Genomic DNA, 56989 nt, shown 5'->3' on the forward strand with positions numbered 1-56989 from the left:
GCTGCCGGCAAGAAGCCCAAGGTCGCCATCGTCGCCGTCATGCGTAAGCTCATCGTCACCCTCAACGCCATGAGCCGACACAACCTCCCTTGGCAGCCTGCCGGCGCTTAGGCCAAAAGACAGTTGCTCCCCATATGAATGGGGAGGAATCACTCCGCGAACTCGCGCCGCACCTCAGCGGTGTGCTGGCCGAGCTCGGGCACGTCGCCCAGCCGCTCGCCCTGGTCGTCCCAGGAGGCCGCGAGCGCCGGCACCGAAATCTCGCCCTTCGACGATTTGAAGGACATGCGGCGGAGCTGCGGATGCTTGGACAGCGCGGCGATGTTGCTGACGCGGGCCCAGGCGATCTGCGCCGAATCGAGTCGCGCCGCCAGCTCGGCGAACGGGATCTTGGCGAAAGCCTCGTGCACGATCTTGTTGGTGTCGTCGCGCCGTTCGTTGCGGGCGATGCCGGTGGCGTACTTGGGATCCTTCTCGAGGCCCGGCCGGTCGATGACGTTGTGGCAGAGCCGCTCGAACTCGCGGTCATTCTGGATCGAGATCAGGACGGGCACGTCGTCGCTTGACGGATAGACGCCGTAGGGCGCGATGAACGGATGGGTGAGGCCGAGCCGCGGCCATTCGTAGGCCGAGTAGTCCATGGCGAGTAGCGGCACGGCCATCCACTCGGCCATCGAGGAGAACAGCGAGACCTTGATGGCGCGGCCCTCGCCGGTCTTCTGGCGCGCGATCAGCGCCTCGAGCACGGCGGCATGGGCATACATGCCGGTGCCGATGTCGGTCGCCGAGATGCCGACGCGGCCCGGTGCGTGCTCGGTGCCGGTGATCGAGGCGAGGCCCGATTCGGCCTGGACCAGCAGGTCGTAGGCGCGGCGGTTCTTGTAGGGGCCGTGATCGCCGTAGCCCGAGACGTCGACGGCGATCAGCTTCTTGCTGTTCGTCCGCATCGCGGCAGAGCCGAAGCCCGCGCGGTCGGCGGCGCCCGGCGCCAGGTTCTGGATCAGCACGTCGGCCTTGCCGATCAGGCGCTGCAGCAGCGCGGAATCCTCGGGCTTCTTGAAGTCCAACGTGACCGACTGCTTGCCGCGGTTCAGCCAGACGAAATAGGAGCTGAGGCCGTGCACATAGCTGTCGTAGCCGCGCGCGAAATCGCCTTCGGGCCGCTCGATCTTGATCACCCGCGCGCCGGCATCCGCCAGGCGAGCCGAGCAATAGGGGGCGGCGACCGCCTGCTCGACGCTCACCACCAACAGGCCGTCCAACGCTCCGGGCATTTCGCTCCTCGTATTCCCTTCCTCCCCATTCAAATGGGGAGGTGTCGCCGTCATACGGCGACGGAGGGGTCATGAGCCACAGTCTTGTTGTCGCCCATGACCCCTCCGTCGCGGAAGACCGCGCCACCTCCCCATATGAATGGGGAGGAAATTCTGGGTACGATGAAACAAGAACGAATGTGAGGAGTGAAATGCCGGGACCGCTGGCGGGCGTGAAGGTGATCGATCTGACGGCCGTGCTGCTGGGGCCGTTCGCGACCCAGCATCTGGCCGACATGGGCGCCGACGTGATCAAGGTCGAGCCGCCGGAGGGCGACCTGCTCCGGCTGTCGGGCGGCTCGATGGGCCGCGACAAGAGCATGGGCCCGATCTACATGGCGGCCAACCGCAACAAGCGCTCGCTCAGCCTCGACCTCAAGAAGCCGAAGGCGGTCGAGATCCTGAAGGGCCTGATCAAGGGCGCCGACCTCTTCATCCACAACAGCCGGCCGGCGGCGATCGAGCGGCTCGGCCTGGGCTACGAGGACCTGAAGAAGGTCAATCCGTCGATCATCTACGCCTACTCGCTGGGTTATGCGCGCAAGGGGCCGTATGGCCACAAGCCCGCCTTCGACGACCTGGTGCAGGGCGTGTCGGGCGCAGCGTCGCTGCAGAGCCGGGTCGACGGCGAGTCCCCGAAGTTCATGCCGAGCCTGATCGCCGACAAGACGACGGGCTTGCACCTCTGCATCGCCGTGCTGGGCGCGCTCTACCATCGCAAGTGCACCGGCGAGGGCCAGCTCATCGAGGTGCCGATGCTGGAGACGCTAGCCTCGTTCTGGCTGACCGAGCATCTGTTCGGCGAGACCTGGACGCCCGGCCGCGGCACGATGGGCTACGACCGCATCATCAACAAGTTCCGCCATCCGTTCCCCACGAAGGACGGCTACATCTGCGCGCTGCCCTACACTGACGCGCACTGGGTGCGCTTCTTCGAGATCGTCGAGCGGCCCGACCTCGCCAAGGACCCGCGCTTCTGCGACCGCACGGTGCGGCCCAAGCACTTCAGCGAGCTCTACCAGGTGCTCGATTCGCTGATGCAGCACCGCAAGACCCAGGAATGGCTCGACGCGCTCGACGAGGCCGACATCCCGGCAATGCCGGTGAACACGCTGGAGGAGCTGCTCGAGGACCCGCACCTCAAGGCGACCGGCTTCTTCGCCGACCGCGAGCATCCGACCGAGGGCCCGATCAAGACCTTCAAGAGCCCGCTCGACTTCGAGAAGACGCCGGTCGAGTTCCGCCGCCACGCCCCGCGCATCGGCGAGGACGGCCCCGAGGTGCTGCGCGAGGCCGGTTTGAGCGACGCCGACATCGCCACGCTCAAGGCCGACAAGACGCTGATCGTGCCCTCATGAGGGTATGGGCGTGATCCCGTCCGCGTCCGGAAGCTACCCGCGGCGCGACGGCAATCGGGTGCGGCCGCTGATCGGCGGCCGCGAGGCGTTCGGCCGGATCGCCGAGGCGGTCGACGCGGCGCGCCGGCGCGTCTGGGTGACGGTCGCCTTCTACGCCGACGACTTCCGCGTTCCCGACGGACGCGGCCTGTTCGAGCTGCTGGAGAGCGCCGCGGCGCGCGGCGTCGACGTGCGCGCCGTGTTCTGGCAGCCCAATCCGGAGAGCGCCCACTACGGCCGCACCTACCCGACCGATGCGCCGGCCCGGCCGCGCCTGAGGATCCGCCGGGACCGCGCAATCGGGCCGTATTGCCATCACCAGAAGAGCTGGATGGTCGACGACACGGGGTTCGTCGGCGGCATCAACCTCACCGCCAAGGCGCTCGAGCGCCACGATGCCTATCTCGAGGTGAACGGCCCGTCGGCGAGCGACGTCGCGCACAACTTCGTGCAGCGCTGGAACGGCGCCAGCGAGCCTCACGCGTCCGACGATCTGCCGTTGCCGACGACGGTCTTGGCTCCTTGCGGCGCGAGCACCGTCCAGATCCAGCGCATGTTCCGCGACGATCGCTCGATCCTCGGGCAGTACGAGCGTGCGATCGATGCCGCGCGGCGCTCGATCTACATCGAGAACCAGGCGATCCCGATTCCGGCGATCGCCTCCCGTCTCGAAGGCGCGCTCGAGCGCGGCGTCGAGGTCGTGCTGCTGGTTCCTGCGGTGCCGGAAGAGCACGTCTACGCCGCGCGCAAAGACCCGGCGCGGCGACCGCTGTTCGAGGGGCTGGAGGCGTTGGGTCGATATCCGCGCTTCCGTCTCGCCGGCCTGCCGGTCTACGTGCACTGCAAGCTGATGATCGTCGACGACGTCTGGGCGACGATCGGCTCGTGCAACCTGCACGCCTATTCGCTGGGCGGGCATTCCGAGATGAATGCGGCGATCTGGGACGAAACCGTCGTGCGCGATCTGCGCGACCGACTGCGCCGCCAGCATGAGGGCGACATCTTCACCCTGTTGCCCGAGCGTTATGCCTCCCGGTAGCGTTTGAATTTTCGGCCGAAGTTTATTTGCGCCCGGCAGCCGTCGATGCTCGTCATCCGGCCCATTATCGAGTCTCACGCGCTGAGGCTCGTGAGACTAGTCGATAGCGTCCGCCGTCTTGTCGAGCGGATAGGCGACCACGTCGCCGGCCACCGGCACGATCTTGACCGCGGCGCTGGTGGTGCGGACCGGGAAGGCGACGACGCCACAGCCGCTCAGGCCGACAGCGGCGGCCAGGATCAGCAGCAGGCGAGCAGGTTCGAGAAGGCGATGCACGATCTCATCCTTTCTGCGAGACGAACGGTTGGGAGCAGCCAAGGGTTGCGGCTAAATTTCCGATGATGAGCAGCAACCGTATTTCCCGCACCGTCCGGGCGCCGCGCGCGGCGGTCTATCGCGCCTGCAGCGAGCCCGCCGAGCTGGTGCGCTGGCGCTTCCCGCTCGACATGACCGCGCGCCTGCTCGGCGCCGATGGCGCGCGCTATCGCATGACGCTCGGCTACGGGGACGGACGCGCCGACACGTTCGACTCGACCTTCGTCGCGCGCGTGCCGAACGAGAAGGTCGTCGAGCGCATCCGCTTCGACGCACCGGATCGCGCCGGTGAGATGACCGTCACGACGGAGCTGCGCGACGCCGACGGCGGCACCGACGTGACGATGCGCTTCGAGAATCTGCCGGCGAGCATCAGGCCCGAGGACAATGCGGAGGGCACGCGCCAGGCGCTGGTGCGCTTGGCCGAGCTGGTCGAGGTGCGCGCCAACATCGACCGCCGGCTCGGCGCGATCGAGCGCGACTTCGGCGTCGAGATCTTCCACGCCTGCGAATCGGGCAGCCGCGCCTGGGACTTCGCCTCGCCGGACAGCGACTACGACGTGCGCTTCCTCTATCGCCATCCGCGCGACTGGTATCTGTCGCTGAGCGAGCCGCGCGACGTCATCGAGACGCCGATCGAGGGCGTCTACGACGTCAACGGCTGGGAGCTGCGCAAGGCGCTGCGGCTGGCGCTCAAGGGCAACCCGGTGCTGTTCGAATGGCTTATGTCGCCGATCCGCTATCTCGAGCGGCCGCTCGCGGCAGGCTTCCGCGAGGTCGCCTTCTCGGTGTTCGATCCGGTGAAGGCCTATCGCCACTATCTCAGCATGGCGCGCGGCCAGCGCCGCACCTACCTGCTGGGCGAGACGGTGCGGCAGAAGAAGTATTTCTACGCCGTGCGGCCGTTGCTTGCCTGCCAGTATCTGCTGGCCCATCGCAGCCTGGTGCCGATGCGCTTCTTCGACCTGATGGATGCGGCGGCGCCGCCGGCCGAGGTGCGCGACACGCTGGTCGAGATGCTGCGCACCAAGCGGCAGGCGAGCGAGGCCGCCGAGGCGCAGCGCCTGCCGGTGCTCGATCGCTGGATCGAGCAGAGCCTGGACGCGCTCGAGGCCCGCGCGCCGGAGCCGGTTACGATGGTAGACCGTGCGCCGCTGGAGCGGTTTTTCCGCTCTGCCATCGGTGCTTGACGCGAAAATTTTTGACGTAAAGGCGTTCCGCTGAATGGCGCTTCGAGCCGCAATCCGGTTGTGCGGCTCGGCCTCGCGGCTAAACTCCGGGGCAATCCAAAATGGTCAATCCGGGAGGGATCGATGGATCTCGCATTCACCCCTGAAGAGCTGAAATTCGCCGAGGAGGTGCGCGCCTTCGTGAAGGCCAACCTGCCGGCGGACGTCTGCGACAAGGTGAAGAACGGCAAGCACCTCGGCCGCGACGACTACATGCGCTGGCAGCAGGCGCTCGGGAAGAAGGGTTGGCTGGTCTACACTTGGCCGAAGAAGTACGGCGGCCCGGGCTTCACGCCGGCTGAGCGCTACATCTTCGAGAACATCTGCGCCGAGGAATACGCGCCCGGCATCATCCCGTTCGGCACCAAGATGGTCGGGCCGGTGATCTACACCTTCGGCAGCGACGAGCAGAAGCAGAAATACCTGCCGGCGATCCGCGAGAGCACCGTGTGGTGGTGCCAGGGCTATTCCGAGCCGGGCTCGGGCTCCGACCTCGCGAGCCTGCGCACCAGGGCGGAGAAGAACGGCGACCATTACATCGTCAACGGCTCGAAGACCTGGAACACGATGGGCCATTGGGCCGACTGGATCTTCTGCCTGGTGCGGACCGATCCCAAGGCCAAGTCGCAGGAGGGCATCTCCTTCCTGCTGATCGACATGAAGACGCCGGGCATCACCGTGAAGCCGATCATCATGATGGATGGCGGCCACGAGGTGAACGAGGTGTTCTTCGACAACGTCAAGGTCCCGGTCGCCAACCTGGTCGGCAAGGAGAACGAGGGCTGGACCTGCGCCAAGTTCCTGCTGGCCAACGAGCGGCTCGGCATCGCCGCGGTGCCGCAGTCCAAGCGCGGCGTCGAGGCGCTGAAGGAGATCGCGCGCGCCGAAACCGACAATGGCAAGCCGCTGATCGCGAACCAGGGCTTCGCCGAGAAGATCGCCGATCTCGAGATCCAGGTGACGGCGCTGGAATTCACCGAGCTGCGCGTGCTGTCGCAGATGGCGCACGGCGGCCAGCCGGGGCCGGAAGTCTCGGGCCTCAAGATCCGCGGCTCGGAGATCCAGCAGCGCATCACCGAGCTCACCCTGGAAGCGGTCGGCGAGTATTCCGCGCCGTACCTGCCGGGCCTGCTGTGGCAGGGCACCAACGAGGCGCCGGTCGGGCCGGACTACGCGCATCTCGCGGCGCCGCGCTACTTCAACACCCGCAAGACCACGATCTACGGCGGCAGCAACGAGATCCAGAAGGGCATCATCTCCAAGATGGTGCTTGGTTTGTGAGCCACTCCGTCGTCCCGACCGGAGCCTCGCGTAGCGAGGCGCAGTGGAGGGACCTCCTCTTTTGTCGTCGCCCAAGAAAAGGCCCCTCGGCTTCGCTCGGGGCGACGGAGGTTTAGTCATGGATCTCGTTCTCAAGCCTGCGCATCGGGAGTTCGCCGAAGAGGTCCGCGCCTTCACGCGCGCGAACCTGTCGCCCGCGACCAGGGAGAAGACCTTCTCCGGCAAGCACTACGGCCGCGACGACCATGTCGTGTGGCAGCAGGCGCTCGGGAAGAAGGGCTGGCTGCCCTACACCTGGCCGAAGAAGTACGGCGGGCCGGGCTTCGACGTCACCCAGCGCTTCCTGTTCGAGAACGTGCTGGCCGAGGAGGGCGCGCCGCGCATCATCCCGTTCGGCGTCAAGATGGTCGGGCCGGTGATCTACACCTTCGGCAACGACGAGCAGAAGGAGCGCTTCCTGCCCGGCATCCGCAGCTCCGAGGTGCAGTGGTGCCAGGGCTATTCCGAGCCGGGCGCCGGTTCCGATCTCGCCAACCTGCGCACGCGCGCCATTCGTGACGGCGGCCACTACATCGTCAACGGCCAGAAGACCTGGACCTCGTTCGCCCACTGGGCCGACTGGATCTTCTGTCTGGTGCGGACCAGTCCCGACGCCAAGCCGCAGGAGGGCATCTCCTTCCTGCTGATCGACATGAAGACGCCGGGCATCACGGTGCGGCCGATCATCATGGTCGACGGCGCCCATCACGTGAACGACGTGTTCTTCGACAACGTCAAGGTCCCGGCCGCCAACCTGATCGGCAAGGAGAACGAGGGCTGGACCTGCGCCAAGTTCCTGCTGGCCAACGAGCGGCTCGGCATCGCCGAGGTCCCGGCCTCCAAGCGCGGCGTGCGCTCGCTGTGGCAGCTCAACGACGACCCGTCGCTCAAGGAGAAGATCGCCGATGTCGACCTGCAGGTGCAGGCGCTGGAGATGAGCGAGCTGCGCGCTTTGTCGACCATGCAATTGGGCGGCGCGCCGGGCCCCGAGGCCTCGATCCTCAAGGTGCGCGGCTCGGAGATCCAGCAGCGCATCGCCGAGCTCGCCATGGAGGCGGTCGGCGAGTACGCAGCACCTTACCAGCCGGACATGCTGTTTCGCGACACCAACGAGACGCCGGTCGGGCCGGATCATGCGCCGCCCGCCGCGCCGCGCTATTTCAACATGCGCAAGACCACGATCTACGGCGGCAGCACCGAGATTCAGAAGAACATCGTGTCGAAAGCTATACTGGGGCTATAAGGATTTGCCCTCCCCCGTCATCGGGGGAGGTGCCCGCGGCCGACGCGGGCGGAGGGGGCATGAGCCGCAGGATCGGCGCTCCTGACCCCTCCGCCGGCGCAAGACGCCGGCACCTTCCCATATGAATGGGGAGGGAGGCATCAGCGGAGGAAGAGGGAAATGGATCTGAGCCTGGCCGACGAACAGAAGCAGCTGCAGGACGCGGCCGAGCGCTTCGTGCGCGACAAGTACGCCTTCGAGAACCGGCGCAAGATCGCCGCGACCGAGAAGGGCTTCCTGCCGGAGAACTGGGCGCAGATGGCCGAGCTCGGCTGGCTCGGCATGTCGTTCTCGGAGGCGGACGGCGGCTACGGCGGCGGCGCGATCGAGACCATGATCGTGATGGAGCAGTTCGGCAAAGGCCTGGTGCTCGAGCCGTTCCTGCCGACGGTGGTGCTGGGCGGCGGCATGATCGCCGCGGCCGGCTCGGCGGCGCAGAAGCAGGCGCTGCTGGCGCCGATGATCGAGGGCAAGAAGCAGTTCGCTTTCGCCTGGCTGGAGCGGCAGAGTCGCTACAATCTCGCCGACGTCTCGCTCAAGGCCGAGAAGAGTGGCTCGGGCTACACGCTCTCGGGCCACAAGGGCGTCGTCTACAACGCGGCCTCCGCCGATGACATCATCGTGCTGGCCCGCACCGCCGGCGGCGCGCGCGAGGAGAACGGCCTCACCCTGTTCGTCGTCGACGGCAAGGCCAAGGGCCTGACGCGCCGCGACTACCCGACCCAGGATGCGCTGCGCGCGTCGGAGCTCACCTTCGACAAGGTCTCGGTCGGCGCCGATACGGTGCTGGGCTCCGTCGACGGCGCGCATCCAGTGGTCGAGGATGCGGTCGACCGCGCGATCGTGGCACTGTGCGCCGAGGCGACCGGCTGCATGGACGCGATCAATGCGGCGACGCTCGAGTACATCAAGACCCGCAAGCAGTTCGGCGTGCCGATCGGCAAGTTCCAGGTGCTGCAGCATCGCATGGTCGACTGCTTCACCAACGCCCAGGAAGCACGCTCGATGACGCTGATGGCGACGCTCAAGATCGACGACAAGGATGCCGTGGTGCGCCGCAAGGCGGCCTCGGGCGCCAAGGTCCAGATCGGCAAGTCGGGCAAGTTCTGCGGCCAGAGCGCGGTGCAGATGCATGGCGGCATGGGCGTCACCGACGAGCTCTCGGTCAGCCACTACTTCAAGCGGCTGACCATGATCGACCTGATGTTCGGCAACCAGCAGCATCACCTGACGCGCTACAGCAACCTCGCGATGGCGGCTTAGCGACAGCGTCATTGTATCCATGCTTCGAGACGGCCGCTTCGCGGCCTCCTCAGCATGAGGCAAATCGAAAAACCTCACCCTGAGGAGCCGCGCGCAGCGCGGCGTCTCGAAGGGTGACCGCCATCCTCGACATCATCGTGCCGGTCTTCGGCACGGTGCTGGTCGGCTGGCTGATCGGGCGCAGCAAGCTGCTGTCGCCCGAGGGCCTGCGCGGCCTGACCAACGTCACCTTCTATGCGCTGTTCCCGGCGCTCCTGTTCCGCTCGATGTCCAGGGTGCGCATCGAGGCTTTGTCGTTCGACATCCTGTTCGTTTTCTTCGGCACCGGGCTGCTGCTGTTCTTCGCCAGCCTGCCGCTCGCCCGCCTGCTCGGCATGAAGCTGGGCGAGGGTACGGTGTTTGCCCTGTCGGTGGTGTTCTCCAACGGCGTCGGCATCGGCATCCCGTTCATCTCCTACGCCTTCGGCGAGGCGGGGCTGGTGCCGCTGCTGATGATCATCAGCATGAACTCGCTGGTCATGCTGACCCTCGCCTCGTTCCTGATCGAGATCGGCCAGCAGGCGAGCTCGCGTGAAAGCCTGATCGGCAAGCTGGGCGGCGCGGTCGTCACCATGCTGAAGCATCCGGTGATCCCCTCGATCTTCGCCGGCTTGTTCTGGGGCGAGCTCTGCCACCTCATCCCGGGCCTCGGCACGCCGGTGGTGCTCGACCGCATCCTGCAGGCGCTGGCGATCGCGGCACCGCCCTGCGGCCTGATCATGGCCGGCGCCTCGCTCGCCCATGTCGGCCTCAAGGAGCACTGGCAGCCGGCGACGCTCGCCACCGCGCTCAAGCTCGCGGTGATGCCGCTGGTCGTCTGGCTGTCGGGCCGCTACCTGTTCAACCTCGATCCGCTGTGGCTCACCGTGGCGACACTCAACGCCGCCATGCCGGCCGGCGCCAACGTCTACCTGGTGGCGCAGCTCTATCGCACCGGCGTCGGCCTCGCGACCAATGTCGTGGTGCTCTCGACCGGCTTCAGCGTACTGACGCTCTCGGCGACCCTGCTGTTGCTCGGCGTGCAGACGCGCTAGGCTTTCCTTCGGAGGAAAACATCATGGCCTATGAATCGGTTCAGGTGCGCAAGCTGACCGGCGGCTGCGGCGCGGAGGTGCTGGGTGTCGATCTCAAGGCGCTGAGCAACCGCCAATGGGACGAGGTGCAGGCGGCCTTCACTGAGCACGGCGTGATCTTCTTCCGCGACCAGGTCCTGACGCCCGAGCAGCACATCGCGTTCGCGCGGCGCTGGGCGCCGATCGACGTCAACCGCTTCTTCAAGCACGTCGAGGGCCATCCCGAGATCGCCGAGGTGCGCAAGCAGCCGGAGCAGAAGACCAACATCGGCGGCGGCTGGCACACCGACCATTCCTACGACGAGGCGCCGGCGATGGGCTCGATCCTGCTGGCGCGCGAGCTGCCGGAGGAGGGCGGCGACACGCTGTTCGCCAACATGTACCGCGCCTTCGAGACGCTCTCGCCCGGCTTGCAGCGCACGCTCGAAGGCATGAACGCCGTGCACGGCTCGGCGCATGTCTTCGGCAAGGGCGGCGTCAACGACAAGAATCCCGAAGGCAAGAGCCGCTACGGCAACCAGGAGAAGGTCGGCGCCGACGTCGTCCATCCGGTGGTGATCAGGCATCCGCTGAGCGGCCGCAAGGCGCTCTATGTCAACCCGGCCTTCACGCTGCGCTTCGAGGACTGGTCGGCCGAGGACAGCAAGCCGCTGCTCGAGCATCTCTACCGCCATGCCTCACGGCCGGAATTCACCTGCCGCTTCCGCTGGCGCGAGGGCTCGATCGCCTTCTGGGACAACCGCGCGACCTGGCACTACGCCGCCAACGACTATCACGGCGAGCGCCGGCTGATGCACCGCATCACCGTTTCCGGCTGCGCGCTCGAGGCCGCGCAAAGGAACTAGAACGGGATGAGTTGAGTCCGACTCAGAATTCCTCCCCATTCAGATGGGGAGATGCCCGCGTCTTACGCGGGCGGAGGGGTCATGAGCCATATCACGACTGCGGCTCATGACCCCTCCGTCGCGGTATGACCGCGCCACCTCCCCATATGAATGGGGAGGAATTCCGAGGCCGACTCAACTCGTCCGGCGCTAGCTAGCCGGCGAGAATGCCCTCGACGGTCTCCTGGACATTGAGGGCGTCCGCGAGCGTCGCGAGATGATGCGGCTCGCCGCGCGCGAGTTTCACCACGCCCTCCAACTGTCGCTTCAAGGCCAAGGGGCGGGCCTGCTCCTGGGGCAGGGCATCCGGCGCCTGATGCCACGTGCCGTCGGGCATGCGCCGTTGCGCGATCGACCAGTCGCAGAGCCGCACCGCACCTCGATCGCATTCCAGCATCCAGACATTGTGATCGTCCTTCGCCGTCTCGCCGACGGCGCCGGCGAGCGTCGCCGGCAGGTCGCCGGCCTGCAGGGTCGCCGCGATGCGCCGCTCGGACTTGCCCGCTTCCGGGAAGAAGGACGCCCTGCCCGTCAGGCCGTGCAATGGCCCGACGAGCCGGCGCGAGAGAAAGAGAAAATGCGAGACGACCTCGCGCGTGAAGCCGCCCTGCATCGGCTTGTCCAGCCAGCCTGCGGCGTCGGCCTGCCAGGGACGCGGCCACCTGGCGAAGCCGACCTCGATCGAGAGGCGCTGCGGCGTGCCGATACAGCCATTCTCGATCCAGCTCTTGATCGTCGCCACGGCGGGAGAGGAGGCGAAGGGAAAGTTCACGGCGCCCCGATCGCCGGCCTCGGCCACGAACGCGCGCGCATCGGTGACGTCGACAGCCAGCGGCTTCTCGCAAAAGACGCTCTTGCCGGCCTGCAGCGCCGCGCGGGCGTGGGGGAGATGCGAGGCGGGCGGCGAGGCGATGTAGACGCAGTCGCTCGCCGCGATGACGGCAGCCGCATCGGCCAGACGCGGGACGTCGGGAAAGGTCCTTTCCATACGCTGCATCGCGGCCGGCGCCGGATCCCAGATGCCGCAGGCCTGCAGCAGCTCGCGCTCCTGCTGGCGGATGGCGTTGAGCAGTCGCTCGCCCATGATGCCCGCGCTGATGATGCCGATCGCAACGCTACCGTTCTTCATGTGAATGACTGTATCGCCGTTGCCGGCTGCCAAGTCGAGGCGGCCGTCTAGAGCTTGCCGCCAGGATCGAACGGCCGGATCACCGCCTTCCCGACGATCTCGACGCCCCGCACGTAGATGCGGATCGGCGTCAGCTCCGCCTCGGGCACGTCGAGAGCCGGTGGCGGGCTGTGGCCCCTGGCGTCCGCGGCGGCGCGTTCGCGGCGGGCCCGCCGTTTCTGCGTCATGTCGTCCATATTCGCCTGGTGCGTGCCCACGAAGTGATGATCCGGATTGATGCAACGCCGCTCGTCGCAGCGATGGCAGAGCACCATTCCGGATGGGATCGGCCCATATCTCGCGATCCAGAGAAACCGATGCAGGAGTTGCGTCTTGCCGAGGATCGATATCCGCGGATAGCCGCCGCGATTGCATGCGCCTTCCCAGATGTGGCAGCCGGAGAGCGGATCGATCCTGGTCTTCGGCGCGAGCCGCGCCTGAAGCGTGCGCCCTTTGTACGGGGGTTGCGTCGTCATGCGCGGACAATAAGGGGGCGCGATGCAATCACCTATTATGGGCAATGGCCGCGATTTTTCGTGAGCAATCGCGAGCCTTTTCCGCGTTCCATTGCCCATAAAGCCGCGCGCGGCGGCGGCTTTTTCCCCAGCCTGTGGATGATTTCAGGCGCCGCCCGTCATCACCGCTTCCTGGTCCTCGGGCGCGTAGAAGAAGTCGCCGGGGCGGAAGTCGGGGCCGTGGCCGAGATCGCCGAGCAGGCGGCGCTGACGCGGCGTGCAGCGGTCGAGCAGCTTGGCGTAGGGCCCGCTGAAGTCGTAGGCCCGCATGAACATCTGGCAGTAGTTGTAGAGGATGGTCTTGCGCGCCTTGCCCGAATGGTTGGGCGAGGGGCCGTGCCACAGCGCGTGCGGGAAGACGTAGGCGTCGCCAGCCTTGCCGAGCAGCGGCACCGCGCCCGGCATGTGCGGATGGGGGATGCGCTCGGCGCGCTCCGGGAACGGCCGCAAGTGGCTGCCGGGGAAGACCGTGAAGTTGCCGCTGTCGGGCTCGGCCACGTCGGTCAGCAGGTACATCACCTTTACGGCGAGCGGCCGGCTGGTCTCGCTGACGCGGATACTCTTCTGTGCCTGGCCGCCGTCGGTGTGGGTGTAGCCGGGGAACGTATCGGTCGAGGCGCGGATGATCGCCTGGCTCATCGAGAACTGGATGTACGGACCCATCAGGTCGAGGATCAGGTCGAAGATCGCGGGCCGGTCGATCAGGTCGACGAAGGCCTGGTGGTACGGCAGCAGGTCGCGCCGATCCATGAAGGCGTCGAGGTTCTGGTCGGGAAGCTTCCAGTCGTAGTGGCCGCGCGGCAGCTTGCCCGGCGCCGGCTCGTAGCCCTCCTTGCCGCGCACGTCGTCGAGCAGCCTGGAGAAGAAGTCGACCTCGGCCGGGCTGAGCGCGCCTTCGATCTGCAGGTAGCCGTCGACGGCCCACTGCTCGCGCTGCGCTTCGGTCAGAGCCCGGGTGGTGTTGGCCAGCATGCGATCCTCCCTGGAGGCCGGCACTCTATCGCGATCCGGCGGCGGTGTCGGCGCAGCCTTATCGCATGGCGGCCCTACCGGGGCTTGGAGTCGCGCTTGGCCTGGGCCCGCGCCACCTGCTTGCGGACGCGGCCGCGCGCCGACGGCGGGACGTGAGTCTCGACCTCGATGCGCGCCTTGCCGCGAAGGCCCGCGCTGGCGCTCCGCGCGGTCGGCGGTGACGGCGCGGCGCGCTTGGCCTTTTGCTTCAGCGCCAGCGCCTTCTTGGCGCTGGCGACCAGCGACGTCTTCGCCTTGTCGCGGCGACGGCGCTTCGCCTCGCTGTCGAGACGGCGCAGGGCCTCCGTCAGCACCGACAGCTTGAGCCGCGTTCCCTCATTGGCCTTGGATGGCGCGGCGCCGCGCGCCGGTGCCTTGCCGCGCATCTCGCGACGTTGCCGCTCGGCCACCGTCCGTGCCCGGTCGCGCCGGGTGCGCGTGAGCTTCACCAGGCCGGCGAGCTCGGAATCGGCCAGCGATCGCACGACCGCCGGTCGCGACTTGTCCACGAGCGCGCGCTCATCCGCGGCGAGGGCGCGTGCTTCCTGCTTGGGTGATCTTGCCATCGTCGATCTCCTTCGAGCCGACGTCAGTCATCGCATGGCGGCCCAGAGGAGCGCCAGTCCAGAGAGCACCATCACAATGTCGAGCAGATACTGGAACGCGGCGAGGCTCAGGCGCTCGAGCAGGAGCCTGGAGAGATAGGTGCCGGCCATCACCGACGAGCCGGTGATCAGCCCCTTCAGCACGATGTCGGTCGGCAACGCGCCGAAGGTGCGGAAGGTCGTGGCCTTGCTGATATAGACCGCGAGCGAGGCGGCGGCCTCTGTGGCGATGAAGGCGCCCTTCGCCAGCCCATAGGCGGAGAACAAGGGCACGGTGATCGGCCCGGTCGAGACGACGATGCCGGTCAGGAAGCCGATGGCGAGGCCGGCCGGCGCCAGCACCCAGAGCGCCACGGTGTAGCGGCGCCTGGCGAGCCAATGGCGGCCCGGGATCATGATCAGGAAGAAGCAGCCCAGCGCGAGATCGACCAGCCGCGGCGGCAGGCTGAGCATGGTGCGCGCGCCCAGCGCCGCGCCGGGAATTCCGCCCAGCGCGTAGGCGCCGCAGGCGCGCCAGTCGATCTCGCGCCACCACGAGGTGATCTTGGCGAAGTTCGACATCAGCGCGACCACCGCCATGATCGGGATCGCGGCCTTCGGCCCGAAAACCAGGGTGAGCACCGGCAGCAGGATGATGGTGGCGCCGGTGCCGACGATGCCGCTCACGAGGCCGGCGACCAGCCCGACAGCAAGGACGAGGGCGTAGGCAATCATCTTCTTGACCTGACGGCCGAAGCCTCGTGGTATTGAAAAGGATCGTGCGAGAGACGAGGGAGGCAGCGATGCGGCAGAACAAGATCAAACAGATGTGGCGCGACGGGAAGTGCGTGACGCTGGGCTGGCTGTCGATCTCTCACGGGCTCACGGCAGAGGTCATGGCGCGCCTGGGCTTCGATGCCTTGTGCGTCGACCTGCAGCACGGCACGGCGGAAATGAAAGACGTAGCGCCGATGCTGCAGGCGATCTCACAGACGGACACCGTCCCGGTCGTGCGGGTGGCATGGAACGAACCGGCGGCCATTATGAAGGCCCTGGACCTCGGTGCCTACGGCATCATCGTGCCGCTGGTGAATAACGCCAAGGAAGCCGCGCAAGCGGTGGCCGCGTGCCGCTACCCGCCCGTCGGCATGCGCTCCAATGGGCCGGTGCGCGCCGTGCACTACGGCGGCGCCGACTACGTCGCCAATGCCAACGGCGAGATCGTCGTCATGGCCATGATCGAGACCAAGGAAGGCCTCGCCAACCTCGATGCCATCTGCGCCACGCCCGGCCTCGATGCCGTCTATATCGGGCCGGCCGATCTCTCGTTTGCCCTCGGCCTGCCGCCGCGCGGCGACAACCCGGATCCGCTCCACATGGCCACCTGCGACAAGATCCTGGCGGCCGCTCACAAGGCCGGCATCAAGTGCGTCATGCACTGCGCCAGCGCGGCGTTCGCGGCCGGTGCGGTGAAGCGCGGCTTCGACATGGTGATGCTGACCGGCGACCTGGCCTGCATGATCGCCGGCGCGCGGGCGCAGCTCGAGGAGCTCAAGGCAAAAACGGCCTGAGCGCATCACCTCATCCTGAGGAGCCGCGCGTAGCGCGGCGTCTCGAAGGATGGGTAACAGACAAGGTGCTCGTGCCCACCCTTCGAGACGCGGCCCCTTCAGGCCGCTCCTCAGGGTGAGGTGGTTGGCCTCCGCTCTAATACCCAATGTTGGCGCGCAGGTACTTCTCGGCCTGCTCGATCGGGATGCCGCGGCGCTTGGCGTAGTCCTCGACCTGGTCGCGGCCGATGCGGGCGACGCCGAAATACGCGGCGTCGGGATGGGCGAGGTAGTAGCCCGACACCGCCGAGATCGGGATCATCGCGAAGCTCTCGGTGAGCGTCAGGCCGGCGTTCTGGCCGGCATTGAGCAGCCGGAACAGCTCGGGCTTCTGGCTGTGGTCGGGGCAGGCGGGATAGCCCGGCGCCGGCCGGATGCCGCGATACTTCTCGCGCACCAGCTCGTCGTTGGAGAGCGCCTCGTCCGGCGCATAGCCCCAGATCGTCTTGCGCACGCGCTCGTGCAGGCGCTCGGCGAAGGCCTCGGCGAGGCGGTCGGCCAGCGCCTTCAGCATGATGTCGGAATAGTCGTCGTGGTCGGCCTTGAAACGCGCCAGGTGATCCTCGATGCCGTGGCCGGCGGTGACGGCAAAGCCGCCGATCCAGTCGGCTTTGGGCGAGACGAAGTCGGCCAGGCACATGTTGGCGCGCGGCGCCCGCTTCTCGATCTGCTGGCGCAGGAAGAACAGGCGCGAGACCTCCTTGCCGAAGGTCTCGTCCTCGAACAGCACGACGTCGTCGCCCTCGCGTCGGCATGGCCAGAAGGCGACCACGCCCTTCGCCGTCAGCCACTTCTCGCGCACGATGCGGTCGAGCATCTTGCGCGCGTCGGCGTAGAGCTTGCGCGCGCTTTCGCCGACCACCTTGTCCTCGAGGATCTCCGGGTAGTTGCCGGCCAGCTCCCAGGCACGGAAGAACGGCGTCCAGTCGATGCGCTCGACCAGCTCGTGCAGCGGGTACTCGGCGAAGACGCGCGTGCCGGCGGTCGCGGGCTTGGGCGGCGTGTAGTCACTCCAGTCCAATTTGAGGCTGTTCACTCGTGCTTTCTGCAGGGTGACGAGCTTCTCCTTGCCGCCGCCCGCGCGCTCGACGCGGATCTTCTCGTATTCCTGCGCGACCTTCTTGGCGAAGTCGCTGGCCTGGGCGCCGGACTCCGAGGTCAGCGCGGTGCAGACGCCGACCGCGCGCGAGGCATCGAGCACGTGCACGGTCGTGCCGTGATACTTCGGCGCGATGCGCAGCGCGGTATGCACCTTCGAGGTCGTGGCGCCGCCGATCAGCAGCGGCAGCTTGAAGTTCTGCCGCGTCATCTCCTCGGCGACCGTCACCATCTCGTCGAGCGACGGCGTGATCAGGCCGGAGAGGCCGATCATGTCGGCCTTGTTGTCGTTGGCGCTCTTCAGGATCTCCTGGAACGGCACCATGACGCCGAGATCGATGACCTCGAAGTTGTTGCACTGCAGGACCACGCCGACGATGTTCTTGCCGATGTCGTGGACGTCGCCCTTGACCGTCGCCATGACGATCTTGCCCTTGGACCGGGCGCCCTCGGTCTTCTCCGCCTCGATGTAGGGCAGCAGGTGCGCCACCGCCTTCTTCATCACGCGGGCGCTCTTCACCACCTGCGGCAGGAACATCTTGCCGGCGCCGAACAGGTCGCCGACCACGTTCATGCCGGCCATCAGCGGGCCCTCGATCACCTCGATCGGCCGCGGGATCGACTGGCGCGCCTCCTCGGTGTCGGCGACGACGAACTGGTCGATGCCCTTGACCAGCGCGTGCTCCAGCCGCTTCTCGACCGGCCAGCTCCGCCATTCGGCGTCCTGCGTCTCGGCCGCCTCGCCAGTGCCCTTGTACCTGGGCGCGATCTCCAGCATCCGCTCGGTCGCGTCGGGTCGGCGATTGAGGATCGCGTCCTCGCAAGCCTCGCGCAGCTCGGCCGGGATCTCGTCATAGACCTCGAGCTGGCCGGCATTGACGATGCCCATGTCCATGCCCGCCTGGATGGCGTGGTACAGGAACACCGAGTGCATCGCCTTGCGCACGGTCTCGTTGCCGCGGAAGGAGAAGGAGAGGTTGCTGACGCCGCCGGAAATCTTGACGTGCGGGCAGCGCTTCTTGATCTCGCGCGTCGCCTCGATGAAGTCGACGCCGTAGTTGTTGTGCTCCTCGATGCCGGTGGCGATCGCGAAGATGTTCGGGTCGAAGATGATGTCCTCGGCCGGGAAGCCGACCTGCTCGGTGAGGATCCTGTAGGCGCGCTCGCAGATTTCGACCTTGCGCTGCAGGGTGTCGGCCTGGCCCTTCTCGTCGAACGCCATGACCACGACCGCGGCGCCGTAGCGGCGGACCTTCCTGGCGTGCTCGATGAACGGCTCGACGCCTTCCTTCATCGAGATCGAGTTCACGATCGACTTGCCGGCGACGCACTTCAGGCCGGCCTCGATCACGCTCCACTTGGAGCTGTCGATCATGATCGGCACCTTGGCGATGTCGGGCTCGGCCGCGATCAGCTTGAGGAAAGTCTCCATCGCCGACTGGGAGTCGAGCAGGCCCTCGTCCATGTTGACGTCGATGACCTGGGCGCCGGCCTCGACCTGCTGGCGCGCGACCTCGACGGCGGCGGTGTAGTCGCCCTCCAGAACGAGCTTCTTGAACCGCGCCGAGCCGGTGACGTTGGTCCGCTCGCCGATGTTGATGAATAGGGCGCGACCTTGGTCGCCGCCCGTGGCTGTACGCTCGTTACTCATTACATGAAGCTCGCTGCTTCCATTCCCGAGAGACGCAGCGCCGGCGGCAGGGCATGCCACTGGCGCGGCCTGAGGCCTCTGACCGCCTCGGCGACGGCCCTGATGTGCGCCGGCGTGGTGCCGCAGCAGCCGCCGACGATGTTCAGCCAGCCGTTCTCGGCCCAGCCTTTGACCAGCTTCGCCGTCATCTCCGGTGGCTCGTCGTAAGCGCCGAGCTCGTTGGGCAGGCCGGCGTTGGGATAGACGCAGACGAGGCCATCGACCTGCGGATGGAGTGCGTTGACGTAGGGATGCAGCTCGGTCGCGCCGAAGCTGCAGTTCAGGCCCATGGTCAGCGGCTTGGCGTGGCGCACCGAGTGCCAGAAGGCTTCGACCGTCTGGCCCGACAGGTTGCGGCCGGCGAGATCGGTCAGGGTCATCGAGACCATCACCGGGATCTCCTCGTCGCGCGCCTCGCCCGCCTCGTCGGCGGCGACGATCGCGGCCTTGGCGTTCAGCGTGTCGAACACCGTCTCGATCAGGATGAAGTCGACGCCGCCGTCGAGCAGCCCGTCGATCTGCTCGCGATAGATGCCCTTGACCTCGTCGAAGGTGACGGCGCGGAAGCCGGGATCGTTGACGTTGGGCGACACCGACAGCGTCTTGTTGGTCGGCCCCAGCGCCCCGGCGACGAAGCGCGGCTTGCCCGGGTGCTTGGCCGTCGCGGCATCGGCGCATTCCCGGGTGATCCTGGCGGCCGCGAGGTTGATCTCGCGCGCCCGGTCCTGCAGGCCGTAGTCGCCCTGGCTGATGGCGTTGGCGTTGAAGGTGTTGGTCGCCAGCAGATCGGCGCCGGCGTCGATGTAGGCGTTGCAGATCGCGCTCACCACGTCGGGACGGGTGATGTTCAACAGGTCGTTGTTGCCCTTCTGGTCCTGCGCGAAGTCGCGGCCGGCGCGGAAGCCCGCCTCGTCGAGGCGATAGGCCTGGATCGCGGTGCCGTAGGGACCGTCCTTCACCAGGATGCGCTCCTGTGCGATCTGGCGCAGGAGATCGGCCTTCTGGCTACGAGTCATGGCGGCGAACTCCCAACAGGTGGCACAGCGCGAAGGTGAGGTCCGCGCGGTTCAGCGTATAGAAATGGAACTGGTCGACGCCTTCGGCATGCAGGCGGCGGCACAGGTCGCCCGCAACCGTGGCGGCGATCATGCGGCGCGTCTCGACGTCGTCGTCGAGGCCCGCGAACATGTCGGCGAGCCACGCGGGGACCTTCGAGCCGCACAGGCCGGCCATCCTCGAGATGCCCTGGAAGTTGGAGACCGGCATGACTCCCGGCACGATCGGCACGCCGATGCCCCGGCGCGCGGCCTGGTCGCGGAAGCGCAGGAAGTCGTCGCACTCGAAGAAGAACTGGGTGATGCAGCGGTCGGCGCCGGCATCGACCTTGCGCTTGAGGTTGTCGAGGTCGGCCGCGACGCTCGCCGAATCGGGATGCTTCTCGGGATAGCCCGCGACGCTGATCTGGAAGTCGCCGATCTTCTTCAGGCCGGCGACCAGCGCGGCGGCGTCGGCGTAGCCGCCGGGATGCGGGCAGTACTTGCCGCCCATGCCGCTCGGCGGATCGCCGCGCAGCGCCACGATGTGGCGGATGCCGGCATCCCAGTAGGCGCGGGCGATGTCGTCGATCTCGCCCCGGGTGGCCGCCACGCAAGTGAGATGAGCCGCCGCGTCGACGCCGGTTTCCTTCTTCAGCCGCACCACCGTCTCGTGGGTGCGCTGGCGGGTCGAGCCGCCGGCGCCGTAGGTCACCGAGAAGAAGGTGGGCCTGAGCGGCGCGAGGCGCTCGATCGTCTCCCACAGCGTGCGCTCGGCCGCTTCGGTCCGGGGCGGCGAGAACTCGAACGAGACCTTGAGCCGCTGCGGCGCGCGGGCGGGGAAGTCGGACAGGCTCACCGCGCTGCTCCTTGCGTGAGATTGGACGGGCGGGGGGCGAGCTGCGCCGAATCGCGCTCGCCGCGCCAGATGACGGTCATCAGCCGGCGGCCGGGGAAGTCGATCGGCTCCAGCGGATTGAGGCCGGCACTGCGCAGCCAGCCCTGCACCTGGTTGTCGGCGAAGCCGAGATGGACGTGGGCGTGCTCGCGCTTCAGCTCGACGAGGTCGTGCGGCTGGAAGTCGACGACCAGCACCACGCCGCCCGGGCGCACGACGCGCGCGGCTTCGGCCAGCGCCGCGGCCGGATCCTCGGCGTAATGCAGCACGTGATGGATGGTGACGACGTCGAAGCTCTCGGCCTCGAACGGCAGGGCATACATGTCGGCCTGCCGGATCTCGGCATTGTCGAGGCCGGCGCGGGCCAGGTTGGCGCGGGCGAGCGCCAGCATCTCGCGGCTCTGGTCGACGCCGATCGCGCGCTCGACCTTGGGTGCCAGCACCTCGAGCAGCCGGCCCGTGCCGGTGCCGATGTCGAGCAGCCGGCGGGCGTTGATCGGCAGATGATGGGCCAGCGCCCGCTCGATCTCGCGATCGGCGACGTGCAGCGCCCTGAGCTCGTCCCAGCGCTGGGCATTGTCGCGGAAGAAACGGACCGCCGCCGTCTGGCGGCGCTGCTGCAGCGCATCGAGCCGCGCCCGGTCGGTCGCCAGCCGCGGGTTCTTGGGGTCGAGCCGGCGCACGAATTCGCGGACCAGGGCGGCATCATCGCCGCCGGTCACCAGCCGGAAGCGCGTGAACTGGGCTTCGCGGAAGCGCTCCAGCAGGCCGCCCTCGACCAGCAGTTTGAGATGGCGCGACACGCGCGGCTGGCTTTGCCCCAGCACATGCACGTAGTCGCTGACGGTCAGGTCCTCCCGCGCCGCCAGCGCGAGAATGCGCAGCCGCGTGTCTTCCGCCGCCGCGCGCAGCAAAGTTAGCAGCCGGTCCATGATTAAATTAATATAAAAATATATTTATGTATGCAAGGGGAAAACTACATGATGTCCACCGATCTGCCTTCAAACCGCAGGCGGCGTGTGCGACACTCTTCGCGATTGCGGCAGAGCGGTGCCGTTTCGGGGAGCTTTTTGCGTCAATGGTCGAACGTTTTCTGAACATGCTCGCGGGCGTGCGCCGGCCTGCCCTGGCCGTGGCCGCAGCGGCAGCGATGCTCGGTGGCTGCGCCGGCCGCGACACCGGCGCTGCCGAGGTTTGGGACCCGATCGAGGGCGCGAACCGCTTCGTCTTTTCGATCAACCGGGCGGTCGACACCGTCGCCATCCGGCCGGTCGCCGTGCTCTACCGCGACTGGATGCCGGCCCCGGCCCAGCGCGGCCTGCACAATGCGCTGGAAAATCTCGGCGAGCCGGTCACGGCCATTGCCGAGGTGGTCCAGGGCGATCCGGGCCGCGCCGGCACGACCCTGGCGCGCTTCCTGGTGAACTCGACCATCGGGGTCGTAGGCCTGTTCGACGTCGCCTCGGCGATCGGCCTCAGCAAGACCAAGGAAGGCTTCGGCAACACGGTCGGCTACTACGCCGGCGTCGAGCCCGAGAATGGCGGCTTCTACATCGTCCTGCCGGTGATCGGCCCGTCCAACGCCCGCGACGGCGTGGGCCTGGCGATCGACGCCGCGGTCGATCCGTTCAGCATCGTGGCCTTCAGCATCAGCCGGGATGCCGGCTGGATCTATGCCGGGGCGCGTTTCGGGGCGACCGTGCTCGACACCCGTTCGCGCACGCTCTATGCGCTGGACGACCTCGAGCGGAACTCGGTCGACTACTATGCCGCCCTGAAGTCGGCCTACACCCAGCAGCGGGCGGAGATCATCCGCCAGAAGCGGGAGAAGAACGGGCCGCGGGCCGAGCTGGAACGCCGCGACAAGCTCGCGCTGGTACGCTAGGACTCCCCGTCCCTTTCACTGTCCTCAGGAGCGATTGGTGATGCCGTTCGCCTCTCGTCGTGCCTTCTTGTGTGCCGCTGCCGCCGCGCTGGCCCTGCCGGCGCATGCCGCCGATGGTCCTGCCGCCCAGCTCATCGAGAAGGTGGCGGCCGAAGTGATCGAGCTGATCCAGACCACCCAGGGCGCCCAGCGGGAAGCCGGCATCCGCGCCGTGCTGGAGAGGTACTTCGACCTGCCCTACATGGGCCGCGCCGCGCTCGCCACGCACTGGGAGGCGACCACTCCCGAGCAGCGCGGACGCTTCCTCAAGGCGGCGATCAGCGCCGAGGCGCGAGCCTACAGCGAGCGCTTCGGCCAGTACGGCGGCCAGACGCTCGCCGTCACCAACGTCTCGAACCGCCCCAACGGCAGCTCCGTCGTCGCCAGCAAGCTCAACCAGAGCAACGGCCAGCCGATCGCCATCCAGTGGGAGGTCCGCGATTCGGGTCAGGGCCTGCGCATCACCGATGTGAAGATCGAAGGCGTGAGCATGGTCATGACTCGCCGGTCGGACTTCAATTCCTATATCCAGAACAACGGCGGCAAGGTCGACGCGTTGATCGGCGAGCTCGAAAAGCGCGCCAGCCGCTGAACGCATGAGGCGTCCTTATTCGTCGGAGAAAGAATATTCTCTGGCGGACGCGAACAGCGGCTGTAACTTCCGGCAAGTAGACACGTTGACGGGAGGAGTTCTTCCCGCCCGCCGCGGTCGAAGGAGAGCGCCATGGATAGCGCAGTCGTCAAGAACCCGGCCGGGCAGCGCTCGGTCGACCCTGTGTGGACGAAAATCCGGGAAGCGGCCCAGCAGGCCGCCGCGGCCGAGCCCGTGCTGGCCGGCACCCTTCACGCTACCATTCTCAGCCAGTCGCGCTTCGAGGGGGCGCTGAGCTACCACCTCGCGCGCCTGGTCGGCACGACCGAGGTGCCGGCGGCGCTGATCCGCCAGACCTTCGACGAGGCACTGAACGACGATCCGGCGATCGGCTATGCCGCTCGCGCCGATATCGTCGCGGTCGCCGACCGCGATCCGGCCTGCACGTCGCATCTCGACCCGCTGCTGTGGTTCAAGGGCTATCACGCGCTGCAGACCTACCGCGTCGCGCATTGGCTCTGGGTGCGCGGCCGGCACAGCCTGGCGCACTACCTGCAGAGCCGGGCGAGCGCGCTGTTCGGCCTCGACATCCATCCCGGCGCGGTGATCGGCAAGAGCATCTTCATCGACCACGGCACGGGCGTGGTGATCGGCGAAACCGCGGTCGTCGAGGACGGCGTGTCGATGCTGCACGGCGTGACCCTGGGCGGCACCGGCAAGGAGCGCGGCGACCGCCATCCGAAGGTGCGGCGCGGCGTGCTCCTCGGCGCCGGCGCCAAGGTGCTCGGCAATATCGAGATCGGCGCCTGCGCCAAGATCGCGGCCGGCAGCGTGGTGCTCGAGGCGGTGCCGGCGGGCTGCACGGCGGCCGGCGTGCCGGCGCGCATCATCGGCTGCGTCGATGTGCCGGAACCGGCGCTGGAGATGGACCAGCGGATCTGACGCCCGCGGATCTGACGCCGGTGCATCGCTTCCGCGGCCTCGCGCTCCATACCTGGACCGTCGATACCACTCCGCTCGATCGGGCATTGGCCGCCGCCAAGGCCGGCGGCTTCGAAGCGATCGAGCTGCGTCGTGTCGACTTCCAGCGTGCTGCCGAGCGCGGCCTGTCGAACGCCGCGGTTCTCGATCTGGTGCGCGCCGCCGGCCTGCCGGTCAGCGCGATGGGCGTCGAATACGGCTGGATCTTCGCGATCGGCGGCGAGCGCGAGCGCCTGTTCGGCGTGTTCCGCGACTCGTGCGAGAACGCGGTGGCTCTGGGCTGCGGCCTGATGATGAGCGCCATCGGCCCGGGCACGGCCTCGACCGAGGACGCCATCGAGAATGTCCGCCGCGCCGGCGAGATCGCCGGCGGCTTTGGTCTCAGGCTTGCGCTCGAATACCAGTTCCAGCATCCGGTGGTGAGCAGCCTCGACATCCTGCGCGACCTGATCGCGCGGGCGGGGGCTGCGAATGTCGGCCTGCTGCTCGACGCCTATCACCTGCAGCGCGGCGGCCGGCCCGGACGCGGGTTCGAGGAAGTACCCGGTGCCGAGATCCTCTACGTCCAGTTCAGCGACGTGCCCGACGCGCCGCCGCCCAGCCTGCCGCCGGTCGATCGCCTGCCGCCGGGCAAGGGCGTCGTCGACTGGACGGGACTGCTGAGCCTGCTGGCCGAGAAGGGCTATGACGGCTACCTGTCCTACGAGGCGCCCAATCCTGCGCACTGGCAACGAGCAGCCGACGAAACCGCGAAGCAGGGCCTTGCTGCGGCTCGTCGCGCGCTCGCGGCCGCTTTTCCCTAGTACACGTCGGCCTGGTAGCGGCCTGACTTCTTGAGATCGGCGACGAACGCCTTGGCGCTGCGGACGTCGAAGCCGCCATGCTGTTGCGCGATCTCCATCACCGCCTTCTCGACGTCGCCCGCCATGCGCTTGGCGTCGCCGCAGACATAGAAGTGCGCGCCGCGCTGCAGCCATGACCAGACCTCGGCCGCTTCGGCGCGCAGGCGATCCTGCACGTAGGTCTTGGGCGTCTCCGCATCGCGCGACCAGGCGAGCGACAGGCGGGTCAGCGCCTGCTGCGCCTGAAGGCCGGCGAGCTCGTCTTCGTAGAAGAAATCGCAGGCGCTGCGCTGATGGCCGAAGAACAGCCAGGCATCGCCCGGCGCCTGGGTCACGAAGCGCTCCTGCAGGAAGGCGCGGAACGGCGCCACGCCGGTGCCCGGCCCGACCATGATGATCGGCGTCATGGGATCGGCCGGCAGCGCGAAGTTGTGCGCCCGCTGGATATAGACCTCGAGCGGCGTGCCCGGCACGAGCGCGCGCGACAGGAAGGTCGAGGCGACGCCCAGCCGCAAACGGTCCTCGCCGTCGATCGTGTAGCGCACGTGATCGACGGTCAGCGTCAGGCGGTCGGCATCGACCTTGGGCGAGGACGAGATCGAATAGAGCCGCGGCTGCAGGCCTTCGAGGCATTCGACGAAGGCCTCGGGATCGGGCCGGATGCCGGGGAACTTGCCGACCGCCGCCAGCACGTCGAGCGTCGCGGCGTCACCGTCGGGATCCTCGCCGGCGGCCAGCGCCTTGGCCTTCGCCTTGCGCTCGCCGCCCACCATGTAGGAGATCAGTTCGAACAACATGTCGGGGGCGGGCGACAGCGCCATGTCCTCGGTCAGCACCTCAACGAGCGGCTTGCCGGCGATCGGGAAGTCGGCCGGCGCGTCGATCGCCTCGACGATCGCCGCGACCAGCGCGGGATCGTTGCGCGGGTAGACGCCGAAGCTGTCGCCGACGGTGTAGTCGAGGCCGGTGCCGGCGAGATCGAACTCGACGTGGAAGGTCGCCTTCTCCGACTCGCCCTTGTTCAGCAGCGTCGCCGACAGGAACCGCGCCTCGACCGGCGCCTCGCGGGAGTAGCCGCGTTCGACCGGCGCTTTCGGCTCCAGGCGCGCCGCGACGCGCGCCTCGGCCTTGGCCTTCTCCTCGTCGGGGTCGGTCGCGCCGCCGCCCATCTCCTCGATGAGCGTCTTCAGCATGCGGGCGGTCTCCTTGCCGCCCGGCACGCAGAGGTTCAGCCGCTCCTCGGCGTGCTGCACGATCTCGTTGGCGTAGGTCTCGCAGGTATAGCCGCACTGGCCGCAATCCTGCTGCGCCATGGCTGCCATCATGCGCCCGCGCAGCGGCCGGCCATCGGCCATCGCCATGCGCTCAGCGAGCGAGATGGTCGGATCGTGCCACGGCGCCTCCTCGTCGTCGCCTTCCATGGGATCGGCGAAGGCCGGATTGGCCGCGGCGGGCAGCGGCGGCGGGCGCGCGCTGTAGTCGGCCAAGAAACCGGCAAAGAAGCCGTTCAGCCAGTCGCGCTGCTCGGGCGAGAACGGCGCCGACTCGGGGATATAAGACGCGAAACCCGGCTGGCCGGGCGTGGGCGGCTTCTCCAGGGCGGTCATGCCCGCCCGGCAGCAAGTTCCGTGCCAGCGGCCTACTTCAGCGGCGCGAGGTCCTCGAGCATCGTGGGAATGAATTCGGCGATCGTCGGATGGATGTGGACGGCGCGTTGCAGCACCGTGTACGGCGCCTTTGCGTACATGAGATCGAGGATGCAGTGGATGGCCTCGTCGCCGCTGGTGCCCAGGAACGATGCGCCCAGGATCTGCTTGGACTCGGCGTCGACGAGCATCTTCATGAACCCCTCGGTCTCGCCCTTCTCGAAGGCGCGAGAGACGTTCTCCATGTCGATCCTGGCCACGAGGGCGCGCCGGCCGCTGCGGCGAACCTCCGCTTCGGTCATGCCGGCGCGGCCGAGCGGCGGATCGGTATAGAGCGCGTAGGCGACGATGCGGTCGCTGACCTTCCTCCTGTCGGCATCGAGCAGGTTCGCCGCCACGATCTCGAAGTCGTTGTACGTCGTATGGGTGAAGGCGCCGCGGCCGTTGCAGTCGCCGAGCGCCCAGATGCCCGGTACGGTGGTGCGCAGCTCGTCGTCGACCTCGATGTAGCCGCGGGCATCGAGCTTGACGCCGGCGCGGTCGAGGCCGAGGTCGTCGGTGTTCGGCCGCCGCCCGGTGGCGACCAGCAGGTGGGAGCCTGCGACCTCGCGCGACTGGCCCTCGCAGTCGAGCGCCATGACGATGTCGTCGCCCCGTTTGGCGAGGCTGAGGCACTTGGCGTTCACCTGCACCGCGATGCCTTCGCGCTCCAGGAACGCCGCCACCGTCTGGGAGACCTCATCGTCCTCGCGCCCGATCAGGCGCGGCCCGACCTCGACGATCGTCACCTCGCTGCCGAAGCGGCGATACATCTGCCCGAACTCGAGCCCGACATAGCTGCCGCCCAGCACCAGCAGGTGCCGGGGCAGGAAATCGACATCCATGATCGTGCTGTTGGTGAAGTAGGGGACGCTGTCCAGGCCGGGGATCTGCGGGATCGCGGCCCGGCTGCCGACATCCAGGAAGATCCGATCCGAGTGAAGGGTCTCGCCGCCGACCGCGACCTCGTGTGGCGCCACGAAGCGCGCATGGTCCTCGTAGACGGTGCAGTTCTTGCGGCTCTTGAGCGATCGTTCGACGCCCTTGGTGCTCAGGCTGACGATATGGTCCTTGCGCGCCTTGATCCGCTTCATGTCGGCCTTGATCTCGCCGGCCCCCGAGAAACCGTAGTCGGTGCCGCGGCGTGCGACATGCATGGCGTAGGCGCTCGCGACCATCGCCTTGGTCGGCGTGCATCCGGTGTTGACGCAGGTGCCGCCGAAGCGATTGCGCTCGACGACCGCGACCTTCTGGCCGGAGTCGGCGAGCCGTCGGGCGAGGCTCGGCCCGGCCTGCCCGGTGCCGATGATGATCGCATCGTAGTCGGTCATGCCGTTCTCCGCTGTTGTGTCGCCCCGGGTACGGCCGAAAGATGTAGCGCCGGCCGGCATTGCCCGCGAGCAAATCTATGCCAGAAATCGGGTGACAGATGGAGGGATGGTCATGCGACTGCTGATCGACAATGCCAGGATCTGGGACGGCAGCGGTGCTGCGCCGTTTCCCGGCAAGGTGTTGGTCGAGGACAACCGCATCGCCGCCGTCGCGCCGCAGGCCGAGGCGCTCGACGCGAGCGGCGCGGAGAAGATCGACGCCGGCGGGAAGTTCCTGATGCCCGGCATGGTCGAGGGCCATGCGCACCTGTCCTTCGTCGACACGCCGCGCGGCACGGCGCTGGGCGAGTTGCCGCCCGAGGACCACACGCTGATGACCATGGACGCGGGCCGCAAGCTCCTGGGAGCGGGCTTCACCAGCGCCGTCTCCGGCGCGGCCGCCAAGATCCGCCTTGACGTCGTGGTGCGCGACGCTATCGAGAAGGGGGTGGTCGACGGGCCGCGCCTGCTGGCGGCGAGCCCCGAGCTCACCGTGACCGGCGGCCTGGGCGATGGACGGCAGCTGCATCTCGACTCGCAGAGCTTCGGCGTCGCCGTCGACGGACCCGACGAGGTCCGCAAGATGGCGCGCCTCTGCCTGCGCGAGGGTGTCGACACCATCAAGCTCAACATCTCGGGCGACGTCGGCACCGAGTCGGCGTTGTCGGACGTCGCGGTGATGACCGATGCGGAGGTGGCCGCCGGCGTCGAAGCTGCCCACACGATCGGCCGCCGGGTGGCCGCGCATGCCCGCGCCTCGGTCGCCGTCAAGCGCGCGGTGCGGCACGGCGTCGACATCATCTATCACTGCGACTTCGCCGACGAGGAGGCGCTCGACCTCCTCGAAGATGCCAAAGACAGGATCTTCACCGGCCCCGCCTTCTCGCTGGTCGTCAACCGGCTCGAGTCGATGCGCGGCGACAACACCCCGGCGGGACGTGTCCTGGCCGACCGGCTGAAAGCGAGCTACGAGGCGAGCTGTCGCGTCCATGTCGAGATGCGCAAGCGCGGCATCCGCGTCCTGGTCGGCGGCGACTACGGCTTCGCGGCCAACCCGCAGGGCGGCAACGCGCGCGACCTCGAGCTGTTCGTGCAGCATTTCGGCTTCAGCCCCAGCGAGGTGCTGCAGGCGGCGACGCGCACCGGCGGCGAGGCGATGCGCCGTCCCGACGAGATCGGTCTGGTGAAGCCGGGCTACCTCGCCGACCTGCTGCTGGTCGACGGCGATCCGCTGGCGGATGTGCGCGTGCTGCAGGACAACAAGCGCTTCGCCTTCATCATGAAAGACGGCGTGCGTTACGTGCCGTGCGAGGGCACGCCACACGTGCGGCGGCTGCACTAAGGGGGATTCCGATGTTCGACAAGGACCGCTTCATCGCCGACTGCCGCACCGCGCTCGATGGCGCCGACAGCGCGCGCAATGTTCGCGAGGTGGTGACGCGTGCCGATCCGGCGGGCGTCGTGGCGACCCTGGGCGAGCCGAAGGGCGGCGGCATCGTGCCGATCCACCGCTCGGACGACCTCACCATCGTCAACGTGCTGTGGCCGGTGAACATGGTGATCATGCCGCACAACCATAATACCTGGGCGGTGATCGGCGTTTATGGCGGGCGCGAGGACAACATCCTCTGGCGGCGCCTGCCGGCCGACTCGACTCGCGGCATCGAGGCGGCGGGCGCCAAGTCGCTGTGCACCAGGGACGCGCTCGCCTTCGGGCCGGACCTCATCCACTCGGTGGTGAATCCCAGCGCCAAGGTGACGGGCGCGATCCACGTCTATGGCACCGATTTCTTCGCGATCGAGCGCAGCGAATGGGACCCCGATTCGCTGCAGGAGGGACCTTACGACCAGGAGAAGGCGCGGCGCATGTTCGCGCGCTAGGCCCATGGCCAGGACGATCGACTTCTACTGGGACCTCGGCAGCACCAACAGCTACTTCGCGCTCCACCTGATCAAGCCGGTCGCCGCGAAGCACGGCGCGACGGTCGTGCCGCACCCGTTCAACCTCGGCTACGTCTTCCGCCACCACAACTATGTGCTGATGGACGAGCCGAAGGCCAAGATCGCCAACCGCATCGCCGACCTGCGCCGCTGGGCCAGGCGCTACGAGCTGCCGTTCCGGATGCCGAGCAAGTTCCCGATCAAGACCAGCCCGGCCCTGCGCGGCGCTCTCGCCGCGCGCCGCTTCGGCAGGGAATGGGACTATCTGGAAGCGATCTTCGCCGCCTACTGGGAGCGCGACGACGCCTCGGTCGCCGAGCTCGAGGGACTACGGCCGATCGCCGCCACGCTGGGCATCGACCCCAGCAGCTTCCTCGCCCTGACCGATAGCGAGGAGGTCCGTCAGGAACTGATCGCCGAGACCGACGCCGGCCTCGCCCGCGGCGTCTTCGGCGCCCCGACCTTCGTGGTCGGCGACCAGATCTTCTGGGGCAAGGACCGCATGGACTTCATCGACGTGGAGCTGGCGCGTCAGGACACGCTGTCATCCCGAACAAAGTGAGGGGTCTTTCGTGACCTGAAGAAAAGATCCCTCGCTACGCTCGGGATGACATTGGCCGGCTTTGCCGGCCAATGTCACTTCCGCACCAGCGGCTTGTACTTGATGCGGTGCGGCTGGTCGGCGTCGGTGCCGAAGCGGCGGTGGCGGTCGGCCTCGTAGTCCTGGTAGTTGCCCTCGAACCATTCGACGTGGCTGTCGCCCTCGAAGGCCAGCATGTGGGTGGCGATGCGGTCGAGGAACCAGCGATCGTGGCTGATGACCACCGCGCAACCGGCGAAGTCGACCAGCGCCTCTTCCAGTGCCCGCAGGGTATCGACGTCGAGATCGTTGGTTGGCTCGTCGAGCAGCAGCACGTTGGCGCTGCTCTTCAACATCTTGGCGAGGTTGATGCGGTTGCGCTCGCCGCCCGAGAGCTGGCCGACCTTCTTCTGCTGGTCGGCGCCCTTGAAGTTGAACGAGCCGCAATAGGCGCGGCTCGACACTTCGCGGTTGCCGAGCTTGATGATGTCGAGGCCGCCCGACAGCTCCTCCCACACCGTCTTGTTGGCATCGAGCGTCTCGCGGCTCTGATCGACGTAGCCCAGCTTGACCGTCGGCCCGACCGAGAAAGTCCCCGAATCCGGCTTGTCCTGGCCGGTGATCATCTTGAACAGCGTCGTCTTGCCGGCGCCGTTGGGCCCGATCACGCCGACGATGCCGCCTGGCGGCAGGTTGAAGGAAAGGTTGTCGATCAACAGTCGGTCGCCGAAGCCCTTGGAGATGCCTTCGGCCGTGATCACATGGTCGCCCAGACGCGGGCCAGCCGGGATGACGATCTGCTGCGTGTCGAGCGTCGCGTTCTGCTCCTCCTCGACCATCTGGTTGTAGGCGGCGATGCGCGCCTTGCTCTTGGAGCGCCGCGCCGACGGGCTGGTGCCCATCCATTCGAGCTCGCGCTGCATGGTGCGGCGGCGGGCGTCGGCGGTCTTCTCCTCCTGCGCCAGCCGCTGGTCCTTCTGCTTCAGCCACGAGGAGTAGTTGCCCTCCCACGGGATGCCGGCGCCGCGATCGAGCTCGAGGATCCAGCCCGCGACATTGTCGAGGAAGTAGCGGTCGTGGGTGACCGCCACGACGGTGCCGGGGAACTCGGCGAGATGGCGCTCCAGCCAGGCCACCGATTCGGCGTCGAGATGGTTGGTCGGCTCGTCGAGCAGCAGCATGTCGGGTCGGCTCAGCAGCAGGCGGCACAGCGCGACCCGGCGCTTCTCGCCGCCCGACAGCTTGTCGACGCCGGAGTCGGCCGGCGGGCAGCGCAGCGCGTCCATCGCGATCTCGACCTGGCGGGTGAGGTCCCAGCCGTTGCCGGCGTCGATCTTCTCCTGCAGCTCGGCCTGCTCGGCGATCAGCTTGTCCATGTCGGCGTCGGGATCGGAGAAGGCGTTCGACACCTCCTCGAAGCGGGCCAGCATGGTCGCCATCTCGCCCGCGCCCTCCATGACGTTGCCTAGCACGTCCTTCTTTTCGTTGAGCTGCGGCTCCTGCTTGAGGAAGCCGACGTTGACGCCCTCGGCCGCCCAGGCCTCGCCGGTGAAGTTGTCGTCCTCGCCGGCCATCACCTTGAGCAGGGTCGACTTGCCGGCGCCGTTGAGGCCCAGCACGCCGATCTTGGCGCCCGGAAAGAAGGAGAGCCAGATGTCCTTCAGGACCTGCTTGCCGCCCGGAAAGGTCTTGTTCAGACCCTTCATCACGTAGATGTACTGGTAACTTGCCATGGCCGAGGCTTGTAGCGAGCCAACCGGCACGGTTCAATGACGCCCATGGGAGACATGATCGCAGTCCCTCACCTGCGCCGATTGTGGTCGCGCATGTGCGTGGACACGCCGGGGAAAGGGAACCCGCCGTTCGATCCCGTCGAGGCGGCGGCCGACAAGATCGCCATCTATGGCCTCGGCCTGGGATTGTACGAAACGTTGCAGTTCTTGCACGGCCGGCGGCCCGGCTTCGATGATTTCGAGGGCTGGGTGCTCGCATGCAACGGCGGCACGATCGGCATTTACCCGCAGTTCAACTGATCGCCGGGCAAGACGGGAGAGACAGATGGCAGACGCATTCATCGGCGAAATTCGGATTTTCCCCTACACGTTCAGCCTCGGCCGGCTGGTGGCCCTGCGATGGCCGCCAGATGAACATTCAACAATATCCGGCATTGTACTCGCTGCTCGGCGTCCGGTTTGGCGGTGACGGCCGGGCGACTTTCAACCTTCCGAACATCGCCGGATTCATTCCGGTCAGCGCCGGTCAGGCTGTAACCGGAACCCCCTATGTCTTTGTCCAGCAGGTCGGCGCGCAGACCGTGACATTGTCGAGCTCGATCCAGGGGGCATCCCATACGCACACCATGACCGCCAGGCTCAGTTCCGGCGGGACCACCGGCATGACGGCCGGACCCAACACGGCCGCGCCACTTTCCAAGCTGTCGCGTGCGGTCGTCGCCGGCTCGCCCCCGAGGCCCATCCAGGCCTACTCTGCGCCGCCGGGCGGACCGACCGCCCCGTCGACGTCGGTGGCCGCCCAAGTCTCCTACGCTGGCGCCACCGGCGGCGCGGCCGCACATCCGAACATGATGCCCTATCTGGTGATGGGCTACTTCATCAACTGGGACGGCATCTACCCCACGCGTCCGAACTGACGCCCGCCCGCCGGCCGAGGCTTGTCGCGACCGGACCGCCGCGGTTCAATAACGGGCAATGCTCGCCGAACCCGCGGTCCTCGCGCTGTCGCTGGCCTATCTCGGCCTGCTGTTCGCCGTGGCCTATTTCGGCGACCGGCACCAGCGCGCGTGGTCGGCGAGCGCCACGATCGCGCCCACCGTCTACGGCCTGTCGCTGGCAATCTACTGCACCTCGTGGACCTTCTACGGCGCGGTCGGCCGCGCCTCGACCGCCGGCTTCGACTTCATCCTGATCTATACCGGGCCCGTTCTGGTGGTGACCGCGGGCTACCCGCTGCTGCGCAAGCTGGTGCGGGTCGCCAAGCAGCATAACGTCACCTCGATCGCCGACTTCCTCGCCTCGCGCTACGGCAAGAGCCGCGCCGTCGGCGTCATCGCCGCCCTGTTCGCCACGATCGGCGTGCTGCCCTACATCGCGCTGCAACTGCAGGCCGTGTCCTCGACCTTCCGCGCCGTCGCCGAGCCGACGCCGTGGATCGATGGCCGCGCCGGCGTGGTCCACACCGACACCTCGCTGATCGTCGCCGGCCTGATGGCAGTGTTCACCATCCTGTTCGGCGTGCGCAACGTCCACGCCTCCGAGCAGCATCGCGGCATGATGCTGGCGATGGCCTTCGAATCGGTGGTCAAGCTGGTGGCGCTGCTGACCGTGGGCCCGTTCGTGCTGTTCGTCCTGTTCGACGGCCCGGCCGACCTGTGGCGCCGCCTGGTCGACCAGCCGGTCGTGCTCGACCAGGTGGCTCGCGAGGGCTCGCCGCTCACCTGGATCGTGACGACGCTGCTCTCCGGCATGGCCTTCCTCTGCCTGCCGCGCCAGTTCCATGCCGCGGTCGTCGAGCACGGCCATCCCGCGAGCTTGCGCACCGCGCGCTGGCTGTTCCCGAGCTACCTGGTGCTGATCAACCTGTTCGTGCTGCCGATCGCGGCGGCCGGCGTGCTGCTGCTCGGCCGCTCGGTCAGCGCCGACCTCTACGTGCTGCAGCTACCGCTCAGTCACGGCGAGGGCTGGTTGTCGGCGCTGGTCTTCATCGGCGGCCTGTCGGCGGCGACCTCGATGGTGGTGGTCGCCTGCATGGCGCTCTCCGCCATGATCGGCAACGAGCTCCTGATGCCCTATGTGCTGCGCCAGGCCGGCGGCCAGAAGCAGATGGGCGCGCTGGTCGTCAACGTGCGCCGCGCCGCGGTCGTGCTGATCCTGATGGCGGGCTACGCCTACGAGCGCGTCATCTCGGGCTACCTGCCGCTCGCCTCGATCGGCCTGATCAGCTTCGCCGCGGTGTCGAACTTCGCGCCCGGCCTCATCCTCGGCCTCTACTGGCGGCGCGCCCATCGCTACGGCGTGATCGCAGGCCTGGTGGGCGGCTTCGTCATCTGGCTCTACGCCCTGCTGCTGCCCAGCCTGCTCACCACCCAGGCCGGCCCCGCCGCACCCCTGCACGACTGGTTGCCCGCGCCGTTGGCGTCGCTCGACCCGGTGGGGCAGGGCTTCGTCGTCGCCATCCTGGTCAACACCCTGCTGCTGGTCGGCGGGTCGCTGCTGGTCCGCGCCTCGGGCACCGATGCCGAGCAAGCCGACGCCTTCGTGTTCGGTGCCGAGCCCGAGCCGCCGACGCGGCCGGCGCCGGCCGATGCCCTGCGCATCGCCGAGCTACGCGAGTTGCTGGCCCGCTTCGTCGGCCCCGAGCGCGCCGGGCGGACGCTGAGCGGGCCGATGTCGCTGCCGGTGGCGCTGGTGCAGACCGAGCGCGTGCTGTCCGGCACGCTGGGGGCGGCGTCGGCGCGGGTGATCGTCGGCGCCTTCGGCCGCCGCGGGCGGCTGTCGCGCAGCGCCCGCGCCCTGATCGACGAGGCGTCGGAGGCGATCCGCTACAACTACGACATTCTGCGCAACAGCCTCGACCATGTCGGCATGGGCATCGCCGCCTTCGACAAGGACGGCCGGCTGGAGATCTCCAACGACCGCTTCGCTGCTCTTTTGCCGCTCGACCATGCGCTGCTGCGCCGGCCCGAGGCGCCGCTGACCCACGAGGTCAGCACGGCGGGTAACGGAGAAGGGGGTGGCCTGGTCGTCGAGCTGCGGCTCGACCCGTTGCCGGGCGGCGGCTTCGTCGCTACCTGCAACGACGTCACCGCGCGCGTGCGCACGGCGGAGGCGCTGCTCGAGAGCGACGCCCAGTTGCGCCGCGCCGCCGAGACGCTGGAGCAGCGCGTCGTCGAGCGCACCGCCGAGCTCGAAGCCAGCCGCGCCGAGGCCGAGGCCGCCAATCTCGGCAAGACCCGCTTCATCGCCGCGGCCAGTCACGACCTGCTGCAGCCGCTGCATGCGGCGCGGCTATTCACCGCGGCGCTGATCGACCGCGATCCGAACAACGACCTCGGCGGCAAGATCGATGCGAGCCTGGGCGCGGTCGAATCGCTGCTCGACGCGCTGCTCGACATCTCCAAGCTCGATGCCGGCGCCTTCAAGCCGGAGAAGCGGCCGTTCGCGCTGCAGCCGCTGTTCGAATCGCTGGCGACGGCGTTCGCGCCGGTCGCGGCGCGCCACGATGTCGACCTGGTGATCGTGCGCACCGGCAAGTTCGTCGATACCGATCCGGCTTTCCTGCGCCGCATCCTGCAGAACCTGCTGTCGAATGCCCTGCGCTACGGCTGGACCGAAGGCCGGCCGCACCGTGTGCTGCTCGGCTGCCGACGGGAAGGCGACGCGCTGCGCATCGAGGTCAAGGACAACGGCCCCGGCATCCCGGCCGACAAGCAGCAGATGATCTTCGACGAGTTCGTGCGGCTGCAGCCCGAGGATGACCGGCCGCGCGCCGAGCGTGGGCTGGGTTTGGGGCTGGCGATCGTCGACCGCATCGCGCGCATGCTCGAGCTGCCGGTGCGGCTCGCTTCGGCGCCAGGCGAGGGCTCGACCTTCTCGGTCGTGGTACCGCAGGCGGCGGCCGTCGCCGCGACGGCAGTGGTTGCGCCGGCGCCGCCGCCCCGGCCGCCGGTCGAGGCCGAGCGGTTCGTGCTCTGCATCGACAACGAGGCGACCGTGCGCGAGGCGATGGCAACCCTGCTGCGCGGCTGGGGCTGCCGGGTGGCGACCGCGGCCTCGCTGGGCGAGGCGCTGGCCGCAGCGTCGGAGGGTTTGCCCGATCTCGTGCTCGCCGACCTGCATCTCGACGGGGGGCCGGACGGGCTGGAGGTGATCGAGATCCTGCGCCGCACCTGGAACCGGGCCGTGCCGGCGGCCCTGATCACTGCCGACCGCGATCCCATGCTGCGGGTGCGCGCCCGCGCCCGGCAGGTCGAGCTGATGCACAAGCCGCTGAAGCCCGCGGCGCTGCGGGCGTTGTTGCGCATGCGGGAACGCGTGTCTCTCTGACTCACCTCCCCCGTCATACGGGGGAGGAGGGACTCAGGTCGGCGGCAGCGCCAGGTTGCGCGCCTCGATCACCGCCTGGGTGCGCGAGCGGACGCCCAGTTTGCGCAGGATCACCGTGACGTGGGCCTTCACGGTCGGCTCGCCGACGCCGAGCTTGTAGGCGATCTGCTTGTTCTGGTCGCCCTGTACCATCAGCGCCAGCACGCGCCATTGCTGCGGCGTGAGCTGGGCGGCGCGCTGGGCGAAGGTATCGCCCTCGGCGGCCTCGGGCGGCGCCAGGATCTCGCCGTCGAGCACGGCGCGGACCACGCTCGCGATCTCCTCCAGCGAGGCCGACTTGTCGACATAGGCCGAGGCGCCGAGATCGTGGGTGCGGCGGGCAATCGTGGCGTCGCGCGCCGCCGACACGACGATGATCGGCACGGTCGGCCGCTCCGAGCGCAGCAGGGCGAGGCCGGTGAGCCCGTCCATTCCCGGCATGTCCAGATCGAGCAGCAGGGCGTCGGTCTCCGGTTGCCGCTCGAGCGCCGCCTCGACCTCGGCGAGCGAACCCGCCAGCGCGATCGCCGATCCCGGGAACGCGCGCTCGAGGGCGGTGCGCAGCGCGTCGCGCACCATCGGGTGATCGTCGGCGACCAGAAAGACGTGCGGTTCGGCCGGGACGTCGGCCATCGAGTTTCCCTCAGGCAGGGCGCGCATACGACTAAAGTCTAATGCCCAGTGCACGCCACTTGTAGTGAAATGAGGCAAGAAAAAGTCAAAGGCGCCTGAAGCGTCCGTTCGTGGGGAAACAAGCGTCACCGTTGGCTAGGTGTGCGTCCAAAACGCGGGAGTGACAACACAATGGCAATGACAGCAGCGGCGGGTGGTGTGCCCCGCCCCATGACGCGGGAGGACCGCAAAGTCATCCTCGCCTCGTCCGTCGGCACCATCTTCGAATGGTACGACTTCTACCTCGCGGGCTCGCTGGCCGCGAACATCGCGGCCAACTTCTTCTCGGGGGTCAACCCGACGGCGGGCTTCATCTTCACCCTGCTGGGCTTCGCCGCCGGCTTCGCGGTCCGTCCGTTCGGCGCGCTGTTCTTCGGCATGCTGGGCGACCTGATCGGCCGCAAATACACCTTCCTCGTGACCATGACCCTGATGGGCATCTCGACCTTCGTGGTCGGCCTGCTGCCGGGTTATGCCACGCTGGGCATCGTCGCGCCGATCCTGTTCATCCTCTGCCGCCTGCTGCAGGGCCTGGCGCTGGGCGGCGAGTACGGCGGTGCCGCGACCTACGTCGCCGAGCATGCACCACACGGCCGCCGCGGCTTCTATACCTCGTGGATCCAGACCACGGCCACCGTCGGCCTGTTCCTGTCGCTGGTCGTGATCCTGGTGCTCCGCGTGAGCATGAGCCCGGCGGAGTTCGCCGAGTGGGGCTGGCGCGTGCCGTTCCTGCTGTCGATCATCCTGCTCGGCGTGTCGATCTGGATCCGGCTGCAGCTTGAGGAGTCGCCGGCCTTCGCCCGCATCAAGGCCGAGGGCAAGAGCTCCAAGACGCCGCTGCGCGAGGCCTTCGGCCGCTGGGAGAACGCCAAGATCGCCCTCCTTGCCCTGTTCGGCGGCACCGCCGGCCAGGCGGTGGTCTGGTACACCGGCCAGTTCTACGCCCTGTTCTTCCTGACCCAGACGCTGAAGCTCGACGCCACCACGGCGAACATCTTCATCGCGATCGCGCTCGCCATCGGCACGCCGTTCTTCATCTTGTTCGGCTGGCTCAGCGACAAGATCGGCCGCAAGCCGATCATCCTGGCGGGCTGCCTGCTCGCCTGCGTGACCTACTTCCCGCTGTTCAGCGCGCTCACCAACGCGGTGAATCCGGTGCTCGAGCAGGCGCTCGAGAAGTCGCCGGTCACGGTCGTGGCCGATCCGAAGGAGTGCTCGTTCCAGTTCAACCCGACGGGCACGGCCTCGTTCACCACCTCGTGCGACATCGCCAAGTCGTTCCTGGCGCGCAATTCGGTGAACTACAGCAACGAGACGGCGCCTCCGGGCACCGTGGCCTCGATCAAGATCGGCGACAAGGTCATCGCCTCGTTCGACAAGGGCAAGGCCGGCGCCGAGGCGGCCGCCAAGGACAAGGCGTTCACCGACGTCGCCACTGCCGCGATCCGCGCCGCGGGCTATCCGGCGGCGGCCGATCCGGCCAAGATAAACCGGCCGGTGGCGATCCTCATCCTGGCCATCTTCGTGCTCTATGTCACGATGGTGTACGGCCCGATCGCGGCCATGCTGGTCGAGCTGTTCCCGACCCGCATCCGCTACTCCGGCATGTCGCTGCCGTACCACATCGGCAACGGCTGGTTCGGCGGCTTCCTGCCGCCCACCATCTTCGCGATCGTGGCGGCGACCGGAAACATCTACTCCGGCCTGTGGTATCCGATCGTGGTGGCGGCGATGACCTTCGTCATCGGCCTGCTGTTCATGCCGGAGACCAAGGACCGCGACATCTACCGAGACGACTGATCGCTTCGGGCGATCGGACGGAGACCGGCGGCTCGAAAGGGCCGCCGGTTTCTTTTAGACTGGCGCCATGAACCTGGATGCCATCCGGATCGGCGACAACCCGCCCGACGACGTCAACACCATCATCGAGGTGCCGATCGGCGGCGAGCCCATCAAGTACGAAATGGACAAGGCGGCCGGCACCCTGGTGGTCGACCGCTTCCTCTACACGCCGATGCGTTATCCGGGGAACTACGGCTTCGTGCCTCACACCCTGTCGGACGACGGCGATCCGATCGACGTGCTGGTCGCCAACACCCGGCCGATCATTCCGGGTGCGATCATGAACGTGCGGCCGATCGGGGTGCTGCGCATGGAGGACGACGGCGGCGGCGACGAGAAGATCATTGCCGTGCCGAGCTCGCGCATCACCCAGCGCTATGTCGGCGTCCGGAGCTACCAGGACCTGCCGCAGATCACGCGCGAGCAGATCGAGCACTTCTTCGTCCACTACAAGGACCTCGAGCCCGGTAAATGGGTCAAGCTCGAGGGCTGGGGCGACGTCGACGAGGCGCGGGCCCTGATTTCCGCGGCGATTGCGCGCGCCGCCGGGAGCCGCTGATCGTCTTGGACCGATCCGGCAAGGCGGCTAGGCTCCTTCCGCTCATCGGAGAGGGGGAGGAGCAAGCATGCCCGATCATGCCCGGGTTCTCGTCGTCGGTGCCGGCCCGGTCGGCCTCACGCTGGCCAACGAGCTGGTCCGCCACGGCATCTCCGTCCGCATCGTCGACAAGGCGGCCGAACGCACCGACAAATCGAAGGCGTTGGTCCTGTGGAGCCGCTCGCTCGAGCTGTTCGACGACGCGGGCTATGCCGAGCCGTTCCTGCCGGCCGGCTTCCAGTGCCGTGGCGCGCAGATCTCCAACGGCAAGGAGGTCATGGCGCGCGTGTCGTTCGACTCGGTCGACAGCCGCTATGCCTATGCCCTGATGATCCCGCAAAGCGAGACCGAGCGAATCCTCGAGGAGCGGCTGGCCGCGCACGGCGTCAGGGTCGAGCGGTCGGTCGAGCTGACCGCCTTCGCCGACAAGGGGACCGTGGTCGAGGCGACGCTGAGGAAGGCGGACGGCGCGACGGAGACCTTGACCGCCGACTGGCTGGCGGGCTGCGATGGCGCGCATTCGACGGTGCGCCACGGCCTGGAGTTCGCCTTCGAGGGCAACACATTGGAGAGCGACTGGATCCTGGGCGACGGCTTCATCAGCGGGCTCGAGCCCAACGACCGGCTGCACATCTTCTGGCATCGCGACGGCATCCTCGCTTTCTTCCCGATCGTCGGGAGCCGCTGGCGCGTGGTCGCCGATTTCGGCGTCGCGACGGGCGGCGGGCGGCGGCCCGACCCGAGCCTGGACGAGGTCAACGAGGTGATGGCGCATCGCGGTTCGCCGACGCTGGCGATGACCGATCCGGTCTGGCTGGCCTCGTTCCGCATCAACGAGCGCAAGGTGCGCGACTATCGCAAGGGCCGCGTCTTCCTGGCCGGCGACGCCGCGCACATCCACAGCCCGGCGGGCGGGCAGGGCATGAACACCGGCATGCACGACGCCTTCAATCTTGCCTGGAAGCTCGCCCTGGTGATCAAGGGCAGCGCCAAGCCGGCACTGCTCGACAGCTACTCGCCCGAGCGCACCGCGGTCGGCGAGCGGGTGCTGCGCAATGCCGGCCGGCTCACCGAGGTCGCGACGCTGCGCAATCCGGTGCTGCAGGGCATCCGCAACACCGTCGCGCGCTTTGCCACGAGCTTCCCGTTCGTGCAGCACAAGATGGCCAACGCGCTCACCGAGATGGATATCGGCTATCCCGAGAGCCCGCTCACGGTGCGCGACGGCGATGCCGGGCCAGGCCCCAAGGCGGGCGAGCGCTGGCCCGAGAAGCTGCCGGCCGGCTCCGGCGGCATGAAGTTCGTCGCCGCCGGCCCCGCCGACATCACGGCGGCGCTCGCCGCCAAGTACCCGCAGCTCGTCGTCGCGGCCAATGCGCCAGGGACGCAAGGGCGCGCGCCCGCATCGGGCCTGCGGCTGATCCGGCCCGACGGCTATGTCGGCTATGCCGGCTCGGCCCAGGACCCGCTGCACGCCGAAGCGTATCTGTCGACGCTCGCAGGCTAGAGGGAACGACCCTGCCGGGCGACTCGTTCCTGTCGCTGATCGACGCGATCGGCACTTTTGCCTTCGCGCTGAGCGGCGGGGCGCTCGCCGTGCAGAAGCGGTTCGACATCTTCGGCGTGCTGTTCCTGTCCTTCGTCGCCGCCGTGGCGGGCGGGGTGGCGCGCGACCTGCTGATCGGCGCCGTCCCACCGGCCGCGATCGCCGACTGGTATGCCTTCGCTCTCGCCATGGCGGGCGGATTGGTCAACTTCTTCGCCTATCCGCTGGTCCGGGCGCTCAAGCGACCGGTGCTGCTGCTCGATGCGATCGGGCTCGGCCTGTTCGCGGTCATCGGCGCGGAGAAGGCGCTGATGTACGGCATCAATCCGGTGATGGCAGCCGTCCTGGGCATGGTGACCGGCATCGGCGGCGGCATGATCCGCGACGTGCTGGCGGGCGAGGTGCCGTCGGTGCTGCGGACCGACATCTACGCGGTCGCCGCCCTGGCCGCCGGCGGCGCGGTGGCGCTGGGCGATGCCTTCGACCTGCCGGCGGCGGTGTCGATGCTGGCCGGCGCCGCGCTCTGCATCTTCCTCCGGGTGATGGCGATCTTCTTCGGCTGGCGCGCGCCGGTGGCGCCCTGGAGGCCCGACGAGCGTTGACCGACAGGCACGACATCCGGAGGAAGCCATGGCAGCCCACACGCTGACGTTCGACATCGGCGGCACGCACATGAAGGCCGCGGTGGTCGACGAGGCCGGCGCCCTGATCAGCGAGCGCGCCATGATCGACACCGTTCCTGAAGCCGCCCCGCCGGACGTCGTCAAGTCGCTGGCCACGATGGTCGCGCCGCTCGGCGCCTTCGACCGCGTGTCGGTCGGCTTTCCGGGCGTGGTCCGCGACGGCCGCGTGCTGACTGCGCCGAACCTCGGCACCGACAAGTGGCAGGGCTTCGATCTCGGCGGGGCCCTTTCGTCGGCGCTGGCCAAGCCGGTACGGGTTGCCAACGACGCCGACCTGCAGGGCCTGGCGGTGATCGAGGGCAAGGGCGTGGAGATGGTGATCACGCTCGGCACCGGTTTCGGCACCGGCCTCTACCAGGACGGCCGGCTGGGGCCGCATCTCGAGCTCTCGCATCATCCGTTCCGTCAGCGCGAGACCTACGACGAGCAGCTCGGCAACGCCGCGCGCAAGGAGGTCGGCGCGGAGCGCTGGAACAAGCGGGTCGAGAAGGCGATCGCCAACATGCGCCGGCTCACCAACTTCGATCATCTCTATATCGGCGGCGGCAATGCCCGGCGCATCGCCTTCGCGCTTGCGTCCGATGTCAGCCTGGTGTCGAACGTCGCGGGCCTGCAGGGCGGTCCGGCGCTGTGGCGCGACTGACAATCCGGTCCGCTTCGTAACCGTCACCGCACAGAATGAAGACGGGGGATGCATGCGGAGAGCATTGGGCCGGCGCGCCTTCGGGACCATGATGCTGGCGTCGGTCGCCGGCTGCTCGGCACCGGTCGAGGTCTCCGGGAGCAACCGCGATTCGTCCTATCAGAAGAAGCTCACCCGGGTCCTGGTCACGACGGCGCTGCGCGCGCCCGACCTCAGCCCCACGCAGAACGAAGGCTTTGTGCGAGCCCGCGAGATCGGGCAAAGCCTCGCCGCCTGGGAACCGCTGGGCGTTGCCGTCGAGGTGGTCGATCTCACTTCCGGCCAGGGTGCTGCGGAGGCAGAGGCGCGGCTCGCTCCTCAGCAGATCCTGGCGCTGACGCTCAAAGGCTATCGGCTCTACAGCTACGTCGTCGATGCCTATGCGGTCGATGCCAGCCTGATCGATGTCTCGACAAGGAAGCGGGTCTGGCGGAGTTCCGTGCAGTTCCAGGGCATGGCGGAGAGCGGCCGCATCCGCCACAGCGGATTGGGCGGCGCGATCTCGCACCAGAACGACGCCGATGATCTCGCCCGGGCCCTGACGGCCAAGCTGAAAGCCGACGGGCTGCTGTAGCCCGAGGGGAACCGCGCATGCAGAGACGTCTTCTTCTCGCGTCCGTCGGCGCCTTGCTGACGGCCGGATGCCAGCCCGAGGGGAAGGTGCTGCAGGTCTCGGCTCCCGCCAATGCGCCTCCGCCGAGAAAGATCGAGCGCGTCCTGATCTGGCTGCCGCCGGAGACCGGCCTGGCGAGCGCCAAGCTCGGCGATGCGTTCGTCGCGGCTTTCGTGTCCCAGGGCGTGCCGGCCCGGGTCGGCCGCGGAACGGCGCTCGAGCTCAATCGCGGCGACGACCAGGCCGCCCTGATGAACGAACTGAAGGCGACGCATCGTGTGGAGGTCGAGGTCGCGTCCTACCGCCAGGTCGGCGGCAATTTCGCGCAATGGACGCTCGTGGTGGGGGTGTACGCCGGCACCAGCCGAACGCCCCTGATGGCGCTGCGCTATCAGCCGAGCGGCTACTCCGACTATGCCCTCGCGGGCATGGTCGTCCAGAAGCTGGTCGAGCGCGGATATCTCTGAGCTTTAGCGGCGATCGAAGACGAAGGCGAAGCGCTCGCGCACGTATTTGCGCTGGAACGGCTCGCGCAAGCGCCAGATGCCGGCGTCGAGGACGAAGTGCGCCATCACCGTGCCGACGAAGGCGCCGTAGAGTGCGTTGCCCCAGGCGAGGCCCATGTCGGGGGCCCTGATGCCGGCATTCAGCAGCACCGCGCCTGCGACGCCAATGGCCGCCATCAGGGCGAGCGAGGCGAGCGGTCGGCGCTTGATCGCGACCACGCCCATGAACACGAGATACTGCAGCCCGTGGGCGATGGCGTAGCCCAGGGTCGCCGAGGTCGCATTGTCGAACAGATATGTCGGCAGGAAGAACGCTGCCCCCATCAGCAGGAAGCCGAGCCGCAGCGGCTGGGTGCGCAGGGCCGGCACCTTGACGAGGGTGATCGCGAGCGCGATCGGCGACAGCAGGTAGACGATTGCGCCCAGCTTGTGTGCCCAGGCGAACTCCGCCGACCAGCCGGGCAGGCCGATCGGGTTGAGGCTGAAGAAGCCCAGGATCGCGGCGACCGCCGAAAGCATCAGCGTGCGGCGCTCCCACGGCGAGAGCGGCCCGCTGCCGGTGCCGGCGGCGACGAAGCTCAGCAGGCCGACATTCTGCTTCTGGTAGTGCCAGAGCTGCCACGACAGGAAGCCGAGCAGCAGCCAGCCGCGCAGAGAGGCCGGTATGAACTCGAAGGCGAGGGCGCTGCCGGCGATCAGCGCCACGGGAACGATCAGGTAGCGCCAGGGATGGGCGCGGAAGTGCGGCCGCATCTCGGCGTCGGTGTAGAACCAGCCGGTGGTGGCGACGTGGAAATTCGCGCCGATGAAGTTGAGGATGATCAGCAGCCGCAGCGCCGATTCGCTGTCGGGCGCCAGGTGATGGGTCCACGGCACGATCGCCAGCGGCAACAGCGTCGCCGCGGCGGCCGCAACGAGGAAGAGGGGCCAGGCCGTCCGAGCCCGGACCGGCGATGAATAGTCAGCGGCGAGGAGAATGTCGGACATGGACTGCTGCACCGTCACAGATGTCACCCGTGCCCATGCCCGATCAAGGTCCGGCATGTTTCAGGTGTGTCAGGCGTCGTTAGTTAGTCCAGTCCGTCCGCGATGGAAGGTTGGTAGGCCCGGCAGGATTTGAACCTGCGACATAACCGTTATGAGCGGCTCGTTCTGACCACTGAACTACGGGCCCATCGCCTCAAGGGACGGGCCGCAGTCATACCCTATTCGGCGGGCGGCACGAACATATAGCCGACGCCACGCACCGTGCGAATCACCGTCGGCTTGTCGGGCGCCGGCTCGATCTTGCGCCGGATGCGGGTGATGCGCAGGTCGATCGCCCGGTCGAACGGGTCGCGCTGGCGATGGCTGGTGGTCTCGAGCAGCCAGTCGCGGGAGAGCGGCCGGTTGGGGTTCTCGGCGAACAGCTTCAGGAGATCGAACTCGCCGGCCGTCACCGCCACGTCGTTGCCGGCGTCGTCGTTCAGCGCGCGCTTGGAAAGGTCGAGGGTGTGGGCGCCCATGCGCACCCGCTCGAGCCGCGGCGGCGTCGCCTTGTGGGCCGAGCGGCGCAGCACGCTCTTGCAGCGGGCCAGGAGCTCGCGCGGCTCGTAGGGCTTGGCGACGTAGTCGTCGGCGCCGCTTTCCAGGCCCAGCACCTTGTCGACCGAATCGCCGGCCGCCGTCAGCATGATGATGCCGACCCGGGTGCTGCTCTCGCGCAGCCAGCGGGCCAGCGCAAAGCCGTCGTCCTGGCCGGGCAACTGGATGTCGAGGAGAACGAGGTCAGGCATCGCCCGCGAGACCTGGCGGCGCATCTGCGCGCCGTTCTCGACGGCGATCACCTTGAGGTCGTGGTTCATGAGGTAGGTCTCGGCCGCCTTGCGCTGGAACGCGTCGTCCTCGACCAGAAGAACGGATGGCTGCTGCATGACTTGATTCCAAAATGAATGTGTCTTAATGGCTGACAAATTACCAAGCTTTTGCAACAATTTATAGCTCTTTCTTGATATTCTTGATACAGTAATGGGCGTTTCCTTCTGTCATACAACCATATGTTGGTTCCCCTTTATTTTTTGACGATGATTTTCCATGGCCTTCGTCCCCGACTCACCCACAGCTCCGTCTGCTGAAGTCGCCGACCCGGCGCACCAGGACGCGTATGTCCGCGCCGAGCTCATCCGCCGGTTGTTCGAGGGGTCGCGCCAGTCGCGCTACTTCTCGTTCGTGCTGTGGCCGGTGATCGCGGCGATCTACTGGCGCCAGATCGACCTCACCGAGCTGATCCCGCCGTTCGTGGCGCATCTCGCGATCACCGTCGCCTTCGACGTCCTGCGCCGCAAGTTCACCGCGGCCGATCCGCCGGATGAAGAGGTGGCGCGCTGGGGGGTGTGGTTCGCCGCGCTCTCGTTCCTCGCCGGCGCCTGCTGGGGCTGGGCGGGCTTCATGCTGGCGGCCAAGGAGTACGAGCTGCAGCGCATGCTGCTCGGGCTGGTGCTGCTCGCCACCATCACCACCGCGGTGCCGATCCGCTCGGCCCATCCGCCGACCTTCTATACCTTCGCCGTCGCCACGACCGCGCCGCTGCTGTTCGTGCTGCTGGTCTCGGTCGATCCCTTCTACAAGCTGGTCGGCATCGCCGGCGGCGCCTATGTCGCGCATCTGATGGCCTATGTGCGCGACGTCCATCGCTGGCAGTACGACAACATCGCGCTCGCCTACCAGAAGGAAGAGCTGGCCCGCCGCCTGCAGGTCGCCTACGACGAGGAGCGCGAGGCGCGCGCCACCGCCACCGCGGCGCAGCGCGAGGCCGAGCAGGCCAACCAGGCGAAGTCGACCTTCCTCGCGACGGTCAGCCACGAGATCCGCACGCCGATGAACGGCGTGCTGGGCATGGTCGACATCCTCGACCACACGCCGCTCAATGCCGACCAGCGCGATTCGCTGGCCACCATCCGCTACTCCGCGTCGGCGCTGCTGAGCATCATCGACGACATCCTCGACTTCTCGAAGATCGAGGCCGGCCGCCTCGAGCTCGAGCGCCTCGAACTGTCGACCGTCGAGCTGGTCGAGGGTGTCGCCGAGGCGCTGGCGCCGCAAGCCGCATCGAAGGGTTTGAAGCTCGCGGCCTACGTCGCGCCCGATGTGCCGGAGCGCGTGATGGGCGATGCGCTGCGCCTGCAGCAGATCCTGTTCAACCTGTTGGGCAACGCGCTGAAGTTCACCGAGTCTGGCTCGGTGCGCCTGTCGGTGGAGCGGACGAGCGACAGCATGCTCTGCATCAAGGTCGCCGACACCGGCATCGGCCTCACCGCCGAGCAGCGCGACCGGCTGTTCCAGCCGTTCGTGCAGGCCGACAACACCACGACGCGCCGTTTCGGCGGCACCGGGCTCGGCCTGTCGATCGTGCGCCGTCTCGCCGAGGCGATGGGCGGCGGCGTCTCGGTCGAAAGCACCATCGGCGTCGGCTCGACCTTCGCCGTCACCGTGGCGCTCGACGCGGTGCCGGCCGTGGCGCCGGAGGTGCGGCCGCCCTCTGTCCGGACACTCGACGGCCTGCCGCTGGTGCTGTCGCTGCCCGATGCCGCCGAGGGCCGGGCGATCGCGCGCTATCTCGAGGATGCCGGTGCGCGGGTAGTGGTCGAGGCGACCGGCTCGTTCGTCGGCATCCGGCTGGCGGGCTCCAACAATGCCGTGCGCGTGCAGATGCTCGATGCGCCGACCAACGGCGCGCCGGGCCTGGCGCGGCCGTGGCGGCGCGAGGCGCTGGTGCGGGCGGTGGCTCGGGCCTTCGGCCGCAACGTTCCGGAGCTGGTCGTCGCGGCGCCGGCGCCCGAGCCCGCGAAGCTCGGCGGCCGCGTGCTGGTGGTCGACGACAATTCGGTCAACCGCCGCATCCTCGCCCGCCAGGTCGAGCTGGCGGGCGCCTCGACCGACACCGCAGCGGGCGGCGAGGAGGCGCTCGAACTGATGCGGCGCGGCCACTACGACCTGGTGCTGGCCGACCTGCAGATGCCGGGCATGGACGGCTTCGAGCTGGCGAGCCGCATCCGCGCCCGCGAGCAGGAATCGCGTCTGCAGCGCGTGCCGATCCTCGCCATCACGGCGAGCGCCCTGGAGGATCACGAGGTCCAGACTCGCGAGGTCGGCATGGACGGGCTGGTCACCAAGCCCGTCGGCATCGAGCAGCTGCGCGCCACGCTCGATGTCTGGCTCAAGGACGCGCGGACCGAGAGAGCGGCATGAGCGCCTACGATCGCAGCAAGCTGGTCGAGCTGTTCGGCGGCGATCCGTCCACCATCGCCGCGGTCGAGCGCGAGTTCTACGACACCGCCCGCGACGTCGCGCGCGAGATCGCCGCGACCGAGGATCTCGGCACCATCGCGCGCGCCGCCCATCGCCTGAAGGGCGCCTCCGGCATGATCGGCGCCGCGCCTTTGCACGCCATCGCCGAGGCGGTCGAGCGCGCCGCCAAGGCGCAGGACCTCGACCAGGTCCGCGGCCTGCACGACCGTTTCTGCGGCGAGGTGGTGAAGGTCGCCGAGCAGGCGGGGCTGCCGGCGGAGCAGCTCTAGGTGGTCATCCGCTGGCGGTCCGGCGGATCGCGGCCCAAAGGAGGTCGGGAGCCAGGGGTTTGTGCAGCACGGCATGTCCGCTCGCCGCGAGCTCCCGCAGCCGCTCCGGCGACGTGTCGCCGGTGACGATGAGAGCGGGAACGCGATAGCCCAAGTGAGCGATCGTCTGCTGGATGGCGTTCAGGCCGGTCAATCCGCCGGCCAATCGATAGTCGGCGATGATCAGATGCACCGAGGGCGTGCCGGCCCGGTCGTGGCGGCGGCAGAGTTCCTCCACGCTCGGCGCCACGTAGGCCCGATAGCCCCAGGCGGACAGCAACGCGGCAATGCCTTCGAGCCCTTGCAGGTCGTCATCCACCACCATGATGCCGAGCGCGCCCGACGCTTCCGGCTCTGGCCCGGCCATGCGGACCGCAGCCGCCGGCGCAGCGAGCGGCACGCGCACGGCGAAGGTCGAGCCCCTGCCGGGGGTGGAGCGTAAGGTCACCGCGTGGCCGAGCAGATCGGCCAGTCGCCGGACGATGGCGAGGCCTAGTCCCAGGCCCTGCTGGCGGTCGCGATGCGGATTGTGCAGCTGGGTGAACTCCTCGAACACGGCCTCGAGCTGGTCGGCCGGAATGCCCGGTCCGGTATCGACCACCTGGATCTCGATCGAATCGCCGCGGCGGCGGCAACCGATGAGCACGCGGCCACCGGGCGCGTAGCGCAGGGCATTGGACAGGAAATTGTCGAGGATGCGCTTCAGCAGCGCGGGATCGCTGTCGACCCAGGCGTGGGACGTCACGACGCGAAGCGAGATGTCGCGGTCGCGCGCCTGGACGGCGAACTCTTCGCCGAGGCCGGAGATCAATTGGCCGAGCGCGAGCGGCCGCCGTTCCACCGGCACGAGCCCCGCATCGAGCCGCGACACGTCGATGAGACCGTGCAGCAGCCCGCCGAGCGAGCCGATGACCGCCTGCAGCCGGCCCGCAAGGCTTTGCGCTTCGGTACGGCGGACATCGCCCTTTCGCGCCAGGGCGGCGAGCGTCGCCGTGAAGAGACCGAGCGCATGGAGCGGCTGGCGCAGATCGTGGCTCGCGGCGGCGAGGAAGCGGGTCTTGGCCTGGTTGGCGGCCGTGGCGCGGTCGCGCTCCTGCTCCAGCCTCTCGACCAGCGCCACATTCTCGAACCGCAAGGCGACGGTCTCGCTGAGCGACCGGTAGTTGATCCGGCAGTAGTACAGGCTGACGACGATGAGGCAGGCCTGGAGGACCAGATAGAGAGAGAAGATCGGATCGTCCTGCATCATGCAGCGGATCGCGAAAGGCGCATGCATGGCGAGCAATACTCGGGCATGGGCCGGCGGATGGGCCGCCACCGACGACACGCCGCCGCCCGACATGCCCGTGAGCACGATGCAGACGAAGGCGATGAGGTGAGGCTGTGCGGGAACGAAGCCGATCCAGCCGAGCGCGCCCCAGGACAGGCTCCACAGGATCGACAGCACGGTGAAGCGCCGCGCCCAGGTCGCGATGCCGGGACCGCCGGCGCTCCGGCGAAAATAGCGGCGCACCAGGAGCCAGCGCGCGCCCATCGTCGCCTGGATCGCGGCGGCCCAGATCAGGAGCTCCGCAACGGGTGCGGCATTGCGCAGCACATAGACGACCGGCCACGGCACGACGAGGCTTGCGATCATCGAGCCGTAAGACTGTCGATAGAGAAAGTCGATCAGGGCCGCTTGAAAGCGCGCTTCTCTGCCTGCGTCGGTCTGCGATATGGTCATGATGGTAGGTTCAGCGTCGATGAGTACATCCAAGATTCGCCTGATCTTCGCTGACGACCATGCTCTCGTGCGCGAGGGGTTGAAGCTTCTCCTCGCCACGATCGACGGGCTCGAGCTCGTCGGCGAAGCAGGCGACGGCCCAAGCCTGGTCGATCTTCTAGCGCAATGTCCGGCCGATATCTTGGTGCTCGATCTCGGCATGCCCGGGCTACGCGGCCTGCCCGATGTTCGCGCGCTGCGCGTGCGATATCCGCATCTGAAGATCCTGATCCTGACGGCCAATGGAGAGCCGCGCACGGTCGACGCCGCTCTCAAGGCCGGCGCCGACGGCTATCTGATCAAGAGCGGCGACCTGGGAGAGCTGCCGGAAGCCCTCGACGCGCTGCGGCGCGGCGAAAGCTATGTCAGCGCCGCGCTGCGGCCCCTGCTGGCGCTCCAGGCGCATGGCACGCCCTCGGCGGAGTCCGACTTCGCAGTCGCCTCGCCGGTTCCGCTGACCCGCCGCGAGCGCGAGCTGCTCGTGCTCATCGCGCGCGGCGCGACCGCCCGCGATGTTGCGGCCCGGCTCGGCATCAGCCCGCTCACCGCCCGCAAGCATCGCGAGAACCTGATGCGCAAGCTCGATCTGCACAGCGCCGCGGAACTCGCGGCCTTCGCGGTGCGGCTTGGCCTGCCCGTGGGGTAGATCGCACAAGTCGACTCATCGTCACCACGTCATGCGCAGGCCGACCGAGAGCGCGTGATTGTCGGACCCGCCGCCGATCTCGCCGTCGTATCGGGCGTAGAGGCGGGTGGCGTCGCCGACTGGCAGGTTGGCCGAGAAGCCGATCGCGGCGGAATCGCGCTGCGGCGTGGCGCCATAGACCGTGAAGGGCGTTCCGGGAGCGCCGGCGAAGGCCGCCGTCATCGGTCGCGCGGTGTCGGCGTGCTCGTGCGTCCAGCCGAGCCGCACGGTCAGCGCCGCACCGCCGATCGTGCCGTCGAGCGCCGCGCCAAGGGTAGTGCGCAGCGAGGTCGTGGTCTGCTGCGCCACGCTGAGGTTGAGGGAGTCGGCCCCGGTCTCGGTGAAGCCGTTGCTGCTGCTGCTGGCCGCCTGCAGGCGGACGAACGGCGTCACCGCGGCGGCGGCCGGCTCATAGAGGCCGATCCTGTAGCCGGTCTCGAGCTGGCCCTGCAGCTGGTTGCCGCCGCCGCCGCCCGTGGCGATGCGCGGCGCCAGGCCGGGAACCAGGATCGTGCGGCGCATCCGGTTGTCGGTATAGGCGTAGCCCAGCAGCGCGTCGGCGTAGAAGCCGGCGTCGTGGAACGAGCCGTAGAGGGTGGCGCTGTAGCTGTTGGAATTGACGCTGCCCTCGAAGCCCCTGGTCCACTGCGTACCGGTGGCGTAGCCGAGGCCGAGGCCTGCCAGGAAGCGCGGGTCGAAGCGATAGTCGATGCCGGCGACGGTGCCGCCGAAATTGTAGGAGAGCGTCGCGCTGTTGCCGTTGCCCGCCACGCTGCCGAAGCCGCCGACGGCGGAAAGCCACGCGCTCCACGGCGAGGGATGGGCGGCGTCGCAGGCGGACTCGCAGGCTTCCGCCAGCGCCACGCGCGTGCCGCCGCCGTCGCCGCGGCTGGCGGCGATCTGCTGGCCGACGGCGTTCAGGAAGGCGAGCCCGTTCTGCAGGTTGGCGGTGCCCAGGTTGGCATAGGGTTGGCCGCTGATCGCGTCGAGCGCACGCGGGCCCTGGGCAGTGCCGAGGCCCGCGATGGCGTTGAGCACGTTGTTGAAGTCGCCGGTCGCCGACAGGTTGGCCCGGTCGAGCGCGGCGCCGACCGACTTCTGGTTGCCCGTCTGGCCGCCCGTGGCGAAGGCGCTCTGCGTCATGAGCAGGGTGAGGAAGACGTTGTCGGCGTCGTACTGCAGCGTCGGCACGAGGAAGGCAAGGTTGCTGGCCACGCCGGCGTAGGCGCCGTTGATGCCGCGGCTGGCGCTGAGGATGGTGTAGGTCGTGTTGCGCGCGTAGGCGCCCGGCGCTGCCAGCACTTGCACGCTGCCGCCCAGCGTCGCCGTGCCGGAGACGTTCAGCCGGTCGCTCTGGCCCGCAGCATTGGCCTCGACGACGTAAGTGCCGCCGGTGCCCTGCGCATAGTTGCCGTTGACCGTCAGCGTGCCGATCGAATTGCCGGGCGCGAGGACGCCGTTGTTGATGACATCGCGCGTGATGATGCCGCTGCCGCCGAGCATGCCGCCGCTATCGACGGTGATGCCGCTGCCGAGGCGGCCATTCACGATGAGTCCGCCGGCCGCGACGGTCGTGTTCCCGGCGCTGACGACGGTGTCGATGATCCAGGTGCCGGTGCCGCGCTTGATCAGCTGTCCGGCGAAGCTGGTCGTGCCCGTGACGGCCTGCGAATAGGCCTGGGCGCCGGTTCCGTCGAGGGTCAGGGTCGAGGCACCGTTCGCGCCGATGTACAGATTGCCCTGGATGCTGGACCCGCTGAACAGCGTGACCTGGTTGGCGGGGTCGTTCCTGGAGCGGTCCAGATCGACATTGCCGATGATGGTGCCGGCGTTGTTCAGCGTGGCGGAGCCGCCGTCGACCTGGACGGCCGCGAGGCCGCCCTGGATCGTCGAAGCGGCGCCATTGGTCACCGTCCCGCCGGCGCCCAGCACGACACCCGTCTCGACACCGCGGATCGTTCCGCCGCCGGTGTTGGCGATCGAGCCCGTTGCCCCCAGGATGAAGGCGCCTCTACTGTCGCTGTCGGTGCCGGTGATCGTTCCGCCCTGGTTGGCGATCGTGCCGCCTGCATACAGCGCCACGCCGACCCAGCCTGCCGTGATCGTCCCGCCATTGGAATTCGTCACCGAGCCCGTCGTACCCTGGATGACGGCGCCATAGCTTCCAACGTCGGTCGCCTTGATCGTCCCGCCTTCATTGGTGATCGTGCCGCCCGCCCTCAGGTCCACGCCGCCGATGCCACCCAGGATCGTGCCGGTATTGCGGTTGATGGCAGTGGCCAGGCCTGCGGTGGACTCGACGGCCCATTGTCCCGTGACGGCGTAGGAGATCGTGCCGGCGTTATCGAGTGCGCCGCCGTTGTTCAGGAAAACGTGGTTTCCGACGGTAATGCCGCTGTCGATCTTCAGGGTTGCAGCCTGGTTCGCACTGTTGTCGACCGTGACGGTTCTGCTGCCCAGGGCGGAATTGCTGGCTACTTCCAGCGTGCCGCCGTCGACCCGGGTGCCGTTGGAAAAGGTGCCGGTGCCACCGAGCACGAGCGTGTCCGGGCCGTTCTTGACCAGGCCGCCGCTGCCCGTGATCGCGCCGCTGAAATTGCCGCTGTTGATCGTGAGCGTCTGGCCGCCATTGGCGACGGTGCCGGCGCCCTGCAGGTTCTTGACGGTGCCGGCATGGCCGTTGAAATCGAGCGTAGCGCCAGCGTCGACCGTGGTCGAGGACACGATAGAGGTTAAGGCGGAGAGAACGTTGCCATCCTTGAGCGTGCCCCCTGCGACGACGATGGCGGAGTCGCCGGTAAGCGTAGCAACGGAGAGCGCGAGGACAACCGTGCCGGTGTCGGCCGTGCTGCCGAACACCGCTGTAGAGCGCTGGAGGTTGAATGGCCCTGCGATCGTGAGTGTCGTGCCGCTTGCGGCCGCGATAGTGCCGCTGCTGCCGGGCGCGACGGCCACCTGGTTGCCGAGGCTGAGATTCGCCTTGCCGAGCAGCTTGCCGCCGTTCAGCGTGATGGCGCCGCTGCCCGGTGCCTGGCCGTTGGTTATGGCAAGCGTGCCGGCATTGACGGTGGTGCCGGCGGTGTAAGTGTTGGTGCCCGACAGGGTGAGGGTGCCGGTGCCGGTCTTGGTGAGGCCGGTCTGGGCCGCGCCATCCTGAATGACGCCGGAGAAGGTGGTCGAGCCGTTGTCGCCGCCGGCGGTCAGGGTGGCGGTATTGGGTCCGCTGTTGGTGACGGTACCCGAGCCGGCGAGCGAGCCGATGGTCTGGTTGTAGCCGCCGAGGTCGAGGATGGTAGCGGTGCTCACCGTCGTCGCGCTGTTCGCCGAGAAGGCGTTCGCCGCGCCGCCCCGAAGCGTGCCGCTCAGGATCGTGGTGGCGCCGCTGTAGGTGTTGACGCCCGACAGGACCAGCGTGCCGGTGCCGCCCTTCTGCAGCGCCCAACTCCCGGCGTTGCTGCCCGTGCCGCCGCTGCCGGTCTGATCGGCAATGCCGTCGGATACGGTCTGGGTCTGACCGGTGCCGGACGAGAAGGTGAGCGTACCGCTGCCCTGCAGGAACATGCCGCTGCCGAAGGCCGAGCCGTTGGTGGTGCTGCTTGCGCCTGAGCCGCCGCTGACCGTGTTGCCGTTGACGGTGAGAGAGCCGGTCAAAGTGAGGTTGCCGCCGCCCTGGACGAAGATGGCGCCGCCCATGCCGGCTCCTCCGCCACCACCGGTGCCGCTTCCGTTGCCGCCGCCAAAGCCGCCACTGTTGCCGTTGGCTCCGCCGCCGCCGCCGAAGCCGCCCGTGCCGCTGCCTCCCCCACTACCGCCGCCAAAGCCGCCATTGCCTCCGCCACCAGGACCGTTTCCGCCGCCGCCGCCGCCAAATCCGCCGGAACCGCCGGCTGCACCGGAGCCGTTGCTACCGCCGGCGCCGCCACTGCCGCCGCCGATGCCGCCGCCGCCGCCGCCGCCGCCATAGATGCTGGCGCTCGTGCCACCGCTGCTCTGGCCGCCACCCCCGCCGCCGCCGCCATTCAGGCCGCCGCTGCCGCCGGGATTGGTGCCGTTGGCGCCGGAGCCGCCGCTGCCGCCGGAGGCGATGCCGGTGGCGATGCCGGCACTGCCGGTGTTGCCCGTGGAGCCGCCGTCCGCCCCAACACCGAGTCCGCCGCCGCCGCCGCCGCTGTAGAGAGTGCTGTTGCCGCCATTGCCCCCCATGCCGCCACCGCCGCCCGAGCTGGTGCCGCTGCCGTCATTGGCCCCGCCGTTGCCGCCGACGGCCCGGTTGTTGTCGAGCGTGACGTTGCTCACCGTCACGTTGGCGCCGCTCGCCACGAACAGGGCGCCGCCCAGGCCCGCGCCGCCGCCGCCCAGGCCGCCTGTGCCGCCGGTGCCGCCCTGTGCCTTCGCGTTCTGGATGGTGAGGTCGCCGATCGCCACGGTGCCGGAATAGACCAGCAGGCCGCGATAGGTGTTGCCGCCGTCCAGCGTATGGTTGTTGCCCACGATGGTGACGCTCTTCTGCACGATCGGCAGGTCGGCGGTCAGCGCGACGTTGGCGTTGAAGACGATGCGATCGCCATTCTGCGCTCCGGTGGTCGGGTTGAGGGCGGCCACCAGGTCAGCCTGGTTGTTGATCGTGAAGTCCGTCGCCCGCGCGGAATGCGGTGTGAGACAGGTGCTGGCCAGAAGGACCGCCGCCAGGCCGCCGAGCCGATGGGAAGGACGCACTGCAAATACTCCCTCGATGCACACGAGGTGCTATCGGGGAGAGCGGGGCGGGGAAATACGGCATCTGCCGTATTTCGACAGTGGGAGGCGAAAGGTGGCGTTTCTGCCGCGCCTGCGCGTCAGCTCCCGCGCGGCCGGAGGAAGATCGTCGCCGAATAGGACAGCAGCGGTTTGCCGCGCTGCTCGAGCAGGCCGCGCAGGAAGGCGAGGTTGCGGCCGTGGCGCGGCACCTCGACCCGCGTCACCAGCGGCGCCGTCGGGTCGCCCGCCGCCAGGAATTCGGCGGCGAACGACACCGTGCTCGGGGCCAGGCCGGTGACGATGCCGGCGGCGCGCGTCACCGCCGAATCGGCGAAGCTCATCATGTAGCCGCCGTGCAGCACGCCGCCCGAGTTGCACATGTGCGGCAGGGTCGGCTGGATCAGGGTCGCACCGTCGACTTCCTTGCGCGCATAGGACGGCCCGATGTGGCGCGAATAGACGCTGGCGTTCGAGAGTTGCTCGAAGCCTTCCGGCACCGCTTGTGGCGCGGGCGCCGGTACTGACGAAGCCTGCTCCTTGCGTCCCATCACCTTGGTGCGCGCGACGTGGCGCACGACGCCCGACCACAGCGCGATCGTCTTGCCCTGCTGGGTGACGCTGCCTCGCGCGAAGGCGAGGCGACCGGTGACCTGCAGCGGCTCGCCGGTGGCTTCCAGGGGCGCGCCGACATGGGCCGCGCTCAGGAACTCGACGGCGATGCTGACCGTCATGGCGAACGAGGTGTTGGCGCCTCCGTCGGCGGCGCGGCCGGCCACCAGGCACAACGCATAGTCGGCAAAGGTCAGGATCGCCCCGCCATGCACGCCGCCCCGGTAGTTGCCGTGCCGGCCCTCGGTCGGCAGCACGCAACGCACGGTGCCCGCCTTCGAGGCGTCGCCGTCGATGCGGAAATAGAAGGGGCCGACATGGTCCTCGAACGGGTCGGGCGGGGTGAAGACGGAGTAGCGGGCGAGGTCGATGGAATCGGGCATTTCGATGCTCTAATAGAAGAACTCTGGTCAATTAAGAAGCGTCACGGAGCGAAACGCATGGCGAGCATCCACAAGGTCGACATCTCCTGGGATCGCCGTCCCGGCGGCACGGTCGCGCGTGTCGTGTACGACAACGCGCGCAAGCTGAACGCGGTGAATCCGCCGGCGCTGCTCGACCTGACCGAGGCGTTCCTCGGCCTGGCACGCGAGGACGACCTGCGCTGCGTGGTGTTCTCCGGCGCCGGCGGCCGCGCCTTCATCGGCGGCGCCGACATCAACCATATGATCACGATGAAGC

General features: G+C 68.2%; 47 protein-coding genes, 1 tRNA gene and 3 pseudogenes (1 of these 51 cut by a window edge). 31 read left to right on the top strand and 20 right to left on the bottom strand.

The genetic code is table 11. The annotated features are described in order from the left end of the window. A pseudogene (locus tag J0J01_RS24170) lies at positions 1-111 on the top strand (IS110 family transposase); the annotation flags it as partial. 38 nt (positions 112-149) lie between these two features. On the opposite strand, the gene J0J01_RS24175 reads toward J0J01_RS24170, so the two are convergent. Then, a complete protein-coding gene (locus J0J01_RS24175; protein ID WP_296385400.1) occupies positions 150-1274 on the bottom strand; it encodes a CaiB/BaiF CoA-transferase family protein in 1125 nt (374 codons plus the stop codon). 191 nt (positions 1275-1465) lie between these two features. On the opposite strand from J0J01_RS24175, the gene J0J01_RS24180 reads away from it, so the two are divergent. After that, on the top strand, positions 1466-2671 hold the full coding sequence (locus J0J01_RS24180) for a CoA transferase (protein ID WP_296385402.1): 1206 nt from the start codon (positions 1466-1468) through the stop codon (positions 2669-2671). 10 nt (positions 2672-2681) lie between these two features. Further along, positions 2682-3749, top strand: coding sequence for a phosphatidylserine/phosphatidylglycerophosphate/cardiolipin synthase family protein (locus J0J01_RS24185; RefSeq protein WP_296385403.1), 1068 nt, complete (start codon positions 2682-2684; stop codon positions 3747-3749). 96 nt (positions 3750-3845) lie between these two features. Here the strand turns inward: J0J01_RS24185 and J0J01_RS24190 are convergent, their stop codons facing one another. Further along, complete coding sequence (locus J0J01_RS24190; RefSeq protein ID WP_296385405.1) at positions 3846-4025, bottom strand: DUF6726 family protein; 180 nt, start codon at positions 4023-4025, stop codon at positions 3846-3848. 65 nt (positions 4026-4090) lie between these two features. Between J0J01_RS24190 and J0J01_RS24195 the strand changes: the two genes are divergently transcribed. From J0J01_RS24195 to J0J01_RS24220, 6 genes are all read left to right on the top strand, one after another. Further along, positions 4091-5254, top strand: a complete 1164-nt coding sequence (locus tag J0J01_RS24195; protein WP_296385407.1) for a nucleotidyltransferase domain-containing protein — start codon at positions 4091-4093, stop codon at positions 5252-5254. A 123-nt stretch (positions 5255-5377) separates the two neighbouring features. Beyond that, positions 5378-6574, top strand: coding sequence for an acyl-CoA dehydrogenase family protein (locus J0J01_RS24200; protein WP_296385409.1), 1197 nt, complete (start codon positions 5378-5380; stop codon positions 6572-6574). A gap of 118 nt (positions 6575-6692) precedes the next feature. After that, positions 6693-7856, top strand: a complete 1164-nt coding sequence (locus J0J01_RS24205) for an acyl-CoA dehydrogenase family protein (RefSeq protein ID WP_296385411.1) — start codon at positions 6693-6695, stop codon at positions 7854-7856. A gap of 159 nt (positions 7857-8015) precedes the next feature. Then, a complete protein-coding gene (locus tag J0J01_RS24210; RefSeq protein ID WP_296385413.1) occupies positions 8016-9158 on the top strand; it encodes an acyl-CoA dehydrogenase family protein in 1143 nt (380 codons plus the stop codon). Between the two features lie 113 nt (positions 9159-9271). Continuing rightward, positions 9272-10231: an AEC family transporter gene (locus tag J0J01_RS24215; RefSeq protein WP_296385415.1), complete on the top strand. Its 960-nt coding sequence runs from the start codon at positions 9272-9274 to the stop codon at positions 10229-10231. Positions 10232-10254: 23 nt separating this feature from the next. Continuing rightward, the gene (locus J0J01_RS24220) at positions 10255-11115 is read left to right on the top strand and encodes a TauD/TfdA family dioxygenase (RefSeq protein ID WP_296385417.1); all 861 of its coding nucleotides are present in this window, start codon (positions 10255-10257) and stop codon (positions 11113-11115) included. 193 nt (positions 11116-11308) lie between these two features. Here J0J01_RS24220 and J0J01_RS24225 read toward each other — a convergent pair whose 3' ends face one another. The 5 genes from J0J01_RS24225 to J0J01_RS24245 form a co-directional block, all read right to left on the bottom strand. Further along, the gene (locus tag J0J01_RS24225) at positions 11309-12283 is read right to left on the bottom strand and encodes a Gfo/Idh/MocA family oxidoreductase (protein WP_296385419.1); all 975 of its coding nucleotides are present in this window, start codon (positions 12281-12283) and stop codon (positions 11309-11311) included. A gap of 47 nt (positions 12284-12330) precedes the next feature. Next, positions 12331-12798: an HNH endonuclease signature motif containing protein gene (locus tag J0J01_RS24230; RefSeq protein WP_296385421.1), complete on the bottom strand. Its 468-nt coding sequence runs from the start codon at positions 12796-12798 to the stop codon at positions 12331-12333. A 144-nt stretch (positions 12799-12942) separates the two neighbouring features. Continuing rightward, positions 12943-13809 carry a phytanoyl-CoA dioxygenase family protein gene (locus J0J01_RS24235; RefSeq protein ID WP_296385423.1) on the bottom strand — a complete coding sequence of 289 codons (867 nt, stop codon included), beginning with the start codon at positions 13807-13809 and terminating at the stop codon, positions 12943-12945. Positions 13810-13883: 74 nt separating this feature from the next. Beyond that, entirely contained in the window at positions 13884-14414 is a 531-nt protein-coding gene (locus tag J0J01_RS24240; protein WP_296385425.1) for a hypothetical protein, read from the bottom strand. Positions 14415-14441: 27 nt separating this feature from the next. After that, complete coding sequence (locus J0J01_RS24245) at positions 14442-15164, bottom strand: sulfite exporter TauE/SafE family protein (protein WP_296385580.1); 723 nt, start codon at positions 15162-15164, stop codon at positions 14442-14444. A gap of 71 nt (positions 15165-15235) precedes the next feature. On the opposite strand from J0J01_RS24245, the gene J0J01_RS24250 reads away from it, so the two are divergent. Then, the gene (locus tag J0J01_RS24250) at positions 15236-16003 is read left to right on the top strand and encodes an aldolase/citrate lyase family protein (protein WP_296385427.1); all 768 of its coding nucleotides are present in this window, start codon (positions 15236-15238) and stop codon (positions 16001-16003) included. A 136-nt stretch (positions 16004-16139) separates the two neighbouring features. Here the strand turns inward: J0J01_RS24250 and metH are convergent. The 3 genes and pseudogenes from metH to J0J01_RS24265 all read right to left on the bottom strand — a co-directional run. Further along, positions 16140-19846: pseudogene (gene metH / locus J0J01_RS24255) on the bottom strand (methionine synthase). After that, the gene (gene metF, locus J0J01_RS24260) at positions 19836-20723 is read right to left on the bottom strand and encodes a methylenetetrahydrofolate reductase [NAD(P)H] (RefSeq protein ID WP_296385429.1); all 888 of its coding nucleotides are present in this window, start codon (positions 20721-20723) and stop codon (positions 19836-19838) included. Before metF ends, metH begins: the two are co-directional and overlap by 11 nt. Next, positions 20713-21694: pseudogene (locus tag J0J01_RS24265) on the bottom strand (methyltransferase domain-containing protein); the annotation flags it as partial. The pseudogene J0J01_RS24265 and the gene metF, both read right to left, overlap by 11 nt. Positions 21695-21840: 146 nt before the next feature. Between J0J01_RS24265 and J0J01_RS24270 the strand changes: the two are divergent. The 4 genes from J0J01_RS24270 to J0J01_RS24285 all read left to right on the top strand — a co-directional run bounded on the left by J0J01_RS24270 (position 21841) and on the right by J0J01_RS24285 (position 25062). Continuing rightward, positions 21841-22647 carry a VacJ family lipoprotein gene (locus J0J01_RS24270; protein WP_296385433.1) on the top strand — a complete coding sequence of 269 codons (807 nt, stop codon included), beginning with the start codon at positions 21841-21843 and terminating at the stop codon, positions 22645-22647. Between the two features lie 40 nt (positions 22648-22687). Further along, on the top strand, positions 22688-23278 hold the full coding sequence (locus J0J01_RS24275; RefSeq protein ID WP_296385436.1) for an ABC transporter substrate-binding protein: 591 nt from the start codon (positions 22688-22690) through the stop codon (positions 23276-23278). 132 nt (positions 23279-23410) lie between these two features. Then, a complete protein-coding gene (gene cysE, locus J0J01_RS24280) occupies positions 23411-24220 on the top strand; it encodes a serine O-acetyltransferase (protein WP_296385438.1) in 810 nt (269 codons plus the stop codon). Positions 24221-24240: 20 nt separating this feature from the next. Further along, positions 24241-25062 carry a sugar phosphate isomerase/epimerase family protein gene (locus tag J0J01_RS24285; RefSeq protein ID WP_296385440.1) on the top strand — a complete coding sequence of 274 codons (822 nt, stop codon included), beginning with the start codon at positions 24241-24243 and terminating at the stop codon, positions 25060-25062. On the opposite strand, the gene J0J01_RS24290 is transcribed toward J0J01_RS24285, so the two are convergent. Both J0J01_RS24290 and J0J01_RS24295 read right to left on the bottom strand, forming a co-directional pair. Beyond that, positions 25059-26708 (bottom strand): sulfite reductase subunit alpha, encoded by a 1650-nt coding sequence (locus J0J01_RS24290; RefSeq protein WP_296385441.1) that lies wholly within the window; start codon positions 26706-26708, stop codon positions 25059-25061. The genes J0J01_RS24285 and J0J01_RS24290 overlap by 4 nt on opposite strands. A 32-nt stretch (positions 26709-26740) precedes the next feature. Further along, a complete protein-coding gene (locus tag J0J01_RS24295; RefSeq protein ID WP_296385443.1) occupies positions 26741-28117 on the bottom strand; it encodes an FAD-containing oxidoreductase in 1377 nt (458 codons plus the stop codon). Between the two features lie 112 nt (positions 28118-28229). Between J0J01_RS24295 and J0J01_RS24300 the strand changes: the two genes are divergently transcribed. Genes J0J01_RS24300 through J0J01_RS24310 form a run of 3 tightly spaced genes read left to right on the top strand, consistent with a single transcriptional unit; the run spans position 28230 to position 30659 of the window. Continuing rightward, on the top strand, positions 28230-29498 hold the full coding sequence (locus J0J01_RS24300; RefSeq protein ID WP_296385445.1) for an amidohydrolase family protein: 1269 nt from the start codon (positions 28230-28232) through the stop codon (positions 29496-29498). A gap of 11 nt (positions 29499-29509) precedes the next feature. Next, a complete protein-coding gene (locus J0J01_RS24305; protein ID WP_296385446.1) occupies positions 29510-30037 on the top strand; it encodes a hypothetical protein in 528 nt (175 codons plus the stop codon). Between the two features lie 4 nt (positions 30038-30041). Beyond that, positions 30042-30659, top strand: coding sequence for a 2-hydroxychromene-2-carboxylate isomerase (locus J0J01_RS24310; RefSeq protein ID WP_296385447.1), 618 nt, complete (start codon positions 30042-30044; stop codon positions 30657-30659). Positions 30660-30733: 74 nt separating this feature from the next. Here J0J01_RS24310 and ettA read toward each other — a convergent pair whose 3' ends face one another. After that, positions 30734-32410 (bottom strand): energy-dependent translational throttle protein EttA, encoded by a 1677-nt coding sequence (ettA, locus tag J0J01_RS24315; RefSeq protein WP_296385448.1) that lies wholly within the window; start codon positions 32408-32410, stop codon positions 30734-30736. 45 nt (positions 32411-32455) lie between these two features. Between ettA and J0J01_RS24320 the strand changes: the two genes are divergently transcribed. The 3 genes from J0J01_RS24320 to J0J01_RS24330 are packed head-to-tail and all read left to right on the top strand — an operon-like array spanning position 32456 to position 36739. Next, on the top strand, positions 32456-32710 hold the full coding sequence (locus J0J01_RS24320; protein ID WP_296385450.1) for a hypothetical protein: 255 nt from the start codon (positions 32456-32458) through the stop codon (positions 32708-32710). Then, positions 32668-33327, top strand: a complete 660-nt coding sequence (locus J0J01_RS24325; protein ID WP_296385452.1) for a tail fiber protein — start codon at positions 32668-32670, stop codon at positions 33325-33327. Before J0J01_RS24320 ends, J0J01_RS24325 begins: the two co-directional genes overlap by 43 nt. Before the next feature lie 58 nt (positions 33328-33385). Then, positions 33386-36739 (top strand): NahK/ErcS family hybrid sensor histidine kinase/response regulator, encoded by a 3354-nt coding sequence (locus tag J0J01_RS24330; protein ID WP_296385454.1) that lies wholly within the window; start codon positions 33386-33388, stop codon positions 36737-36739. A gap of 33 nt (positions 36740-36772) precedes the next feature. On the opposite strand, the gene J0J01_RS24335 is transcribed toward J0J01_RS24330, so the two are convergent. Beyond that, complete coding sequence (locus J0J01_RS24335; RefSeq protein ID WP_296385455.1) at positions 36773-37411, bottom strand: response regulator transcription factor; 639 nt, start codon at positions 37409-37411, stop codon at positions 36773-36775. Positions 37412-37621: 210 nt separating this feature from the next. On the opposite strand from J0J01_RS24335, the gene J0J01_RS24340 reads away from it, so the two are divergent. From J0J01_RS24340 to J0J01_RS24370, 7 genes are all read left to right on the top strand, one after another. Next, entirely contained in the window at positions 37622-39250 is a 1629-nt protein-coding gene (locus J0J01_RS24340) for an MFS transporter (protein WP_296385456.1), read from the top strand. A 67-nt stretch (positions 39251-39317) separates the two neighbouring features. Continuing rightward, on the top strand, positions 39318-39851 hold the full coding sequence (gene ppa / locus J0J01_RS24345; RefSeq protein WP_296385457.1) for an inorganic diphosphatase: 534 nt from the start codon (positions 39318-39320) through the stop codon (positions 39849-39851). Positions 39852-39918: 67 nt separating this feature from the next. Beyond that, on the top strand, positions 39919-41397 hold the full coding sequence (locus J0J01_RS24350; protein WP_296385459.1) for an FAD-dependent monooxygenase: 1479 nt from the start codon (positions 39919-39921) through the stop codon (positions 41395-41397). A gap of 47 nt (positions 41398-41444) precedes the next feature. Continuing rightward, positions 41445-42038: a trimeric intracellular cation channel family protein gene (locus J0J01_RS24355; RefSeq protein WP_296385581.1), complete on the top strand. Its 594-nt coding sequence runs from the start codon at positions 41445-41447 to the stop codon at positions 42036-42038. A 28-nt stretch (positions 42039-42066) separates the two neighbouring features. After that, positions 42067-42762, top strand: coding sequence for an ROK family protein (locus J0J01_RS24360; protein WP_296385461.1), 696 nt, complete (start codon positions 42067-42069; stop codon positions 42760-42762). A gap of 52 nt (positions 42763-42814) precedes the next feature. Then, on the top strand, positions 42815-43375 hold the full coding sequence (locus tag J0J01_RS24365) for a hypothetical protein (RefSeq protein WP_296385463.1): 561 nt from the start codon (positions 42815-42817) through the stop codon (positions 43373-43375). A 17-nt stretch (positions 43376-43392) separates the two neighbouring features. Further along, positions 43393-43881 (top strand): hypothetical protein, encoded by a 489-nt coding sequence (locus tag J0J01_RS24370; RefSeq protein ID WP_296385465.1) that lies wholly within the window; start codon positions 43393-43395, stop codon positions 43879-43881. Between the two features lie 3 nt (positions 43882-43884). On the opposite strand, the gene J0J01_RS24375 is transcribed toward J0J01_RS24370, so the two are convergent. From J0J01_RS24375 to J0J01_RS24385, 3 genes are all read right to left on the bottom strand, one after another. Further along, positions 43885-44907, bottom strand: a complete 1023-nt coding sequence (locus J0J01_RS24375) for a hypothetical protein (protein ID WP_296385467.1) — start codon at positions 44905-44907, stop codon at positions 43885-43887. Between the two features lie 111 nt (positions 44908-45018). Further along, positions 45019-45094: transfer RNA gene (locus J0J01_RS24380), tRNA-Ile, on the bottom strand. 31 nt (positions 45095-45125) lie between these two features. After that, complete coding sequence (locus J0J01_RS24385) at positions 45126-45833, bottom strand: response regulator (protein WP_296385469.1); 708 nt, start codon at positions 45831-45833, stop codon at positions 45126-45128. Positions 45834-45993: 160 nt separating this feature from the next. Between J0J01_RS24385 and J0J01_RS24390 the strand changes: the two genes are divergently transcribed. Next, the gene (locus J0J01_RS24390; protein WP_296385471.1) at positions 45994-48147 is read left to right on the top strand and encodes an ATP-binding protein; all 2154 of its coding nucleotides are present in this window, start codon (positions 45994-45996) and stop codon (positions 48145-48147) included. Continuing rightward, on the top strand, positions 48144-48476 hold the full coding sequence (locus J0J01_RS24395; protein WP_296385473.1) for an Hpt domain-containing protein: 333 nt from the start codon (positions 48144-48146) through the stop codon (positions 48474-48476). Before J0J01_RS24390 ends, J0J01_RS24395 begins: the two co-directional genes overlap by 4 nt. Before the next feature lie 4 nt (positions 48477-48480). On the opposite strand, the gene J0J01_RS24400 is transcribed toward J0J01_RS24395, so the two are convergent. Then, positions 48481-50238, bottom strand: coding sequence for an ATP-binding protein (locus J0J01_RS24400; protein WP_296385475.1), 1758 nt, complete (start codon positions 50236-50238; stop codon positions 48481-48483). A gap of 19 nt (positions 50239-50257) precedes the next feature. On the opposite strand from J0J01_RS24400, the gene J0J01_RS24405 reads away from it, so the two are divergent. After that, positions 50258-50923: a response regulator transcription factor gene (locus J0J01_RS24405; protein WP_296385477.1), complete on the top strand. Its 666-nt coding sequence runs from the start codon at positions 50258-50260 to the stop codon at positions 50921-50923. A gap of 21 nt (positions 50924-50944) precedes the next feature. Here the strand turns inward: J0J01_RS24405 and J0J01_RS24410 are convergent, their stop codons facing one another. Both J0J01_RS24410 and J0J01_RS24415 read right to left on the bottom strand, forming a co-directional pair. Further along, positions 50945-55678 (bottom strand): autotransporter domain-containing protein, encoded by a 4734-nt coding sequence (locus J0J01_RS24410; protein ID WP_296385479.1) that lies wholly within the window; start codon positions 55676-55678, stop codon positions 50945-50947. A 119-nt stretch (positions 55679-55797) separates the two neighbouring features. Then, on the bottom strand, positions 55798-56691 hold the full coding sequence (locus tag J0J01_RS24415; protein ID WP_296385481.1) for a PaaI family thioesterase: 894 nt from the start codon (positions 56689-56691) through the stop codon (positions 55798-55800). Positions 56692-56748: 57 nt separating this feature from the next. Between J0J01_RS24415 and J0J01_RS24420 the strand changes: the two genes are divergently transcribed. Next, positions 56749-56989 carry the beginning of an enoyl-CoA hydratase gene (locus J0J01_RS24420; RefSeq protein WP_296385483.1) on the top strand. Its footprint extends 545 nt past the window's final position, so the window shows 241 of its 786 coding nt (coding positions 1-241); it begins with the start codon at positions 56749-56751; its stop codon lies off the right edge, out of view.

The organism is Reyranella sp. (genome assembly GCF_017305915.1).
Lineage (GTDB): Bacteria > Pseudomonadota > Alphaproteobacteria > Reyranellales > Reyranellaceae > Reyranella.

Bases quoted from the DNA above. Each gene is read 5' to 3' on its own strand.
- J0J01_RS24175 (WP_296385400.1), bottom strand. From the start codon at position 1,274: ATGCCCGGAGCGTTGGACGGCCTGTTGGTGGTGAGCGTCGAGCAGGCG.
- J0J01_RS24180 (WP_296385402.1), top strand. From the start codon at position 1,466: ATGCCGGGACCGCTGGCGGGCGTGAAGGTGATCGATCTGACGGCCGTG.
- J0J01_RS24195 (WP_296385407.1), top strand. From the start codon at position 4,091: ATGAGCAGCAACCGTATTTCCCGCACCGTCCGGGCGCCGCGCGCGGCG.
- J0J01_RS24200 (WP_296385409.1), top strand. From the start codon at position 5,378: ATGGATCTCGCATTCACCCCTGAAGAGCTGAAATTCGCCGAGGAGGTG.
- J0J01_RS24205 (WP_296385411.1), top strand. From the start codon at position 6,693: ATGGATCTCGTTCTCAAGCCTGCGCATCGGGAGTTCGCCGAAGAGGTC.
- J0J01_RS24210 (WP_296385413.1), top strand. From the start codon at position 8,016: ATGGATCTGAGCCTGGCCGACGAACAGAAGCAGCTGCAGGACGCGGCC.
- J0J01_RS24220 (WP_296385417.1), top strand. From the start codon at position 10,255: ATGGCCTATGAATCGGTTCAGGTGCGCAAGCTGACCGGCGGCTGCGGC.
- J0J01_RS24225 (WP_296385419.1), bottom strand. From the start codon at position 12,283: ATGAAGAACGGTAGCGTTGCGATCGGCATCATCAGCGCGGGCATCATG.
- J0J01_RS24230 (WP_296385421.1), bottom strand. From the start codon at position 12,798: ATGACGACGCAACCCCCGTACAAAGGGCGCACGCTTCAGGCGCGGCTC.
- J0J01_RS24235 (WP_296385423.1), bottom strand. From the start codon at position 13,809: ATGCTGGCCAACACCACCCGGGCTCTGACCGAAGCGCAGCGCGAGCAG.
- J0J01_RS24240 (WP_296385425.1), bottom strand. From the start codon at position 14,414: ATGGCAAGATCACCCAAGCAGGAAGCACGCGCCCTCGCCGCGGATGAG.
- J0J01_RS24250 (WP_296385427.1), top strand. From the start codon at position 15,236: ATGCGGCAGAACAAGATCAAACAGATGTGGCGCGACGGGAAGTGCGTG.
- J0J01_RS24270 (WP_296385433.1), top strand. From the start codon at position 21,841: ATGGTCGAACGTTTTCTGAACATGCTCGCGGGCGTGCGCCGGCCTGCC.
- J0J01_RS24275 (WP_296385436.1), top strand. From the start codon at position 22,688: ATGCCGTTCGCCTCTCGTCGTGCCTTCTTGTGTGCCGCTGCCGCCGCG.
- cysE (WP_296385438.1), top strand. From the start codon at position 23,411: ATGGATAGCGCAGTCGTCAAGAACCCGGCCGGGCAGCGCTCGGTCGAC.
- J0J01_RS24290 (WP_296385441.1), bottom strand. From the start codon at position 26,708: ATGACCGCCCTGGAGAAGCCGCCCACGCCCGGCCAGCCGGGTTTCGCG.
- J0J01_RS24295 (WP_296385443.1), bottom strand. From the start codon at position 28,117: ATGACCGACTACGATGCGATCATCATCGGCACCGGGCAGGCCGGGCCG.
- J0J01_RS24300 (WP_296385445.1), top strand. From the start codon at position 28,230: ATGCGACTGCTGATCGACAATGCCAGGATCTGGGACGGCAGCGGTGCT.
- J0J01_RS24305 (WP_296385446.1), top strand. From the start codon at position 29,510: ATGTTCGACAAGGACCGCTTCATCGCCGACTGCCGCACCGCGCTCGAT.
- J0J01_RS24310 (WP_296385447.1), top strand. From the start codon at position 30,042: ATGGCCAGGACGATCGACTTCTACTGGGACCTCGGCAGCACCAACAGC.
- ettA (WP_296385448.1), bottom strand. From the start codon at position 32,410: ATGGCAAGTTACCAGTACATCTACGTGATGAAGGGTCTGAACAAGACC.
- J0J01_RS24320 (WP_296385450.1), top strand. From the start codon at position 32,456: ATGGGAGACATGATCGCAGTCCCTCACCTGCGCCGATTGTGGTCGCGC.
- J0J01_RS24325 (WP_296385452.1), top strand. From the start codon at position 32,668: ATGCAACGGCGGCACGATCGGCATTTACCCGCAGTTCAACTGATCGCC.
- J0J01_RS24330 (WP_296385454.1), top strand. From the start codon at position 33,386: ATGCTCGCCGAACCCGCGGTCCTCGCGCTGTCGCTGGCCTATCTCGGC.
- J0J01_RS24335 (WP_296385455.1), bottom strand. From the start codon at position 37,411: ATGGCCGACGTCCCGGCCGAACCGCACGTCTTTCTGGTCGCCGACGAT.
- J0J01_RS24340 (WP_296385456.1), top strand. From the start codon at position 37,622: ATGACGCGGGAGGACCGCAAAGTCATCCTCGCCTCGTCCGTCGGCACC.
- ppa (WP_296385457.1), top strand. From the start codon at position 39,318: ATGAACCTGGATGCCATCCGGATCGGCGACAACCCGCCCGACGACGTC.
- J0J01_RS24350 (WP_296385459.1), top strand. From the start codon at position 39,919: ATGCCCGATCATGCCCGGGTTCTCGTCGTCGGTGCCGGCCCGGTCGGC.
- J0J01_RS24360 (WP_296385461.1), top strand. From the start codon at position 42,067: ATGGCAGCCCACACGCTGACGTTCGACATCGGCGGCACGCACATGAAG.
- J0J01_RS24365 (WP_296385463.1), top strand. From the start codon at position 42,815: ATGCGGAGAGCATTGGGCCGGCGCGCCTTCGGGACCATGATGCTGGCG.
- J0J01_RS24370 (WP_296385465.1), top strand. From the start codon at position 43,393: ATGCAGAGACGTCTTCTTCTCGCGTCCGTCGGCGCCTTGCTGACGGCC.
- J0J01_RS24375 (WP_296385467.1), bottom strand. From the start codon at position 44,907: ATGTCCGACATTCTCCTCGCCGCTGACTATTCATCGCCGGTCCGGGCT.
- J0J01_RS24385 (WP_296385469.1), bottom strand. From the start codon at position 45,833: ATGCAGCAGCCATCCGTTCTTCTGGTCGAGGACGACGCGTTCCAGCGC.
- J0J01_RS24390 (WP_296385471.1), top strand. From the start codon at position 45,994: ATGGCCTTCGTCCCCGACTCACCCACAGCTCCGTCTGCTGAAGTCGCC.
- J0J01_RS24395 (WP_296385473.1), top strand. From the start codon at position 48,144: ATGAGCGCCTACGATCGCAGCAAGCTGGTCGAGCTGTTCGGCGGCGAT.
- J0J01_RS24400 (WP_296385475.1), bottom strand. From the start codon at position 50,238: ATGACCATATCGCAGACCGACGCAGGCAGAGAAGCGCGCTTTCAAGCG.
- J0J01_RS24405 (WP_296385477.1), top strand. From the start codon at position 50,258: ATGAGTACATCCAAGATTCGCCTGATCTTCGCTGACGACCATGCTCTC.
- J0J01_RS24415 (WP_296385481.1), bottom strand. From the start codon at position 56,691: ATGCCCGATTCCATCGACCTCGCCCGCTACTCCGTCTTCACCCCGCCC.